Genomic DNA, 57671 nt, shown 5'->3' on the forward strand with positions numbered 1-57671 from the left:
GACTCCACGACGCGACCGTCGTCCAGGACGACGATCCGGTCCGCATGGCGGATCGTCGACAGCCGGTGCGCGATGGTGATGGTGGTTCGGCCCCGGCTGACGGCGTCGAGTGCGCGCTGGAGGGCGGCCTCGGTGTCGTTGTCGAGGGCGCTGGTCGCCTCGTCGAGGACGAGGATCCTGGGGTCCCGCAACAGCGTCCGGGCGATCGCGATGCGCTGCTTCTCGCCACCGGAGAACCGATGCCCGCGGGCGCCGACGACGGTGTCGTAGCCGTCGGGCAGCGACACGATCAGGTCGTGCACCTGCGCGGCACGGGCCGCGTCCTCGATCTGCGCGTCGGTGGCGTCCGGACGGGCGTAGCGGAGGTTCTCGCGAATCGTGTTGTGCAGCAGATAGGTTTCCTGCGACACCACCCCGACGAGCCCGGACAAGTCGGCGAGCGTCATGTCCCGCAGGTCGACGCCGTCGATGCTGACCCGACCTGATGTGGGATCGTGCAGCCGGGCGACCATCGACGCGAGAGTGGTCTTCCCGGAACCCGTTTCGCCGACCAGAGCCAGTGAGGTACCCGCCGGCGCGGTGACGCTGACGTGGTCGACGGCGTCGCGGTGCGACCCGGGATAGCGGAACACCACGTCGTCGAACCGGACCGTGCCCGCCACCTTCTCGCGCGGCATCGGCACCGGATGCTCGGGATCGTCGATGTCGACGGGCAGGTCGAGGTACTCGAAGATGCGGCTGAACAGGGCGAGCGAGGCGGTGACCGAGACACCGACGTCGAGCAGGCTCATCATCGGGCGGAACAGCGCGCCCTGCAGTCCGGTGAACGCGACGAGGGTGCCGATGGACATGCCGCCCGACGTCGCGGGCAGTCCCGCGACCAGGTACAGCAGCGCGGGGATCGCGGCGAACACGATGTTCATGGTGGCCATGCGCCACCGGCCCGACAGCTGCGAGCGCACCTCCAGGTCGGACAGCAGCGACGAGGTGTCGGCGAACCGCTGCGACATCGCAGGCCCGGCGCCGAGTGTTTTGCCGAGCTGAATTCCGCTGACGGACAACGACTCCTCGATCTGCGTCTGCATGTCGGCGAGGGTCCGCTGGCGCTGGGCGGTGATCTCGCGGCGCATCCGCGCGACGCGGCGCGTCAGCCAGATCGCGGGCGGCAGCACGATCAGCGACAGCAGCGACAGTCGCCAGCTGAGGACTCCCATCGCGACCGCGGTGCCGACGACGGTGGTGACGTTCGCGGCGACCGATGTCGCGGTGGAGGTGACGACGGTCTGCATGCCGCCGATGTCGTTGGTGAGCCGGGACTGCACCTCGCCGCCGCGGGTGCGGGTGAAGAACCCGAGGGACTGTCGCTGCAGGTGCGCGAACACCTGCGTGCGCAGTCCGTGCATGACGCGTTGCCCGACAGTGGTGGAGATCCACGTCTGGACGACGCCGAGCGCCGAGCCGGCGACGGTCACGGCGAGCATGCCGACAACCGACCACACCAGCAGCGGGACGTTCTGGTCCGGGATCGCGTGGTCGATGACGGCCCGGACGAGGAACGGGTTGGCGAGGGTGATGAGTGAGGACACGACGATCAGCGCGACGACGACGGCGACCTGCGTGCGATAGGGGGCGAAGAGCGCGCCGATACGGCGCAGGCTGACCGGCTGCTCGGCGAGCTGGGCGCGGTCGGCGGGGTCGATCTTCGCGGGGCGGCCCGGTCCGGGTCCGCCGAATGGGGGGCTAGTCATTGCACCACCCCTCTCGAAGTGTCGGGGTTAGACTTATTGAGGTTCCCTCACAATGAGGCAGCCGTCAAGTAGCTGTAGGGTGAATCACCATGACCGCCGACCGTCCCGACACCCTCAGGGACCTCGTGATGTCGACCGCCCGCGGACTGCGCCGACGCTGGGTGGACGCCCTGCAGCCGTGGCAGCTGACTCCGCACGAGTACCGGGCGCTGCACGTCATCGGACACGGGGACGATGGCACCCCCCGACTCGGCGACGTCGCGAAGGCGCTGCGCATCGCGCCCCGCTCTGCGACCGAGGTCGTCGACAGGCTTCAGGACCGCGGGCTCGTCGAACGGATCCCGGACGCCGCGGACCGGCGAGCCACGTGCGTACGACTGACCGCGGAGGGTGCGCGCACGATCCGGAACCTGGAACAGGCGCGGGAGGCCGACGCCGACGACTACTTCGCGGCGTTGACCGACGAGGACCGAACCGAACTGCGCCGCATCCTCGGCAAGCTGCGCTGACCCGCCACCCCAGCCCCGACTCGACGCCCCACCGGCTGAAAGCGCCGTTCATCTCGACAGACCGAACGAACGCCACCTTCAGCCGACACACCCACCTGGCTGAAAGCGCCGTTCATCTCGTTGAACCGAACGAACGCCACGTTCAGCCAGGAGTGGGTGGGCCCGGCTGCCTGGGGGCTGGGGCTGGATGACCTAGAGGATCGGGGACGGGGCGTAGGCAGCGGCGTCGGGGTACGCCTCGACCAACTTCTCGACCTGCGCGACGACGGCCGCGACCTGCGCCTCGGCGGCGCCGATGAACGCAGACTTGTCGGCCAGCGCGGCGTCGAGGGCGGCGCGGTCGAGCGGCAGCCGGTCGTCGGCGGCGAGGCGGTCGAGCAGGTCGGGCTCCTTGCCCTGCTCACGCATCGCGAGGGCGACGGCGACGGCGTGCTCCTTGATCGCCTCGTGCGCGGTCTCGCGGCCGACGCCGGCGCGGACCGCGGCCATGAGCACCTTGGTGGTGGCCAGGAACGGCAGGTAGCGGGTCAGTTCCTTCTCGATGACGGCCGGGTAGGCACCGAACTCGTCGAGGACCGTCAGGAACGTCTCGATCTGGCCGTCGATCGCGAAGAACGCGTCGGGCAGCGCGACGCGGCGGACGACGGAGCAGAACACGTCGCCCTCGTTCCACTGGGCGCCGGCCAGCTCGGCGGCCATCGACGCGTATCCGCGCAGCACGACCTGCAGGCCGTTGACGCGCTCGCAGGACCGGGTGTTCATCTTGTGCGGCATCGCCGACGACCCGACCTGGCCGGGCTGGAAGCCCTCGGTGACCAGCTCGTGCCCGGCCATCAGCCGGATGGTGTGCGCGAACGACGACGGTCCCGCGCCGACCTGCACCAGCGCGGACAGGACGTCGTGGTCGAGCGAGCGCGGGTACACCTGGCCGACGCTGGTCAGCACGTGCGCGAAACCGAGGTGCTGGGCGACCTTCCGCTCCAGGGTGTCGAGCTTGTCGGCGTCACCGCCGAGCAGGTCGAGCATGTCCTGCGAGGTGCCCATCGGACCCTTGACTCCGCGCAGCGGGTAGCGGTCGATCAGCTCCCTCAGCCGGGTCAGCGCGACGAGCAGTTCGTCGGCGGCCGACGCGAAACGCTTGCCGAGGGTGGTGGCCTGCGCGGCGACGTTGTGCGAGCGGCCTGCCATCACGAGGGAGCCGTACTCGGCGGCCTTCTCGCCGAGCCGTGCGGCGACCGCGACGCCGTGGGCGTGCACGTGCTCGAGCGAGCGGAGGATCTGCAGCTGTTCGACGTTCTCGGTGAGGTCGCGGCTCGTCATGCCCTTGTGGACGTGCTCGTGCCCGGCGAGCGCGTTGAACTCCTCGATGCGCGCCTTCACGTCGTGCCGGGTGACCCGCTCACGGTCGGCGATGGAGTCGAGGTCGACGTTCTCGACGACCCGCTCGTAGTCGGCGAGAGCCGCGGCCGGAACGTCGATCCCGAGCTCGGCCTGCGCCCGCAGAACCGCCAGCCACAGCTGACGTTCGAGGACGATCTTGTACTCGGGCGACCACAGCGCCTTCAGCTCGGGGCTGGCGTAGCGGGTGGCAAGGACGTTCGGGATGCGGCTCACGGGCATCCAGTCTACGGCCAGGCAGAACTGCCGCCGGACCAGCGGTCGGGGTGTGGTCAGGCGCTCATCGGGGGAGCCACCAGGTCGATCACCTGCAGCAGCATCTCCCGGGCGAGGGTCTTCGGGTCCGGGTCGACTTCGCCGAGGGCCCCGACGACCGCGCCGTCGACGACGTACACCAGCCGCCGCAGCCCCTCCGGCTCGACTTCGCGGCCCGACCGGTGGAGCGCCGTGACGATCAGCGCGTCCTGCTCGGCGCGCAACCGCTGCTGCACGTCCCGCATCTCCGGATGCCGGGCGACCGCGACGGACCGCTCGTACCGGTTGACGAGTTGGTCGTGCCCGGCGGCGTCCTCCTCGAACACCCCGATCAGCATGTCGACGATCAGTTCGACCGTCTCTTCGACGTCGCACTCCCCCTCGGGCGCCTCGTCGATGCGGGCGTGCATGACGTCGAGTTCCCGCTGCCCGGCACGTTCCACGGCGGCCGCGGTCAGGTCCTCGAGGGAGGCGAAGTAGTAGGTGGTCGACGCCAGGGGCACCGCTGCCCGGGCGGCGACGGCGCGGTGCCGGACCGCCTCGAAGCCACCTTCGAGCAGCAGATCCGCCGCCGCGTCGGCAATGGCCAGCCGTCGACGCTCACCCTTGGGAGTCGCGGCTGCACACACGGCGTCATCTTTGCAGCGACGGTGAAAACCTGAGCCGAAATTGCGAATTCGTGTTCGTGTCGATGCCGTCAGCGTCGCAGCGCGTCGCTGCGGGCCATGCGTTCGAGCGCCTCCTCGACGTCGGCGGTGCTGCCGGCGAACGACATCCGCAGGGTGCGGTCGCCGTGCACGGTGTCGAAGTCGATTCCAGGCGCGAGGGCGACACCGGTCTCCCGCAGCAGGTCCGCGCACCACGACGTGGAGTCGTCGGTCAGGTGCCCGATCCCGGCGTACACGTAGAAGGCGCCGTCGGCCGGGGCGAGCTCGGTGATGCCGAGCCGCGGCAGTTCGGCGAGCAGGAGGTCGCGGTTGACGGCGTAGCGCCGCACGTGCCCGTCGAGTTCCTCGATCGACTCCTCGGTGAACGCCGCGACCGCCGCATACTGCGAGATCGCGGGCGGGCAGACGGTCATGTTCGACGCCAGCCGCTGGATGACGGGGACCATCGCGTCGGGCACGAGCGCCCACCCGAGCCGCCATCCGGTCATGGAGAAGTACTTCGACACCGACCCGATGACGACGGACTCGCGCGACGTCTCCCAGGCGCTGGACGTGGGCTCGGTGCCACCGGCGTCCACGGCGAGGCCGGGGGTGCCGAATTCGATCCCGTGGTAGATCTCGTCGGAGATCAGCAGCGTGCCGTGGTCGTCGCACCACCGTGCGAGAGCGGCCAGCTCGGCGGGGTCGATGACGGTGCCGGTCGGGTTGGCGGGGCTGGCGACGATCAGGCCGGCGGGCGGCTCGGGTAATTCCTCGAGCATCGCGACGGTCGGCTGGTATCGGGTCTGCGGGCCGCAGTCGAGCTCGACGACACGGCACCCGAGCGCGGCGAGGGTGTTCCGGTAGGCCGGGTACCCGGGCCGCGCGACGACGACGGTGTCGCCCGCGTCGAAGGCAGCGAGGAACAGCAGTGTGAAGGCGCCCGACGAGCCGGTGGTGACGACGACGTTCTCCGGGTCGACGTCGATCCCCGACTTCCGCGAGTGGTAGTCCGCGATCGCCTCCCGCAGTTCCGTGATGCCGAGGGTCTCGGTGTAGCCGAGGACGTGCCCGTCGATCACCTCGCGGGCCGCGCGCAGCACCGGCGCGGGCGCGGGCGTCGACGGCTGTCCGGCTGCGAGGGTGAGGACGTCGCCGTGGGTGCGGGCCCGTTCCGTCGCGGCCTTCCACACGTCCATGACGTGGAAGGTGGGAACTCGGGACCGCCTGGAATCTGCGCGCACGACTCGACGGTAGGGCATATCTCCCAATCCCCTGGTCGGCGCCCCTGCCGTTCGATCGCCGCCCTGCTGCGTTGTCGTCGGCGCAGATACAACCCCGGTATCTGCTTCTCCTCCGCCTTGCCGGACGACGATCGATCCGTCAGGGGCATCCGAGAGGGATCAGGAGAAACGCCCTAACGCGCCCGAGCCGAGCGCCGCGCCACTCCCCCGCCGAGCGAGACACGGTTGGCGTCGACGGTTTCGCGGAGCGCCCCGATGACGGCGGCGACCTCCGGACGTCGCAACCCCTCGGGACGGGTCACCAGCCAGTAGGCGAGGTTCGCCTCGACCTTGCCCGGCAGCACTCGCACCAGGTCGTCGTGCCGGTCGGCCATGAACGCGGGCAGCAGGCCGATGCCCGCGGCGGCCCGGGTCGCCTCGACGTGCACGAAGACGTTGGTGGCGGTGACGGACTCGCGCATCGAGAGGGTGAGTCTGCGTGCGAGGTCCAGTTCGTCGACCTGCAGCATGGAGTCGACGAAGTACACGAGCGAGTGGTCGGCGAGGTCGTGCACGGTCTCGGGTTCACCGTGCTCGGCGAGGTAGCCGCGGGATGCGTACAGGCCGAGGGTGTAGTCGGCCAGCCACATCGCCTCGGCGCGGTGGACCTCCGGTTTCCCGACGACGATCTCGATGTCGAGGCCGGATCGCTGCTGGGACGCGCGCCGGGTCACGGCGACGATCTCCACCGAGACGTCGGGGTGCCGTCGGCGGATGAGCGCGCCGGCGGGGGCGGCGATGTACGCGCTGAACCCGTCGGTGGCGGAGAGCCGGACGACACCCTTGAGGCGGTCGCCGGAGTGGTCCGAGGCCAGCCCCTGGACGGCGGCCTCGACGCGTTCGGCCGCAGCCAGCGCCTGCCTGCCGAGGTCCGTCAGTTCCCAGCCGCCGGCCGCCTTGGCAAGCACCCTGCCGCCGAGGCTCTTCTCCAGGGACGCGATGCGGCGGGAGATGGTGGTGTGGTTGACCCCGAGGTCGTCGCCCGCGGTGGTGAACCGTCCGGTTCGCGCGACGGCGAGGAGCACGAGGAGATCGTCTGCGCTGGGTACGGGCGGTCCGGAAGACATGTCTGCATATTTGCACACTTGGGCTGCAACTTGCGTCATTGTGAGCGCAGAAACATGCATCGATACTCGGCAGGACAATAGAGATGTGTCACCGGTCACATGAGGAGTTCGCATGAGTGTCGACGAAACGACGCGGGTCGAGGACAACCCGCCTTCCGGACTGAAGAAGGTGGTCGGCGCCTCGATGGCGGGCACCGTCGTCGAGTGGTACGAGTTCTTCCTCTACGGCACCGCGGCGACGCTGGTGTTCAGCAAGGTCTTCTTTCCCGCGGGCGGCAACGAACTCGACGCGATCATCGCGGCATTCGTCACCTACGCCGTCGGCTTCGTCGCCCGCCCACTCGGCGGCATCGTCTTCGGCCACTTCGGCGACAAGTTCGGCCGCAAGCAACTGCTGCAGTTCAGCCTCGTCCTCGTCGGCGCGGCCACCTTCCTGATGGGCTGCCTGCCCACCTTCGACGCCATCGGCTACTGGGCTCCCGCGCTGCTGGTCACCCTGCGCTTCGTCCAGGGCTTCGCCGTCGGAGGCGAGTGGGGCGGCGCGGTCCTCCTCGTCGCCGAGCACAGCCCCAACCGCTCCCGCGGATTCTGGGCGTCCTGGCCGCAGGCGGGCGTCCCGGCGGGCAACCTCGCCGCCACCGTCGTCCTGCTGATCCTCACCACGACCCTCCCCGACGCCGCGTTCCTGAGCTGGGGCTGGCGAGTCGCGTTCTGGCTCTCCGCCGTCATCGTCCTGGTCGGCTACTACATCCGCACCAAGGTCACCGACGCCCCGATCTTCATCCAGGCGCAGAAGGAAGCCGAGCAGGTGAAGGCGACGTCGTTCAGTGTCTTCGAGGTCGTCAAGCGGTACCCGCGCGGCGTGCTCACCGCGATGGGCCTACGGTTCGGCGAGAACGTCATGTACTACCTCGTCGTCACCTTCTCCATCACCTACCTGAAGGTCGTCGTCAAGACGGACACCGCGACGATCCTGTGGTGGATGCTCGCCGCGCACGCCGTGCACTTCGCGGTGATCCCCCTGGTCGGAAGGCTGTCCGACACCATCGGACGCCGACCCGTCTACATGATCGGCGCGGTCACCGCGGGCACCTGGGGCTTCTTCGCGTTCCCGATGATGAACAGCGGCCACAACGCCGTCATCCTCGGGGCGATCATCATCGGCCTCGTGTTCCACGCGTTCATGTACGCCGGGCAGCCCGCGATCATGGCGGAGATGTTCCCCACCCGGATGCGCTACTCCGGTGTGTCCCTGGGATATCAGGTGACGTCGATCGTCGCCGGGTCGCTCGCGCCGATCATCGCGACCAGCCTGCTCAGCCGGTACGACTCCGCGTGGCCGATCGCGATCTACCTGGCCGCCGCCTGCCTGGTCACCGTGGTCGCGGTGTTCTTCGCCCGCGAGACCAAAGGCCTCGCGCTGGAGTCGATCGACGCCGCCGACGCGCGGACCCTCGCCGACGAGAAGAGCGCGGTCCCGGCATGACCGAACAGACTCTCACCGGACGACGAGCGCTGGTCACGGGCGGGGCAGGCGGCATCGGGGCGGCATCCGCCCGCGCTCTCGCCGCCCGCGGCGCGCACGTCACGGTCGCCGACGTCGACGACGTCGCCGCCAAGTCGCTCGCCGACGAGATCGACGGATCCGCCTGGCACGTCGACCTTCTCGACACCGAGGCCCTGGAGAACCTGGCGCTGGACACCGACATCCTTGTCAACAACGCGGGGGTCCAGACGATCAGCGCGATCGAGGACTTCCGGCCCGCCGACTTCCGGCGCATCCAGACGTTGATGGTCGAGGCTCCGTTCCTGCTGATCCGGGCCGCGCTCCCGCACATGTACGCGGGCGGCTTCGGACGGATCCTCAACGTGTCGTCGGTGCACGGGTCGATCGCGTCGCCGTTCAAGTCGGCCTACGTCACCGCGAAGCACGCGCTCGAGGGTCTGTCGAAGGTGACGGCACTGGAGGGCGGACCGCACGGCGTGACGAGCAACTGCGTCAGCCCCGGCTACGTCTCGACCCCGCTGGTGCACGCGCAGATCGCCGATCAGGCGAGGGTGCACGGCATCAGCGAGGCCGAGGTGGTCGAGAAGGTGATGCTGACGGAGAGCGCGATCAAGCGGCTCGTCGAGCCGGAGGAGGTCGGGGAGTTGGTCGCCTGGCTGGCCTCCCCCGGCGCCGCGATGGTCACCGGCGCGTCCTACGCGATGGACGGCGGCTGGACCGCACGCTGACTCACCCCGGCATCGAACGGGGTTCGTGTGCGGTCCGACTTCCGCGGTCCGGGCATGAACCCCGTTCAACCTGCCAAGGGGCGTCACACTGGAGTGGTGATGCCGTCGGTGCCGGTCCTGATGCGCGTCCTGGTGACGTTGCTCGTCCTCCTGTGCGTCCTCGCGTTCGCCGCGTGGGGGTTCCAACGTCGGCTGATCTACTTCCCCGACGCCTCCCCGGTTCCTCCGGCGGCGAGTCTGTTCCCCGGCGCCCAGGACGTCCGACTGGCGACGACAGACGGCCTCGAACTCGGCGGGTGGTACGTCCCGCCGACCGCGGCACCCCGCGACGTCACGGTGCTCGTCGCGAACGGGAACGGCGGCAACCGTGAGGGGCGCGCCTCGCTCGCGGCGGCACTCGCTGCCGAAGGGTTTGCCGTCCTGCTGTTCGACTACCGCGGTTACGGCGGAAATCCGGGCACCCCCACGTCGGCGGGACTCGCACTCGATGCTCGTGCCGCACATCGATTCCTGCTGCAGGACAAGGGTGTACCGCCGTCTCGACTGATCTATCTCGGGGAGAGCCTGGGCACCGCGGTGGTGAGTGACCTGGCGCTCGAGCATCCTCCGGCAGGACTGCTGCTCCGGTCGCCGTTCACCGACCTGGGCTCGATGGCGCGGCGCATGTTCTTCGGGTTGCCGGTCGGCTTCCTCCTCCGCGACCGGTTCGCGGTCGCGGACGCGGTTTCCCGTGTCGACCGCCCGACGACCGTGGTGTACGGAACAGCGGACGACATCGTGCCGCCCGCGGAGAGCGTCGCCGTCGCGGAGGCCGCCCGTGGTTCCGTCGAGCTCGTCGTACTGGAGGGCATCGGGCACAACGACGACGTCATGTTCGGCGCCGGCGTGGCGAGCGCGGTGGCGGCGCTGTCCGACCGGATCGACGCCGCGCGGTAGCTACCGGGGGCGCGTTCACCGACCCGACCTGGGCAACCTGCGTCCCAGGTCGGCGCGCGGTGAACCGCGTGGTGTGAGGGCGACGGTGCGCCGGCCCTCACACCACGCGTCCGACGTCAGAGGTCGGAGGCGATGATGCTCGCGATGTTGCGCTCGGCGAGAGCGGTGATCGTCACGAACGGGTTGACGCCGACGTTGCCGGGCACGAGTGCACCGTCCATCACGTACAGGCCGGGGTATCCGTGCAGGCGGCCGAAGTTGTCGGTGGCCTTGTTCAGCACCGCACCACCGAGCGGGTGGTAGGTCAGGCCCTCGTTCCACACCTTGTTGCTGCCGAACATGTCGGACCGGTAGACCGTGACCTCTTTCTTGTTGATCTTGTCGAACACGACCTTGGCGAGGTCGATGGACTTCTGGGCCTGGGCCTGGTTCCACGACAGCCCGACGCCCCCGGTGCTCGAGTTGTACTGGAACGAGGCGCGTTCCGGGTTCTTGGTGATCGCCAGGTAGAGGCTGACCCACAGCTCGGCGCCCGCAGGGAACGGCGCGATCTCGGCGAACACCCCGTTGGTGTCCCAGGCGTCGATGCCCATGGTCGGGATGGACGACTGGTTCTTGCCGGTGGTGTCCCAGGCGTGATTCGCGCGGGCCACCATGACGTTGCCGTTGGTGCCCCATTCCTGGCCGACCGCGCCGGCCAGGTTCGGCAGGTGGCCCTGCGCCTTCATCGAGACCAGGAGCTTGCTGGTGCCGACGGAACCCGCCGCGAAGAACACCTTGTCCGCGGTGACACTCTTGGTGGCGACGACGCCGCCGGTTTCGTTGATCTGCTCGATGTCCACCGTGTAGCCGGAGCCCGCCGCGGGCGCGACCTTGGTGACTCGGTGCAGCGGGCTGATGGTGACCTTGCCGGTCGCGGCGGCCTGACCGAGGTACGTGACGGGCAGCGACTTCTTGCCGTGGTGATTGCCGAAGATGACCTCGCCGGCGAGGGCGGACTTCGTGACGGTGCCCGCGGCCTCCTGCTTCATGTAGTTGAAGTCGTAGACGTTGGGCACGAACGTCGTCGCGAAGCCGGAACGCTGCGCGACCTTGCGCCCGACCCGCGAGAACTGGTACCACTCAGTGGAATCGAACCAGGCCGGATCGATGTTGTTCACACCGAGCGTCGCGTTCGCGCGCGGGTAGAAGGTGTTGTACATCTCGTTCGCGTCCACGGACGGCAGGATCTGCTCGAACCAGGACCGCTTCGGGGTGACGGCCATACCACCGTTGACCAGCGATCCGCCGCCGACGCCGCGACCCTGGTAGACGTGGATCGCACCCATGTTCTCGGCGTCGAGGATGCCGGTGTACTTGGAGATGTTCCTGTCGATCGAGACGCCGAGGAAGTGCGACACCGGCTGCTTCGTCCGATCCCTCAGCCAGAAGCCACGCTGATCGGGCGAGGCAGTCTGGGTGAAGATCCTGCCGTCGGAGCCCGGGGTGGTCCAGTCGCGCCCCATCTCGACGATGTGGCAGTCGATACCGGCCTGGGCGAGTCGGAGCGCGGTGACTGCTCCGCCGTACCCGGAGCCGATAATCAGGGCGGGCACCCGGTCACCGGTGTTCAGCGCGCGGCGAGGGGATGCGGCAGCACTGACCCAGGAGGACGAGAGTGCGGCGGCACCGACCGCGAAACCTGTTGCCGCCAGAAATCTTCGACGATTCAGCCGGGCGGAGGAGATCGCGCCGCTGGGGGATGTCCGGAACTCGCTCAATGGAACCTCTTTCGGTCACAAGCGGATTTGACTGACTGGTTATACCGAACCGGACCGGACAGATCACCCGAAACCGTCGAGTAATTTCGATACACGGAACAATTGATGGTGATAGTTCGAAAACCACTGCTCGTCAATCGGGTTCGACGGTAGGGTCCTCGTCCCGCACCACGCCGGTGGCATCGGACCGTCCCGAGACCCACCCGGCTGACGGGGACAGTCGGCGGTAGCGCAGTCGCACCACGCCGTCGGCGACTCCGGTTACGAACACCCACGGGTCGGGTACAGGGGAAACATCCGTCGAGCGCACCGCTCGCTAACTCCGAACAGCACTGCGCCCGTGAGTATTCCGGGTCCACAAGTGGACCGCGGAACCCACGGGCGCGACGTGCTCGATCAGATGCTGATGCGACCCTCTTCGGCGGCGAGGCCGATGTCGGTGCGGAAGTGTCCACCCGGGAGCTTGACCGCGTCGAGCTTGGCGTATGCGTCCGCGCGAGCACCCGCGAGGTCGGCACCGGTGCCGACGACGCTGAGCACCCGCCCGCCTGCCGACACGACGACACCGTCCTTGATCGCGGTACCGGCGTGCAGCACCCCGTCGGCCTCGGCACCGGTGATCTTGTCTCCGGTCCGCGGGGTGCCGGGGTAGTTCTCCGCGGCGAGGACGACCGTGACGGCGGCGCCGTCGCGCCACTGCAGCGGCGGCAGGTCGGCCAGCGTGCCGGTGGCGGTCGCGTTCAGTGCCGCACCCAGCGGCGACTCCAGCAGCGCGAGCACGGCCTGCGTCTCCGGGTCACCGAAGCGGCAGTTGAACTCGACGACGGCCGGGCCGTCCTTGCCGATCGCCAGCCCCGCGTACAACAGACCCGAGAAGCCGCTGCCCCGCTTCACCATCTCGGCCGCGACGGGCTTGACGACGTCCTCGACGATCGCGGTGACCGTCTCGGCGGGCAGCCACGGCAGCGGGGTGTAGGCGCCCATGCCGCCGGTGTTCGGTCCGGTGTCTCCGTCGCCGACCCGCTTGTGGTCCTGCGCGGGCAGCAGTGGCACCACCGTCTCCCCGTCGACGAGGCAGAACAGCGAGACCTCGGGACCGTCGAGGAACGATTCGAGCAGCACCGGGTGCCCGTGCTCGAGGATCTCGGCGGCGTGCGCACGGGCCTCCGCCCGGTCGGTGGTGACCACGACGCCCTTGCCCGCGGCGAGTCCGTCGTCCTTGACCACCCAGTTCGGGCCGAACCTGTCGATGGCCGCGTCCAGCTTGGCCGGGTTGTCGACGACCTCGCTGTGCGCGGTCCGCACACCGGCGGCGGCCATGACGTCCTTCGCGAACGCCTTGGAGCCCTCGATGCGGGCGGCGTCGGCGGAGGGGCCGAAGCACGCGATGCCTGCGGCACGGAGTGCGTCCGCGACGCCGGCGACCAGCGGCACCTCGGGTCCGACGACCACGAGGTCCGCGGCTACCTCACGGGCCAGCGCGACGACGGCGTCACCGGACGCGGCGTCCACCGGGTGCTGCTCGGCGATCTTCGCGGTTCCCGCATTACCGGGGGCCGCGACGAGCGCGGTCACTCCCGGGTCGCGGGAGAGGGCGAGCAGAAGGGCATGTTCACGGGCTCCGGAGCCGACGACGAGTACGCGCACGGGTCTCAGACTACGTTCCGACCTGGCCGGTGGGCGACGTCAGGTCGTACAGCGTGACCCCGTCGACAGTGGTCGACGTGAAGTTCTCCGTCACCCACTGCGAGATTTCCGACGCCGTTCCGCTACCGCCCCGGCCGCCACCCATGCCGCCACCGGCGATGAAGTAATGGATCTCGCCGGCCGCGACGTACTGCTGGAACTGCTCGAGGGTCGGCGACGGATCGCTGCCGTTGAACCCGCCGATCGGCATGACCGGACGTTCGGTTGCGAGCTGGTAGCCGGATGCGCTGTTCGAGCCGATCGCGGCAGCGACCCAGGTGTAGCGGTCGGCGTCCTCGGACAGCAGCGCCGTCAGCTCGTCGCTCGGGGTGCTGCCGTTGAGCAGGCCACCGGCACCGCCGCCCATCGCGCCGACCTCCATGCCACCCGGCACCTGACCCGTGCCGCCCGGCATCTGCCCCGCACCTCCGGGCATCTGGCCCATGCCACCCTGCATCTGCGGCGTACCCCCGGGAATCTGCCCCGTGCCACCCGGCATCTGCGGCATCCCGTTCGGAACCTGCCCCATGCCACCCTGCATCTGCGGCATGCTGCCGCCGTCGCGCTGCCCGAAGCCGCGTCCATCACCCGGACCGCCCCGGCCACCGAAGCCCATGCCGCCGGTGTTCGGTCCGGCCGTGACGATCGAGCCGGCATGCGGGGTCGCGATGGTGTCGACGGCGTACGCGGTCGGACCCGCCAGCGCCGCGAGGACGGCAGCGGTGGCGGTGACGGCGGCGAGTGCGCCCGTCAATCGCGGCAGCAGCAGCCCGACCGCGGCGAGCACGCCGACGACGAGGATCACCCAGCGCAGCCACGGGACGAAGTCGGCGCTGCGGCCGAGCAGCTCCCACGCCCACACCGCGGTGAGCGCCATCGTCGCGGCCGACACGATCCGCACCCACAGCCGGTCACGGTGCCGCCACACGGTGACCGCGCCCGCGCCGACGAGCGCACCGATCATCGGGGCCATCGCCACGGTGTAGTACGAGTGAAAGATGCCGGCCATGAAGCTGAACACCAGTGTGGTCGTCGCCAGCCAGGTACCGAACAGGACGAAGGTGGCGCGCTTGCCGTCCGTGCGAACGGCCTTTCCGGACAGCACGATTCCGGCGACGGCGAGGATCAGGGCCGCGGGTAGCAGCCATGCGATCTGGCCGCCCTGCGCGGCGTCGAACATCCGGCCGATGCCGGTCTCGCCCCACATGCCGCCACCCGGACCACCGGCAGGCATACCGCCGCCCATCGCGTAACCCGCGGCGTCGGCCGCGTTGCGGCCACCACCGGGTGTGACACTGCCGACCTCGTTGCCGTTGAGCCGGCCGAGACCGTTGTATCCCAGCGTCAGTTCGAGGATGGAGTTGTCCTGCGAGCCGCCGATCCACGGGCGCGAGTCCGCGGGCCACAGCTCCACGGCGAGCAGCCACCAGCCGGCGGACACGATCATCGCGCCGAGCGCGGCGAACAGCTGCGCGATCCGCTTGCCCAGCTTCGGCGGACCGAACAGCAGGTAGGTGAGCGCGAGTGGGGGAACGACCAGCATCACCTGAAGTTGCTTGGTGAGGAATCCGAAGCCGACGAACACGCCGGTCAGCACCAGCCAGCGGGTGCGGCCGTCCTCGATCGCGCGCAGCAGCGCCCACGCCGCGGCCAGCATCAGCAGCACCAGCAGGGCGTCCGGGTTGTTGAACCGGAACATCAACGCCGCGACCGGTGTCACCGCGAGAACGAGACCGGCGAGCAGGCCGGCGGAGGCACCGAAGTGACGGCGCACCGTGGCCCACAGCAGGGCCACCGAGCCGACACCCATCAGCACCTGCGGCACCAGGATCGCCCACGAGTTGAGGCCGAACGCCCGCACGGACAGCGCCATCACCCACAGCGAGGCGGGCGGCTTGTCGACGGTGATCGAGTTCGCGGCGTCGGAGGAGCCGAAGAAGAACGCCTTCCACGACTCCGAACCGGCTTGTACCGCAGCGGAATAGAAGGAGTTCGCCCACCCGGACGAGTTCAGGTTCCAGAGGTACGCGGCGGCGGTGCCGATCAGCAGTGCGGCCAGCGCCCACGGCTCCCACCGTGGGCGCTGCCGGGGCTGCGGCGCTTCGGGGACCACGGGTTCGTGATCGATGACGGAGGTGGTCACTGGAGAGCTCCCTGGTTCTGGGTCGTGCGGTGACGGAAAACCCACCGCAGTGCGACGAAACGAGTCACGGTGGCAACGAGATTGGCGACGACGAGCACGACGAGTTCGACGTGCTTCGAGGCGTCGGGAACGAATCGGTGCAGCAGGAACAGCGAACCGCTGGTGAGCAGCAGTCCGAAGCCGAACACGGCCAGCCCTTGCACCTGATGCCGGACCGCGCCCGCCCCGCCGCGGACACCGAACGTGAAGGCCCGGTTCGCGGCGGTGTTGAGCACTGCGGTGATCAACAGGGCTACGAAGTTCGCGGCCTGCGCGCCGAGGACGGCGTGCAACATGAGGTAGATGACCATGTACGCGGCCGTCGACGCGACACCGATCAACCCGAAGCGCAGCAACTGCCCGATCATGCCGTGCGGCACCCCTTCGACGAGTGGTTCGCGGCCGAGGGCAGCGCGCAGGTCCGCGACGGGCAGCGTTCCGGTCGCGAGGGCGCGGCCCACCCGGACCACACCCTTGAGGTCGGCAACGGCCGTGGCGACGATGTCGACCGTGCTGTCCGGGTCGTCCACCCAGTCGACGGGCACCTCGTGGATGCGCAGACCCACCCGCTCCGCGAGCACCAGCAGTTCGGTGTCGAAGAACCAGCCGGTGTCCTCCACCAGCGGCAGCAGCTTCCGGGCGACGTCGGTGCGCATCGCCTTGAACCCGCACTGCGCGTCGGAGAATCGGGCCTGCAACGCGCCGCGCAGGATCAGGTTGTAGCAGCGGGAGATGATCTCCCGCTTCGGGCCGCGCACCACCCGCGACGACCGGGACAGGCGGGAGCCGATCGCCAGGTCGGAGTGGCCGGACACCAGCGGAGCCACCAGCGGCAGCAGCGCGTTCAGGTCCGTCGAGAGGTCCACGTCCATGTAGGCGACGACGGCGGCGTCCGAGGTGCTCCACACCGTGCGCAGCGCCCGCCCGCGCCCCTTCTCGTCGAGGTGGACGACGCGGACGTTCGGGAACTCGGCGGCCAGCCGCGTCGCGACGGCGAGGGTGCCGTCGGTGCTGGCGTTGTCGGCGACGGTGATCCGGCTCGGGTACGGGATCGACTCGGCGAGGTGCCGGTGCAGTCGCCGCACGCAACCGTCGAGGTCGCGTTCCTCGTTGTACACCGGTACGACCACGTCGAGCGTCACCGTGCGGATGGGCGCCGTGACCGCGTCGGGGTCGTGGCGAACCAGTGACTTCGTCATGCCAGCAACTGTCGTGGCGGAACCTGCGCCGTCGCTCCGCCCTGCCTGCGAGTTTCCTGTGAGCGATTGACCTTCGAGTCGGTTGAAGCCGGATCATGATCGGGTGGCCCCACTCGACGACCTGATGACGATCGGCGTGTTCGCCCGCTCGACGGGCATCACCCCGAGTGCGCTGCGCTTCTACGCGGACTCCGGCGTGCTCGTTCCCGCTGCCATCGACGACACGACCGGCTACCGGTACTACTCACCCACCCAGCTCGACCGGGCGGTGACGCTGCGCCGGCTCCGCGAGATCGACGTGCCGCTCGACCGGATCGTCGAGATCCTCGATGCCGCCCCCGCCAGGGTGTCCGCACTGCTCGACGAGCACGTCGACCACCTCACATTGCGGGCAGGGCAGGCCCGTGAGACCGCGACGGCGATCCTGGAAGCGCTCGGCCGACCCGGCGGATCCGTCCCCGTCGCCATGGTCCGCGGTCCCGGTTTCGCGGCGGCCGTCGAACAGGTGCTTGCCGCGACCGCGCACGACACGGAGCACCCGGCACTGACCGGTGTGCGGGTCGAGTCGTCCGAGGACGGCCTCGTACTGACGGCCACCGACCGTTACCGGCTCTCGACCCGGACCGTCGCGCCGACCCGGCCGGGCGCCGCATGGGCGGGCACCGTCGACGGCGACGACCTACGCCTCACGCTGGGCTGGATACGGCGCCAACCGGTGGTCGAGCTGCGGGTCGACGCCCGGGGACTGACCGCCGTCGGAGGTTCGGACTCCCGCGTGTGCCGGCTGCTGCCCGAACCGTTCCCCGACCACCGCGCGGTGTTCGCCGCACTGTCCCCGGTCCGCACCCGCGTCATCGCCGCTCGGAACGCGTTGGTGGACGCCATGTCCGGCGTCGCCGGCGACCGCCTCCTGCTGACCGTGACACCGAATTCGCTGCGGGTGTCCGGAATCGGCATGCCGGTGGTCGAGGTCCCGTCGTCCGCGCACGGCGACGCCGTCACGGTCGCGTTCGAGGTGACGACCCTGTACCCAGCCATCACCAGCACGGCGGGCCCCGACGTGATGCTCGACGTCGCGACCCCCGACCAGCCGGTGATCGTCCGGTCTGCCGACGACGGCGACCTGACCACCCTCGTCATGCCCGTCCGCCACGAAGGAGCACCCACATGACCGACACGGCAGCACCCGACACGACGATGGCCGCGATCATCGAGGCCGTCACCGCGGGACGGCAGGGCGACACTGCCGGCGCCCGGACCCGACTGCTCGCGCTGTGGGAGGAGATCACCCCCACCGGCGACGCGCTGCACCGCTGCACCCTCGGCCATTACCTGGCCGACCTGTACCCGGACGCCGCGCAGGCGTTGATCTGGGACATACGCGCGCTCGACGCGGCAGCGGCCCTGACGGACGCACGCGCGCAGGACCACCACGCGTCCCTGCAGGTCGCGGGCTTCTACCCGTCGCTGCACCTGAACATCGCCGACAACCTGCGCCGCCTCGGGTCGTTCGACGCGGCCCGCGAGCACGTCGAGGCCGGGCGGGCGCGGGTGGACGCCCTGCCGGACGACGACTACGGCGCGATGCTGCGCCGCGCGCTCGTCGAGGTCGGCGAGGCGGTCGAGGCGCAGTCGACCGAGGTTCGCCCGACCGCACCGACGATGTGACCGGCGGCGCATAATCGCAGCCATGGCATCCGTGTTCAGCATGATCATCGCCGGCGACCTGCCGGGCCGTTTCGTCTGGGAGGACGACGACGTCGTCGCCTTCCTGACCATCAACCCGATCACCAAGGGACACACCCTCGTGGTTCCCCGGGCCGAGATCGACCAGTGGCAGGACCTCGACGGCGAGGTGTTCGCGAAGGTCTCCAAGGTCGCGCAGATCGTCGGCCAGGCCGTCCGGAAGGGTTTCGACGCCCCCCGCGCCGGCCTGCTGATCGCCGGCCTGGAGGTGCCGCACCTGCACCTGCACGTGTTCCCGGCGTACAGCCTGGGCGACTTCAACATCTCCGGCGCCGATCCGAGCCCGTCCCCGGAGTCCCTCGACGAGGCCCAGTCGACCATCAAGGCCGCGCTCCGCGACCTCGGCCACGGCGCCAACGTCCCCGACTGACCTCCCCCAACGCCGTCACACCCCTGTTCGTCGCATGAACGGTTCCGTTCACTCGGTCTGATCGAGTGAACGGAACCGTTCATGCCGACGGCGGGTGTGTCCCGGCGAGCGGGAACCGGAGTGCGGGGCGTCGGGTACTCGGATTGAGTTGGACTCCTTGTCCGACCCCGAGGAGTTGTGATCGCCCCGTGACTGCGCCCGATTCACCCGCTGTCGATTCACCCCTGTACCGCCCCCTGCGCATCCGCGGCCTGGAACTGCCCAACCGGATCGTGATGACCCCGATGACGCGGACCGCGTCGCCGGGCGGCGTCCCGACGGAGGCGGTCGCGCAGTACTACCGGCGACGCGCGGCGGGCGGCACCGGTCTGATCGTCACCGAGGGTGTCGGTATCGACCTGCCGAGCGCGATGGACCACCCGGACGTGCCGAACCTGCACGACCCGATCGCTCGCGACGGATGGCGGCGCGTCGTCGACGCCGTGCACGAGGCGGGCGGGCGGATCGCGCCTCAGCTGTGGCACGTCGGTCCGCTGTTCGGCGCGATGCGCCGTGTCGACGACGTCGCACCGATGCGACCGTCCGGACTGTGGGGCGAGCCGGGCGTGACGTCATATCCCCAGGAGTACGTCGACCGGTCGGTCACACCCACCGCGGCAATGACCGAGTCCGACATCGCGGCCGTGATCGAGGCGTTCGCGGACGCCGCCCGCACCGCCGCCGACCTCGGTTTCGACGCGATCGCGATCCACGGTGGCCACGGCTACCTGCTCGACGCATTCCTGTGGTCGTCGACGAACCGCCGCGACGACGACTGGGGTGGAGACCTGCTGCGCCGCACCGCATTCCCCGTGGCTGTGGTCCGTGCCATCCGGGAGGCGATCGGTGACGAGATGCCGATCCTGTACCGGTTCTCGCAGCACAAGCAGCAGAACTACACGGCCCGGACCGCCGAGACACCGGAGGAGCTGGGGATCGTCCTCGGTGCGCTGGTCGATGCCGGAGTGGACGTGCTCGACGCCAGCTCACGCCGTTTCGACGCCCCGGCCTTCGACGGCAGTGACCTGTCGCTGGCGGGCTGGGCGAAGAAGACGACGGGCGCGATCTCGATGGCCGTCGGCAGCGTCGGACTCGGAAAGTCTCTGCGGGACGGGCGACTGGCGGGCCCGACAGTCGAGTCCGTGGACAACATCGCCGAGCTCGAACGCCGCATGGGTGCAGACGAATTCGATCTCGCCGGCATCGGACGCCTGCACCTGGCGGACCCCCGGATCGCGGAGACTCTGCGGCAGCGTGGCCCGTTGCCCGAGTTCGACCGTCGCAGGCACGAGGCCGTCCTCACGTAACGCGGCTGCGCCGCCTGTGCGCACTTTAGGTAGTCCCCACTACCAAAAGTGCGCACAGGTGGCGGAGGCGCCCACTCACCAACCCTTGACTGCGGTCCCGTCCCAGCGCGGATCGGCGAGCAGCTCGGGCGTCGGACCGACGAAGGCGCGCGCGGCGTCGGCGTCGGCGGTCAGGGTGAAGCGCAGCCACGCGGTGAGGTACCCGCGGAATCCCACGCCGTCGGATGGCCAGTTGTGGCCGACCCCCAGCAGGCGGCCGCGGGCCGCCGGAACCGGGCTCACGGCGTGATAGGCGGCCTGCGGGACGGCCGTCGAGACCGGATCCTCGGCGCCGGTCAGGTAGAACACCGGCCCCGTCAGTCGAGCAACGTCGATCACGTCGACGGGCCGGGTGAACCACCAGGGATCGGGCAGATCGAGCACGGCGGTGGAGGTGACGAGCCCGCCCGAGTCGGTGCTGGCGTTGATCGCTCCCCCGGCGCCCTGCGAATGCCCGACGGCACCGACGTGCTCGACATCGATGCGATCGTGAAAGATGCTCTCCGGGTTGTCGTTCTGCGCCAGAACGTAGCGCGCCGCCGCCAGGATCTCGGTCCCGTCGCCGGTGACGCTGCTGTCGGCGACCACGACGACGAAGCCCCACGAGGCCAGGTGACGCAGTAACCCCTCGTACTGCTCGTGCGTCGCGTAGCTTCCGTTTCCGAAGGTGACCACGGGGTGCCGGTCGGGGCTCGTCGTGATGTCGGCGGGATGGAACAGCTGGTACCCCGGCACCGAAACCGATGTGACCGCATGGATTCCGGTGTCCGCGTATCGCTCCCCCACGGGTTGCCGGTCCGGTTCGGCGGGCGCCGTGGGGGCTGCCGCGGGTACGGATGCGCCAGCCGGGGCGGACAGTACCGCCGCCGTCGGCATCGCGATCATCGCGGCGAGGAACAGCGTCCGGGCCTGTCGAGCGGAGGGCAGCAGAGGTCGTCGCATCGTCACCCGCCCACCTTAGCCAGCGCCGCGGGGAGCAGATTCCTGTCGTGGCCGTGGACATTCCGAGCAGAGACGACCCCGCGGCGCAGACACGAAACCCTGCTGAGGGTTCCACGACCCGCTCTCCCGTCCGGTCGTGGAAAATCACCACGGACACCGAGGTTGCTCCCGGTCCGGCTGACGTGGCGGGCCGAGGATCGACGACGGGAGAACGGGGAGTGACGGAGAGCTGTCAGAGCTGCCCACCGGCGTCGACGACATGCGTGGTGCCGGTGACGTACCGGCCGCTCTCTCCGACCAGGTACAGGACGGCATTGGTGATGTCGCTCGATTCGAGGGCGGGTACCGGGAGCGCGTTGAGGGTGAGCGCAGCCTCCTCGAAGTCGGCGCGGGTGGCCTTCTCGAGGTCGGGCCGGAAGAGTTCGTAGGTCGCGTCGTTGAGGATCATGTCCGTGGCCACCGTGGTGGGATGGATGGTGTTGACCCGGATCTTCTGCGGCGCGAGCTCGACGGCCAGGACCCGCATGAATCCGACGAGGCCCGCTTTCGCCGCCGAGTAGTGCGCGGTGTTCGCGTTGGCCTTCAGGGCCGCCAGCGAACTGGTGATCACCACCGAGCCGCCGCGGCCACCCGCGACGATGTGCGGCACCGCGGCCGTGACCGTCTTCCACACGCCGGTGAGATTGACGTCGATTATCGTCGACCACGTCTCCTCGGACATCTCGAGAGTCGGTGCGGGCACCGAGATGCCGGCGTTCGCGATCACGATGTCGAGCCGGCCCAGCTCCGCCACACCGGCGTCGACGGCGTCCTTCAGTGCCGCGAGGTCCCGGACGTCGACCTCGCGGGTGACGATTCGCCGACCCAGCGCCTTGACCTGGCGTTCGGTCTCGGCGAGGTCGTCGGGTGTCGCCATCGCGTAGGGCACCGTCTCCAGCTGCCGACAGACGTCGACGGCGATGACATCGGCGCCTTCCTCTGCCAGCCGCACCGCGTGACTCCGCCCCTGCCCACGCGCAGCACCGGTGACGAACACGACCTGGCCATCGAATTGACCCATGAGAGTAGACCTTTCGGCACATGCAGCGCCGACCTTCAGCAGCGCTGCGTCGTACCGTCGAGGTTATGACAGTCGATGACAAAATGGAATCCCCGACACGACGAAATGGGCGGGACATCAGTTCGTCGGCGACCTGGAACCATGGACCCGTGACAGACACAGCGGACCGCGGAGGCCGACCGGCGGCGACGAGCGCGCACGAGCTCGCCGCCGTCGCGCAACGCCTGTTCGTCGAGCAGGGGTTCGACCAGACCAGCGTCGAGGACATCGCGCGCGCCGCCGGAATCAGCGGCCGCACCTTCTTCCGGTACTTCCCGACCAAGGCGGACGTCCTGTGGGTCGAGTCGGAGGGCGAGATCGGGCTGCTCCGCGAACGGCTCGCCGCCGGGGCGCCGACCGAGCGGTACGAGGACGTCGTCGTGCGGGCCGTGGTCGACGCCCTCGCGACCTTCCCGGACGATCAGGTCGAGTGGGCCAGGCACCGCGCCCAACTCGTGTTGCGGGAACCCGCGGTTCAGGCACAGGCGTTCCAGCGCCACGCCCGGTGGCGCGCCGCGGCCGTCGAGTACGCCGGAGCCCGAACCGGACAGCCCGTCGACGCCCTGTTCCCCACCGCGGTCGGGCACGCCGCCCTCGCCGCGACACTCACCGCGCACGAGTACTGGGTCGCGCACCCCGGTTCCGATCTGACCGGGATCCTCGAACAGGCGCTTCGCCTGCTCCTTCCCGCCGAGCCCGCGGGCTGAGTGGCTCCACCACCCTGTGCGCGAGTTTGGTAGTGGGAGCTACCAAACTCGCGCACAGGTGCCGGAGGCGCCTACTCGCGGGGAAGGCTCACCCGGAACACCGCTCCCCCGCCCTCCGGCGAATCCACGGTGACGGTGCCGCCGTGGGCGGCAACGAGCGCGGCGACGATCGACAGTCCGAGGCCGCTGCCGCCGGACTCGCGGGTCCGTGACGCGTCGGCTCGGTAGAAGCGCTCGAACACACGCTCCCGCGCCTCCGCGTCGAGGCCCGGTCCGGTGTCCGCGACCTCCAGCAGGACCTGGTCGTCGACGGTGCCGACGCGGACGGTGATCGCGGCGTCGGCCGGGGTGTGTCCGAGCGCGTTGCCGATCAGGTTGGTGAGCACCTGCCGCAGTCGCGCGTCGTCGCCGATCACCTCGGTACGGCCGGATCCGTCGAGGACCTCGAGATCGATCCGGCGGTCCGGTGCCATGGCGCGGGCGGCATGAACCCCGTCGGCCGCGACCGCGAGCAGGTCCACCGGCGCCTTCGCCAGCGGACGCTGTGCGTCGAGTCGGGCGAGCATCAGCAGATCCTCGACGAGCAGACCCATCCGGGACGCCTCCGCCTCGATGCGGCCCATCGCCTGAGAGGCGTCCGGTACGGCACCCTGCCGGTACAGCTCCGCGAATCCGCGGATCGTGGTGAGCGGGGTGCGCAGTTCGTGGCTGGCGTCGGCGACGAAGCGCCGCATCTTCTCCTCGGAGCGGCGCGCCGACTCCTCCGACGCCTCCGTGGCGGCGAACGCGGTCTGGATCTGCTCGAGCATGCCGTTGAGCGCGACGGTGAGCCGGCCCACCTCGGTCCGTTCGTCCCGCTCCGGGATACGTTGGTGCAGACGGCCTTCCGCGATGGCTTCCGCCGTCTGCTCGACCTCGACGAGGGGCGCGAGACTGCGGCGGACCACGAAGTAGCCGATGACGCCGAGCGCGATCAACACTGCGACGCCGATCCCGATCTGCAGTCCGATGAGCCGTTCCACGGTGGCGTCGACGTCGTTGAGACGCACCGCGACGGTGACCGTGCCGTCGGGGGTGGTCGTGGTCAGTGTCCGCCACCGCTGGTCGGGGTTGCCGACGGAACCGACGGTGACCGGTGTGGTCCCCGGATCCTCCGGGAGGTCCGGTTCGAGTGCCTGGTCGTTGATGACCATCCGGACCTCGCCGTCCGGGGCGACGGTGCGCACGTAGAACGGGCTGGGTGGCCGGGACGGTCCGGGTTCGGCGATCGCCGCCTGCGGCGGGAAGTGCCGCGGCTTCGCCCAGGTCATCGACGCATCGCGGAGCGAGCTGTCGATCCGGGCGATGAGCGAGTTCTCCATCGCGGAGGTCACCGCGACCCCCGACGCCAGCAGCCCCAACGCCGCGAGCACGAGCAGGGCCCCGACGAGGGTGACCCGCAACGGCAGCCGACGCACCCCGCTACCTCGGCTCACGCATGACGTAACCGACGCCGCGCAGGGTGTGGATCAGTCGCGGTTCGGTGGTGTCGACCTTGCGGCGCAGGTACGAGACGTACGACTCGACCACGCCGACCTCGCCCCCGAAGTCGTAGTGCCAGACGTGGTCGAGGATGCGCGGTTTGCTCAGCACCACACCGGCATTGACCATGAAGTAGCGCAGCAAGGTGAACTCGGTGGGCGACAGCGAGACCGGTTCGCCCGCCTTCCACACCTCGTGGGTGTCGTCGTCGAGTTCGATGTCGGCGAAGGCGATTCGGGACGGCTCGACCTCGTTGCCCTCCTTCGTGACCCGCCGCAGGATGACGCGCAGCCGCGCGACCACCTCTTCGAGGCTGAACGGTTTGGTCACGTAGTCGTCGGCGCCGAGCGTCAGCCCGGACACCTTGTCCTCCACGGAGTCCTTCGCGGTGAGGAACAGCACCGGGGCATCGATTCCGTCGGCGCGCAACCGGCGCAACAGACCGAAGCCGTCCATGCCGGGCATCATCACGTCGAGGATCAGGGCGTCGGGGCGGAACGACTTGGCCTTGTCGAGTCCCTCTGCGCCGGTGGACGCGGTGTCCACGTCGAACCCCTGGAATCGCAGGCTCACCGAGAGCAACTCCACGATGTTCGGTTCGTCGTCGACGATGAGGATCTTGGCGTCGGTCTTCGTCCCAGTCACCACGTCATCATCACCCCGTTCGCTGGCGGAACGCTGACCGAAGCCTGCGAGTTTCCTGTGAGCGGGCATCGGGTCAGATCGCTCACAGGAGACACCGGAGTGCTGTGCGGTGTTGCTACGGTGGAAGCGTCAACGACGACATCCGGACGAGCGCACCGTACCCGGCCAGCGACAAGACGGTGCCTGGAGAGTGTTTCCGTCATGGCATGGCTCGTACTCGTTGTCTCGGGTGTCCTCGAAGCGGTCTGGGCGACCGCACTCGGCAGGTCCGAGGGTTTCAGCCGACTCGCCCCGTCCGTGGTGTTCGGTGTCGCGCTCGTCGCCAGCATGGGCGGCCTTGCATACGCGATGCGGACCCTGCCGATCGGCACCGCGTATGCCGTCTGGGTGGGTATCGGCGCCGCCCTGACCGTGGGCTACGCGATGGTTACCGGTTCCGAATCCGCGTCGATACTGAAGGTGCTGCTCATCCTCGGCATCGTCGGTTGCGTGGTCGGCCTCAAGGTCCTGCACTGAATCCGCACCCGCGGGTCACGGTTTTGTCCGTGACTCGCGGGTTACAGTAAACGCATGAACCTGGTGGCGATGGTCACACTGCCGGCCCGGGTGGGACTGGCGATCACCGATTCCGCCCTCGGCGTCGTCGAGACAGCGCTCGGGGCGACCCGGATCGCACTCGCCGCGTCGGCCACCGGCGACCTCGGCGGACTCGTCAGCCTCGGCAATGCCGGCGCCACGAACACGTCCGGGCCGCTCAAACTTCTGCAACAGGTCGCCGAACTCGCCTCCGACCAGCGGCCGCTGGGGCAGGCGATGCGCCCCGGCGGTCCCGTCGACAGGCTGCTCGAACCGGGCGGCGTCGTGGACCGGCTGACCGCGCCCGGTGGCACCCTGGAACGGATCATCGAACCCGGCGGACCCCTCGACCGGGTCCTCGCTCCCGGCGGCCCCGTCGAGCGGCTCCTCGACGAGGACGGCCCCGTCGAGCGACTGCTCGCACCGGGCGGCCTGCTCGACCGGCTCACCGCCGTGGACGGACCGCTGGAGCGCCTCACCGCGACCGCAGGCCCGCTCGAGACCCTCACCAAGGAGGGCGGGATCATCGACCGGGCGATCGAGGAGGGCGGTGTCCTCGAGACCCTGCTCGCGAAGGACGGCCCGCTCGAACGGATCATCGCCGAGAACGGGCCGCTCGACCAGATCGTGTCGCTGTCGGAGACCCTCACCTCGCTCGCCCCGAACCTCGAACAGCTCGGGGACAGCGTCGAACTTCTCCGCGAAACCGTCGGCGTCCTGAGCGCCGCCGTCGGCCCGCTCGGCGACCTCGCAGGCAAGCTCCCCGGGCGCTGGCTCCGGAGCGGCCGGCCCAACGGGAACGAACTCCCCTAGCGGGTCAGGTGCTCGTCGAAGAACGAGTACACGCGGCGCCATGCGTCCGCCGCCTGCTCCTCGCCGTAGTTGAATCCGACGACCCGCAACAGCGGTGCGGCGGGGCCGGCGGGCAGGTGGTTGACGAAGCTGTGGCCGACACCGGAGTAGGTCTCGACGTCATGCGGCACGCCCTGCCGCTCCAGCGTCGCCGTCAGCTTCTTCCCCGCGCCGGGGAGGATCGGGTCCCGAGCACCGAAGCTCGCGACGATCGGGCAGGCGCCGGACAGCGCCTCGTCGAGGGGCCGGGGCAGCACCCCGTAGAACGGCGCGGAGGCGTCGAACCCCATCGGCGACAACGCCAACGCGAATCCGCCTCCCATGCAGAACCCGACGACCGCGACTGCACCCGAGCAGTCCGGGAGCGAGCGCAGATGGTCGCGGGCGGCGAGCAGGTCCGACACCGCCCGCCCGCGGCGCCCGAGCAGATCCCGGAAGACACCCGGCATGCAGCGGGCCGTGCCGCCACGCGAGTACAGGTCGGGGGCCAGCGCCACGTACCCGTGGTCCGCGATGTCGCGGACGATCCCGCGGATGTCGGGGCTCAAGCCGAGCGCGTCGTGCACGACGACGACGCCGGGATGCGGGCCGTCACCGTCCGGACGTTCGAGGACCGCGGAGACGGGTCCATCCGGGGTGTCCACGTTGACTTCGGGCATGCGCTGGCCTCCCACATACGGTGCTGTGGCGCCAGGATAGTGCGGTCACTCCGATTCGGCCGGGCCGCTCGACTCCCGCAGCCGTTCCAGTTCGCCCTCGACCACCACGAGCCGGCGGTACAGGGCCTGCACGCTCGCCATGCACACGCCGTTCGCGTCGACCTGCGCGATGCTGCGGTCCGACGAACCGAGACCGAAAGTCGACGCGAAGTCCTGGGCCATCGGCCCGAGGTGCCGCACCGACTCGTCGTCGAACCGGTAACTCCACACACTGAGCGGCAAGGTGGCGAGCCGTTCGAGGACGTCGTTCGCGCCCTCGGGCACCCCGTCGGGGGCGGGAACCCCACGGCGGCGGGTCAGATGGGAGCGGACCCACTCGACCGGGTGGTGACGCGACGGTTCCCGGCCTTCGGTTCGACCGGGAACTGTGGGTGATTGCGTCATTCGCGTTGGTCAGGGCCGCAGCGGTCGAACGTGATGCTTCGATCCGGCGTCACTGAGCAACACACCTACGCCCGCGCCGAGCAGTCCGATTCCGACGCCAACCGCGGTGCCGGCGAGACCGATCACGAGTCCGAGCATGATTCCTCCAAGGCTCTCGTCGAGTCGATTTGTCGGGGCCGCCTGTCACGGAGCCGCCCCCACCAGTGGACACCTCCACGCTCGTCCTCCTGACCTGGGAATGCAACAGCCGAAACAGAGAAGGATGTCCGGTTTCCTCGAACTGTCTGATACAGATACCGATCATGAAACGCATCATGTTCGCCGCACTCGCGGCCGTGTCGGTGTCCCTGCTCGCGGCCTGCGGATCCGACTCCGATTCGGGCTCGTCCGACGCCGCTCCCGCGACGTCGGCGGAGTCGCAGTCGGGCGCCGACGCACTGGAGACCCCCGCGGGCACCGGGGACATCTACACGGACACCTGCAACGGGGTGCTGGCCTACCTCGAGACCCTGAAGGCATCGGGCCTGAGCGAGGGCGACCAGGCTCCGCAGGCGGTCGCCGACGAGTTCATCGCCATCGCGGAGGCCGAGCCGGACTGGGCGTCCAAGTCCGAGCAGGACAAGGCCGACTTCACCCGCGGCGTCCAGGCGGCGGTCTCCGGCGGCTGCTGATCGCCCGGCTCCACGAAAACGGCCCTGAACTGCTGGAAGCAGTTCAGGGCCGGGACGAGCCCCCTGTCGGGATTGAACCGACGACCTTTCGCTTACAAGGCGAGTGCTCTACCACTGAGCTAAGGAGGCGCGTGAAGCGCGCCCATCATATCCATCCGTCCGAACCGTCCAAACGCCGGACCATGCCCGGACCGCTCGGATATCGTTGATTGGTCAATTCCTGGACGGGAGCCGTCCCATGGATCTGAACACGATCACCGAGGTGGTCCGCCGACCGCCCGATCCTCCGATGGTGCACTGGCGTGACGGTGACGCCTGGCTGGCCGGAGGAACCTGGCTGTTCTCCGTCCCCCAACCCGACCTGCGTCGCCTCGTGGACCTCAGCGCCCTCGGATGGGACGCCGTCACCGTGACCGAGGACGGCGTGCACATCGGCGCGACCTGCACGATTCGTCAACTGTACGAAACTGCGCCGCAAGATCATTGGCCCGCATTCTCGCTCGCACGAACCAGCTGTGAGGCCTTCCTGTCGTCGTTCAAGGTATGGAACGCCGCGACGGTGGGCGGCAACATCTGCCTGTCCCTCCCCGCAGGCCCGATGATCACCCTGTCCGTCGCGCTCGAGGCCACCTACACACTCTGCGCGCCGGACGGAACCGAGCGCACCGTCGCCGCGGCGGACTTCGTGACCGGCGACAACCGGAACATCCTGACTCCGGGTGAGCTGCTGCGGTCGATCCACCTGCCCGCCGACGCCCTGCGCAAGCGACACACACACCGGCGTTTCAGCCTCACGAGGCTGGGGCGGTCGACGGTGTTCCTGGCGGCAACTCGGACTCCCGGCACCACCGACCTGTTGCTCACGATCACGGCGGGCACGACCCGTCCGATCCGCCTCGCATTCGACTCGACGCCCGACGCCGCGACGCTGCGGGACCGCATCGACGATCTCCCGGGGGACGTGTGGTTCGAGGATCCGAACGGGACCGCGGACCATCGCCGCCACCTGACCCGGCACTTCGCGGAGCAGATGCGCGTCGAACTCGCTGAGGAGGACCGGCCGTGAGCTACTCGATCAACGGCGTGCCGTCCGACGCGGAGCCCGGTCCCGGGCAGTGCCTGCGGACCTTTGTGCGCGAACTCGGCTGGCACGGGGTCAAGAAGGGTTGCGACGCAGGCGATTGCGGCGCCTGCACCGTGTGGCTGGACGGCATCCCGGTGCACAGCTGCATCACACCCGCGTTTCGTTCCGCGGGTCGTGAGGTGACCACGATCGAGGGGCTCGGCACTCCCGACGACCTGCACCCGATGCAACGACAGTTCCGCGACGCCCCCGGATTCCAGTGCGGGTTCTGCACGGCGGGGATGATCATGACCGCGGCGACACTCACCGACCGCGACCGCGAGAACCTCCCACGCGCGCTGAAGGGAAATCTCTGCCGCTGCACGGGATATCGTGCCGTCGAGGACGCGGTGAACGGTGTCGCGGCGATCGAGGTCGCCGAACCCGGCCGCGTCGTGGGTACCAGTGTCGGGGCCCCGGCGGCCACCGACGTGGTGACGGGCCACGCCGAGTTCACGATGGACACCCGGATCGACGGGATGCTGCACCTGAAGGTGCTGCACTCGCCGCACGCGCACGCTCGCATCGTCTCGATCGACAGATCCGCCGCGCTGGCCGTGCCGGGTGTACACCGCGTCTACACGTGGGAGGACGTGCCCCGTAAGCGATTCACCACGGCCATTCACACCGATCACCTCGTCGACCCGGACGACACGTACATCCTCGACGACACCGTGCGCTTCGTCGGGCAGCGGGTGGTCGCGGTGCTCGCCGACACGGTCGCGGCGGCAGAGGAGGGTTGCCGACGCGTGGCCGTCGAATACGATTTGTTGCCGGCGGTTTTCGATCCAGAGGATGCGATGGCGGACGGCGCACCGCAGCTGCACGGTTCGGACGATCCGTTCGTCCGGGACCCGGCGCACAACATCCTGCTCGAACTGCACGGTCACGTCGGCGACGTCGATGCCGGTCTCTCTGCGGCCGACGTGGTCCACGAGGGCACCTATTTCTCACCGCGCGTGCAGCACGCGCATCTCGAGACCCACGGGTCGATCGCGTGGATGGAGGACGGCCGGCTGCACGTACGGACCAGTTCGCAGTCGCCGTCGATCGCGAAGGTGAAGCTCTCCCACCTGTTCGACCTGCGACCCGACCAGCTGCGCGTGTTCTGCATGCGGGTCGGCGGTGGGTTCGGCGGCAAGCAGGAGGTCATCGCCGAGGATCTGGTCGCCCTCGCCACCCTCGACACCGGGCGGCCGACGTGCCTCGAGTACACCCGCGAGGAGGAGTTCACCACCGCCTCGCCGCGTCATCCGATGAGCCTGACCGTGACCCTCGGCGCCAAGTCGGACGGCACCCTCACGGCGATGCGTGTCCGGAACATCTCGAACACCGGCGCCTACGGAAACCACGGCGGCGAAACGCTGTTCGCCGGCGGCGCCGCCGTGATGCTCTACCGCTGCGCCAACAAACGGTTCGACGGGTACTCCGTCTACACCAACACGGTGCCCAGCGGTGCCTTGCGTGGTTACGGCATGACGCAGCCGGCGTTCGCGATCGAGTCCGCGATGGACGAGCTGGCGGCCGCCCTCCACATCGATCCGCTGGAGCTGCGGCGCCGGAACATCGTGCGGCCCGGGGACTCCCTCGTCGCGTTCGAGGACGGCCCCGACGACGTCGTGTTCGGCGAGGACGGCCTGTCCCCCTGTATCGACCTGGTCGACGCGGCGCTGCACCGAGATCGGGACGGCCAGGTGTTCGGGGACGACTGGCTGATCGGAACCGGCGTCGCGAGTTCACTGCACGAGACCGCGCCCCCGACCGAGCACCTCTCCGAGGCGTGGGCGACCCTCGGTGAGAACGGTGTGTACGAGATCGCCGTGGGCACGGTCGAATTCGGAGAGGGGACGTCCACGGCGCACGTGCAGATCGCAGCCCAGCAGCTGGGCACCACTCCGGACCGAGTGCGCCTCGTGCAGTCCGACACCGACCGCACCGGATTCGACACCGGCGCCTTCGCGAGCGCCGGGCTCGCCGTCGCGGGCAACGCCGTGCTCAAGGCGTCCGCGGCACTGCGGGACCGCATCCTGGCCTTTGCCGCCGACCACACCGGGGTCCCGACTACCGACTGCACGATGGACGACGACGGCGTCGTCTGCGGGGACACCCGCATGACGCTGACCGATCTGGTCGACGCCGCCTCTCGCCGCGGCATCCGATTGTCCGCGGCCCGGAAGGCATTCGGGTCCCCGCGCAGCGTCGTCTCGAACACCCACGGCTTCCGCATCGCGGTGCACACGGTGACCGGCGAGATCCACATTCTGCGCAGTGTGCACGCGACCGACGCCGGGGTGATCGTCAACCCGGCGCAGGTACGGGGGCAGATCGAGGGTGGTGTCGCACAGGGCATCGGCTTCGCGCTGACCGAGAACCACCACGTCGACGCGAACGGGGTCATGATCAACCCGAACCTGCGCAACTACCGGATCCCGACGTTCGCCGACATCCCCCGCACCGAGGTGCTGCTCGTCACCTCCTCGGATTCGGTCGGCCCGATGCGCGCGAAGGGCATGGCGGAATGCTGCATCAATCCGGTGGCACCCGCACTCGCCAACGCACTCCAGGATGCGACCGGGGTGCGATTCCGGGAACTGCCGCTGACACCCGAACGCATCCACTCACAGCTGGCCACGCCGCAATTCGACCCGTCCGGGCTGCGGTAGGGGCGCGGCGATGATCGGCGAGCACACCGGCGACACCGCGACCGTCATCATCGGCCAGCGAGTCCGTCCCGGATTCGAGTCCGAGTTCAAGGCATGGCAGCAGGAGATCAACGTCGAGGCCTCGCGCTACTCCGGCTTCCTCGGCGCCGAGATCACCGAACCCACTGCTGTGCAGCCCGACTGGGTGGTGGTGTACCGGTTCGACTCCGTCGCGCACGTGCAGGCCTGGATCAACAGTTCGACCCGGCAGGAGCGGCTCGTCCGCGGACAACACCTCCTCGACGGACCGGCAACGCAGCAGGTGGTGGCGGGCGGATCACGCCCCTCCGATCAGCTAGTCACGGTCGTGGTGACCCACCGCGTCGACCCCGGAAGCGTGGACGAATTCCTCGCCTGGCAGGACCGGATGCGTGTCGCCGAGGGCCGATTCGAGGGATACCGCGGCTCCGAACTGTTCCGCCCCGTCGAGGGTGTACAGGACGAATGGACCGCGCTGTACCGCTTCGACACCGCGGCGAACCTACTCACGTGGATCACCTCCGACGAGAGGAAACGACTCCTCTACGAGGGAGCGGCGTTCCACGAGTTCACCTCGCGCACAGTCGACGGTTCCTTCGGTAGCTGGTTCAGCTTCGACGAGAAGAGCGGCGAGAAACCACCGTCGGAAACGAAGACCGCGATCGCGGTGTGGGTCGGGTTGTATCCCACGATCGTGCTGCTGTCACTCGCGCTGTCCCCGTTGAAGATGCCACTGTGGCTCGGTCTGCTCGTCGGAAACCTGGTGTCCAGCTTCGTGATGAGCTTCGTGACGATGCCCTACTACGTGAATCCGCTGCTGGGCCGCTGGCTCCGCCCCCGCTCCGACGCACCGGCGCTGCGGACGAACCTACGTGGACTCGGCATCGTCGCTGTGGCGATGGTGTTCTGGGCTGTCGTGTTCTATCTCGTGACGAGACGGTTCTGGACCCTGCCCTGACCCGAGCGACCACCAACGGAACGGACCCACGATGCGTGAGATCCTGCACCAGATCGCCGAGTGGCATCGCACCGGAATCGACTGTGCCACGGCGACGATCGTCGCGGCGACCGGGTCGGCGCCGTGCCCGGTCGGCAGTGTGATGGTGTTCGCCGACACCGGAACCGTCGCCGGGGGCCTGACCGGCGGTTGCATCGAGAGCGACCTCTGGCACGTCGCTGTCGCGGTGATGGAGACGGGGCGGCCCGAGTTGCGCCGGTATTCCGACACCGACGGGATCAATGCCATCGGTCTGGTCTGCGGTGGCTCGATCGAAGTGCTCGTGCAGCCGGCGGGTGCGAGTCGGCTGCCGGGCCTCGTGGCGATGTCCGATGCGATCGACGGCGGGCGGCCGGTGGTGCTCGCCACGCTCGTGGGCCGGGGCCGGTCGATGGTCGTGACCGCCGACGCGGTGGCCGGGACCGGTGGCGGGCCCCGACTCGACGCGGCGGTCGTCGGACTCGCGCGGGCATGCCTCGTCGGGAACACCGCCGTGACCACGTACCGGGAGAGTATCGACGGGGAGCGAGTGGTGTTCACGTCGATCCCCTCACCGCCCCGGCTGGTGGTGTACGGCGCCGTCGATCTCGCGCGCCCCCTCATTCGGGCGGCGACGGTCCTCGGGTTCACGACGACGCTGTGCGATCCGCGGGCCGTGTTCGCGACGACGCAACGGTTTCCGGAGGCCGACGAGGTGGTGGTCGACCGGCCGCACCATCACCTCGCATCGGTGGACATCCTGCCCTCGACCGCCATCTGTGTTCTCACGCACGATCCGCGGTTCGACGTGCCCACTCTGATGATCGCGCTGCGGTCGGCGGCGGGCTACGTCGGCGCGATGGGCAGCAGGCGCACCCATCGCGACCGCGTTCGACGGCTCCGGGCCGAGGGCATCACCGACACCGAGTTGGCCCGCCTGTGTGCACCGATCGGACTCGACCTCGGGGCCGTCACCCCGGCGGAGACTGCGGTCTCGATCCTCGCGGAGATCGTCGCGAAGCGCCGCGGCGGCTCCGGACGCGCCCTCACCGCACTCGACGGTCCCATTCACCGCGCGAACGAGAGCCTCCTCGACATCGTGACCACGGTGAACCCGTCGTGACCGTCGACCCGTCTCATCGCCGAGCGACCGGCGTACTGCTCGCCGCCGGCGCCGGTGCCCGCTACGGAGAGCCGAAAGTTCTCTCTCACCACGGCCTCTGGCTCGACTCCGCGGTCACCGCGCTGCGCCGCGGGGGCTGCGACCGCGTCCTGGTGGTGTTGGGCGCCGCGACCCCGCCCCTCCCCCGCTGCGCCGAGGCAGTGTTCGCGCCGAACTGGGCGGTCGGCGTCAGCGAGTCGCTGCGTGCGGGTCTGAGCGCCGCGGCCGACGATCCCGGCACCGACTTCGCTGTCGTTCACCTCGTCGATCTGCCGGACGTCGGATCTCCCGTCGTGGCGCGCGTTCTGGGAGCCGCCACCCGGTCTCCGGGCGGTCTGGCTCGCGCGTGGTTCGGCGAGCGTCCCGGGCACCCCGTCGTGTTGGCGCGCCGGCACTGGAACGCCGTGTCCGAGAGTGCGGTCGGAGACTCGGGTGCGCGGGAGTACCTGCGCGAACACGACTCGCTGGTGCTCCGGGTGCCGTGTGGGGACCTCGCGACCGGCGCCGACCGGGACCACCCGACCGGCTTCGAGCGGGCGCCGGGCTGATCGGGCCGGATGCCGACCGCAGCGAGTTGCGCTGTCCGGTCGGGATCCGGGGTCGTCGCGTCTCACGCCCCCGTCGCGGCGAGCATGTCCAGGTAGTGCTGGTTGTACATGACTCCGAGGATGTTGCCGAACGGGTCGACGACGGATGCGGTGACGAAACCCGGGCCTCGTTCGAGGGGCTTGTCGTGGACGGTCGCGCCGAGCGCGAGCAGACGCTCGAATGCGGCCAGGACGTCGTCGACGTGCCAGTACGTCACCTGACCCGCGGGCTGCTCGGTCCGGGCGTGAGGCGCGAACCGCGCGTCGACGATGCCCAGTTCGTGCTGGTAGTCGCCGATGCGGAACTCGACGTACGCGGTGTGACCGTCGACCTCGCGGTCGAAGTACGCCGGCGTGCCGAGCACCTCGGCGTACCAGTCGCGGGCGGCGGCGACGTCGTCGGCGTAGAAGCTGACGGTGGTGAGTCCTCGCAACATCGGTGGTTCCTCTCTTCGTGGCTGACCTGTCGAAATCCATCCTCGCCGTCAAAGTGCTCACCAAATGAGCACTTTTTCTGGGAACCTCGAACCATGCGCGCAGACCGACTCGTCGCCACCCTCCTGCTGATGCAGTCCCGTGGCCGCGTCACCGCCGCCGAGGTCGCGGGTGAACTCGAGGTGTCCGTGGCCACCGCCCGCCGCGACCTCGAAGCACTGTCCGCGGCAGGCATCCCCGTGTACCCACAGTCCGGGCGCGGCGGCGGATGGTCCCTCGTCGGCGGCGCCCGCACCGACCTGTCCGGCCTGTCCGCCACCGAGGCACAGGCCCTGTTCCTGCTCGTCGGCCCCGCCGCAGCGGTCTCGCCGGAGGCCAAGTCCGCGCTGCGCAAACTCGTCCGCGCGCTGCCGCAGACGTTCCGCGCCGACGCGGAGGCGGCCGCGGAGGCCGTGATGATCGACCCGACCCGATGGGGCGAACGTGAACGCGACCGACCGGACATGGTCGCCATGCTGCAGTCCGCGGTGGTCCGCAGGCGACAGGTCCGCCTCGTCTATGTCAACGGCGCCCGCGAACGCAGCGAGCGCCTCGTCGCACCATGGGGTCTCGTCGACAAGGACGACACCTGGTATCTGATTGCCGGAACCGACCGTGGCCGAAGAACTTTCCGTGTCGACCGAATCGCCGAGGCCGACGTGACCGACGAGCCGGCCGATCGTCCCGACGACTTCGAACTCGCCGCAGCCTGGGACGAGGTGGTCGGGAAGATGGAGGAACGTCGGTCGACCACCTGGGCGACCGTACTCATCGCACCGCGGTTCGTGCCCATCCTGCGCGACCACTTCGGCAGGCACTGCCACGTCGACGGCACCGCCGACGACGGCCGCACCCAAGTTCGCCTCGCCGCCCCGACCCCGCTCGACATCGCCCGCAACCTCGCGGGCTGGGGCGCTGACGTCGAGGTACTCGAACCGCAGGCGGTACGTGACGAACTGGCGCGGATCGGAACCGAGCTCGCGGCGCGGTACGACGGCGGGCGCTGACCGGCGTCCGGCCTCAGGCCCAGGCCGACCCGCGCAGGTCTGTGTGGTGTTCGACGACCCTCTCGAGGAGCGCGGTCAATTGTGCACGCTCACCGGCGGTGAGCGGCTCGAGCAGGTCGTCGCGGGCGGCGGCTGCCAGCCGACGCAGCTGCGCCAGTCGTGCGGTCCCGCCGGGCGTGATGGTGACGACGTTGCGCCGCCGGTCCACCGGGTCCGACTCCCTCCGCAGGTGTCCCGCGCCCTCGAGCTCACCGACGAGCGCGGCGACGTCACTCCGGTCGAGGTGGCAGCGCCGCCCGATCGAGGCCTGACTGACGGCCCCGAACTCGTCCAGCACCTCGAGTACCGACAGCTGGTGCCGGTGCGCGTCACCACTCGCCATCCGCTCGTTCAGCAGCCGCTGGGCGTAGATGCCTGCCTGCCCCACGAGCCAGCTCGGCGAGCCGGACAGCGCGGCAGGTGGTGCGTCGTCGGAGGGTTGCATGCGTCCATCCTATTTATCGTTGGCGACACCAACAAGTGGTGTATCGTTGGCATTACCAACAAATACTCGGAGGTTGCCGTGCCCGACCCCGCCATCACGCCGTATCGGATCGACGTCCCCCGGTCCGCCCTCGACGACCTTCACCTAAGACTGGCGAACACCCGCTGGCCCGACGAAGTGGACGGTGCCGCCTGGGACTACGGGATCCCCGTGAGCCGGATGCGGGAGCTGGCCGACCACTGGCGGCACGGATTCGACTGGCGCGCCCGGGAAGCGACAATCAATGCCCACCCGCAGTTCGTCACCGAAATCGACGGAGCCACCGTGCATTTCCTGCACGTGCGCTCCCCGGAGCCGGATGCGACACCCCTGATCCTCACCCACGGATGGCCCGGCACCTTCGTCGAGTTCCTCGACGTGATCGGCCCGCTGACCGATCCAGGGGCCCATGGGGCAGACGCCGCCGATGCGTTCCACGTGGTGATCCCGTCCATTCCCGGCTTCGGCCCCGCGGGGCCGACGCGCGAACGGGGTTGGGACTGCGCCCGAGTCGCCCGGGCCTTCGCCGAACTCATGCGCCGGCTCGGCTACGAGCGGTACGGCGCGCAGGGCGGAGACTGGGGATCGGGCGTGTCCCGACTGCTCGCCGTCGAGGCACCCGACGCCGTGATCGGCGTGCACGTGAACTACCTGCCGCACGGCCCCGTCCCCCACGACGGGCTCTCGGAGAGCGACATCGCCCGTGCCGACAGGATCCGCGAGTTCCTGGCGAGCCCTCCCGGCTACATGCGGATGTCGGCGACGCGGCCACAGACCATCGCATACTCGCTGACCGATTCGCCCGTGGGACAACTGGCCTGGATCGCGGACAAGACACGAGAATGGACCGACCCGGCCCACCCTCTGCCCGACGACACCCTCCTCACCATCGTCTCGATGCACTGGCTGTTCGGCACCGCCGGCTCGTCTGCACGCCTGACCTTCGAGACGGGCAGCCCTCGTGCCGGCGGACCGACGGGCACCGCACCACTCGGGATGGCCGTGTTGGCACACGACATCGTCCGACCGGTCCGCAGTGTCTCGGAGAAGGCGAACCCGACCCTGGTGCACTGGAGCGAGTTCGACGAAGGCGGGCACTTCGCAGCACTCGAGGTACCGGACCTCCTGGTCGGCGACGTCCGGACCTTTTTCCGGTCGATCCGCACCGAATAGCCGGTGGCATCGGAGTCAGGGGCCGTGGCACTCCAGATGTGTCCGCCACCGCCGCCGAAGGCGCAGGCGATGCCGGCTCGCGGCGCTGACGTCTCGCTTCCGTCAACGCCCTCCCAAGGGAATCGGCGCCGCGCCGACGGGTATCGGAGCCGACGTTCCGACGACCGTCGGCACGACGGTCGTCGCCTGCGGCTCGGGCCGAGCGAACCCGAATCTGCGTACCTCCGCACCGGTCGGCCCGTTGCCGCTGACGAGCAGGTCCGCACCGGTGGTGGTGCTGGTCGTCGCGACCTGGACGCCGCTGCCCACGAACGGTTCGAACGAAGCGATATGCCGGAAATCCACCTCTGTTGCATGGTGATTCGGGCTCTCGAGGTACATGGCGGGCTCGCCGTCGAGCCGCGATCCGCTCGACCACACGCGCACCTCGCCCGCGCCGCCTGCCATGCCGGTGACGATGCTCTTCGCGCCGCCCTCCGCGCCCGCCACCCATCCGGTCGACAACGAGACGCCGTCGCGGTAGCCGTCGTCGAACGCGAGGAACTCGGCCGTCGTCCGCGGCTCACCCACACCGGCGACGTGCCCGGCGTGGGCATCGTGGCCGCCCGGCCCCCTGACCGCGGCCGTCGGTTCGAACAGGTCGTAGCGGAACGTCTTCACCAGCGGCGCCTCGCCCCGCCCCGGCGCGGTCACGATGCTCGGACGGCCGGATCCGATGTCGACCAGTCCGGTCGCGAGGGTCACCCCGGTCGTCGATCCCGGATAGGGCGCGAAACTGGAGAACACCTCGGGTGTTCCACCTTTCGACGGCAGCGCCGAGGAGAACACCGTCACCTGCGACGGGGCTCCCGGACCCGCGCCGACGACGATGTTGTCGGCCAATGCGTTTCCGTCGATGTCGGCACCCGCCACGCTCACCCCTCCGCGGAAGCCGGATTCGAACGGCGCGAATCGGGCCACCTCGTCGGCGAAGATTCCGTCCGCACCGTCGTAGGCGACCACCTCGGGTGCAACCCCCGGTCCCGTCCCGACGACGAGGTCGAGCACCATGTCGCCGTTCACGTCCGCCATCGCCACCGACGGCACGCCCTCGAACGCCGGGAACGGCGTCACCGCCGCCAGTACCCGGTCACCGTTCCCGTCGAGCACCCGCACCGTCGCCGGTGTGCCGGGCGAGCCCGGGACCGCGACCGCGTACGCCGACACCTCGGGGATCACGCTGACCAATGCCATCAGCCCGTTGTCCTCGTGGTTGAGTCGATGACAGTGGATCACGAAAGTGCCTGTGTACTCGGTGAACTTGGTGCGCAGCGTCACCGACGCGGGTTCGAGTGCGTTCTCGTTCTCGTCCGTCACCGGCGCCGGCACGTTGACGTTGTCCAGTCCCCACGGCTGGACCCCGGTCCTGGTCCCCGCCACGGGATCGACGATCTCCATGACCTGGAAGTCGTTGACGTGGACGTGCATCGGATGCTCGTCGTTGTTGCGGTTGGTGATCACCCATTCCTCGACCGAGTTCAGGCGTGGCTGGATCAGCGGAATGTTCGGGAAGGTGTTGGCGTCGAATTCGTAGGTGAACGCCTTGGGGTCGCTGGCGCTGGCCTTCTCGTTGCCGAACCCGCCCGAGACGGTGAGGCCCCGCGTCACATCCGGTGTCATCACCGACGTGTCCACGAAAGACGTGTAGGTGTCCAGGTTCTGTCCGGGCTCGAAGGCAGTCGTCCGCCCCTCGCCCTCGTCGGGGGTCACCCGCAGCAGTGTCTGGATCGGGAAGGTGAAGAATCCGTCGGCGTAGCTGATGACCGACGGGTCCACAGTGATCGTGCCCAGTTCCGCCGGAGAGCCCTCGGTGCCGTCGTTGGTGTAGAGCACACCGGGATTCGTGACCGGTTTCGAACCCTCGAGCGGCGGCATGTCCAACACCAGGTCTCCGCGCTCCGGCATCGTGACCGCGATGGCGAACCGCGACGCGGGCGGGATCACGAGGCGGGTGCCGTCACCGTCGACCGGGCGCTCCACCCGGGTGAACGGATTTCCGTCCTGCCCGACGATCGCGAACTCGGGGTGGGCGCCCGTCGCGGTTTCGGTCAGACGAACCGGCATGTACGCGATGTCACTGATGTTGGCCAGCACCCAGATCTCCGTCTGACCCGGCTTCACCGCCAGCGCGGGTTGGAACCGCCCGTTGACCGTAAACTGCACGTCACGCTGATTCTCCGGCAACCCTGGATCGGCGCGCACGGTCGTCGTCTCGCTGGTGAAGGTCTGCAGGTTTCCGGGTACGAACTGGTTCTGGCCGCGATGATTCGCCGGCGACAACGGCCCGGCGTACCAGTTGGTGAGGTACTGCGCGCCGATCGTCGAATCCGAGAAGTTCACCGGCGCCAGACTCGGACGGTACGTGCCGTCGGACAGCTGTGACCCCTCCGGTGGCGTCAGCGTGCTCACCCACTGCGGCCACGTGGGGTCGTTCAGCTGACGACCGCGACCCTTGCGATCGAAGACGTAGTTGTACTGCAGCGCCATCGTCCGGATCGGGATGTCGTTCTGCGTCACCAGGGGCAGGTTGCCGTCGGGACGCCCGATCTCCAGGAGTCCGGCCAGACCCGCGTACGTCTGCTGAGCGGTCAGGGTGTGGCGGTGACTGTGGTACCAGTAGAGCCCGTTCGGCATGGTGTCCGGGACCGCGTAGTCGTACACGTTGCCCATCCCCGCAGGGATCGAGAGCAGCACGTTGTCCGCGTTGCCGTCCGGGCTGACGTGTACGCCGTGGGTGTGCAGATTCAGCGGCGCCTCCGACAGCGCGCGGGGATACAGCGGCACCTCGGCGCCCGCACCCGTGAACGCCGGGTCGTAGAAGTCCTCGATCGTCAGGTCCCGAAGGTCGTTGTCGTAGTGGATGATCAGGTTCTCCCCCGGGTCGACACGCAGGGTCGGAGCGGGATAGAGGTCGTCGCCCGAGGTCGCGCCGTCGGATGCGGTTCCGCGGATCAGTTCGTACCCGAACAGGAGGAAATTCGAGACCGGCGCGGACGCGGTGTCGAGGGGGACGGTGCCCTGGTGCGCGGACAGCCGCACCTCGAGCACCCCGTCCTCGCTGGTGAGCCGGACGGGTTCGCTGTACGCGGCAGGGCTTCCGCCCGGGCCGGCGAACACGCCCGCGGCATCGTCCGTCCCCGATCCGCCGACAGTGCATCCGGAGAGGATCAACAAGAGCGATGCGATCACGCACGCGAGTGCGCTCGGCGGCTTCGTGCGATTCGCGACCATCGGGCTGCCCCGTTCCGGAACCGGAATGCGCCGGCGCGGAAACGTCAGCGCTCCTGAAGCATAGTTCGCCGACCGAGACGCCATCGCCGAAGCCGATCCGCGTGCGCGCCCAGAAGCCCGGAAACCGATAGCGTGGCAGCCATGAGCACATCCGAGATCGCCACGGTCCTCGCGTGGCACGACGCGTTGAACAGCTCCGACCTCGACACCCTGCTCGCCCTCTCCAGCGACGACGTCGAGATCGCCGACCAGACGGGCGCGGGTCAGGGCATCAACGCACTGCGTGAATGGGCGTCGACCGCCGGGCTGACACTGAACCCGGGCCGGATGTTCGTGCACAACGGTGTCGTCGTCGTCGAGGAACAGCGGACGGTCGCCGTCCGGCCCGAGGAGTCGACGACCACCGCAGCGGCGTTCCGCGTGGTGCACGACCAGGTGACGTCGATCTTCCTGCACAAGGATCTGGCGTCCGCGTTCGAAGCGACCGATCTGACGGAAGAGGACGCGGTGTCCTGATGGCCTGGTGGCAGTCGGCCGTCACCACCCTGGGAAAGCTCGTCGGCGAACGCGCGGTCGTCGACGAGCCGGTCGCCGCGCCGACACCGCTCCAACCGATCGACCTGACCGAGGACGCCCGCGTCGCCCAGGTGCTCGACCTGGCTGTGCGGTCGGGCGAGGTCCTGCTCGCGGCGGGAACGTCCGCGGTGGACACCGCCGCTCAGGTCCAGTTCGTCGCCGCCACCTACGGGCTGGCCCGCTGCGACGTCGACGTCACGTACAACTCGATCCGTGTCAGCGCGTACCGGGGGCCCACGATGCCGCCCGCGACCAGCATGCGGATCGTGCACTACCGGTCGCTCGACTTCACCCGGCTCGCCGCTGTCGACAAGCTGACGCGGCAACTGCGTACCGAGGCCATCGACCCGGTGATCGCGCTCGCCGAGATCAGCGCCATCACGCACTCCCCGCATCCCTACAACCGCTGGGTCGCCACCATCGCGTGGTCCGGGATGGCCGCGTCCGTCGCGATGCTGCTCGGCGGTGGCACCCTGATCGCTCTCGTCAGCCTGCTGACGACCGCGGTGATCTACCTGGTGAACACGTCCCTCAACCGATTCGGGCTACCCATCTTCTTCCAGCAGGTCGTGGGTGGTTTCATCGCAGCCTCCCCCGCCGGGATCCTCTACGCGCTGCGAGAACCCCTGTCCCTGGACGTGAAACCGTCGCTGGTCATCGCCGCAGGACTGACCGTGCTGCTGTCCGGGCTCGCCCTGGTCGGTTCCGTGCAGGACGCGATCACGGGCGCCCCCGTGACCGGTGTGGCCCGGTTCTTCGAGGTCCTGATGCTCACCGGAGGCATGATCGCCGGTGTCGCGCTGTCCCTGCGCATCGCGGCGGCGTTCGGGACACCGCTTCCGCTCACCGCTCCGAGCCAGTTTTCGACGAGTCTGACCGAACTCCCGGTGCAGGTCGTCGCCGGCGCTGCCACATCGCTGTTCTTCGCGCTCGCCTGTTACGCCGAGCGGCGCGCCGTCGTGGTCGCCGCACTCAGCGGGGCAGCAGGCATCCTCGTGCTGAACCTGGGCCTCGCCATGCTGATCGGGCCGGTGGTCGGCACCGCGATCGCCGCGACCGTCGTCGGTTTCGTCGGCGGCCTGCTGGCCCGTCGCGCATTGACCCCGCCGCTGGTGATCGCAGTGTCGGGGATCACCCCCCTGTTGCCCGGTCTGTCGCTGTACCGCGGGCTGTATGCCCTGCTCAACGACGAACTCCTGCTCGGTATCAGCGGCATGATGTCGGCATTCGGTATCGGGGTCGCCCTCGCCGCGGGCGTGACACTGGGCGAGTGGGGCGCCCGAACACTGCGGCGCCCACGGATGCTCCGCAGAACAGAAGCGCTCCGGTACCCGTTCCTGCAACGAATGCAGAACGGGTCCGGAGCGCGGAATCTGTGGTTCTGGCGGTGACGCGGCCGGGGCCGCTCACCATCCGGACCGACTAGCCGTTGCCGGCAGCCTTGTCCTTCTCCATGGCCTCACGCAGGCTCTTCGGCCGCATGTCGGTCCAGTTCTTCTCGACGTACTCGACACACGCCTGTCGGCTGTCCTCGCCGAACACCACACGCCAGCCCTGCGGGACCTCCGAGAACGTGGGCCACAGCGAGTGCTGGTCCTCGTCGTTGACGAGCACATAGAAGCGACCGTCTTCGTCGTCAAAGGGATTGGTGCTCATTTGGCCTCGCTTGTCGCAAACTCGTTCGAAGTGCTGTCCACCCCTGTGGAAGCCTCGACCCTATCAAGGTCGTGTCGTGCAGACCGATTATCCACGATCGAAGTCAGAATCTCGCCTGCACGTACCGCGACATTAGACAACAGCGACGCGGTCAGTCCGTGCGTTTTCTCCGTTCCACCCTGAAGGTAGATTCCGGCGCGCACATTGCCCGGCGTACGCAGGCGATAGTCGCGGGCGACGTCCGGCACGGCGCCGGCGGCCGGAGCGAGGTCGCCGAGGAGGTCGTCCAGCGGCGCGGGCGCGAATCCGGTCGCCAAAACCAGCGCGTCGCACTTGAGCGTGTCGGTCAGTCCGTCGAGGTTGCTGCGCACCCCGATCTCGATGCCGTCGTCCCCGTCCACGACGGAGACGACGTCGGAGGCGCGGCGCATGAACAGCCTGCGCCGCCCGTTGACAAGCTCCTGGTACTCGGTCGAGTAGAGCTCGTTGATCAGCTCGATGTCCACGACCGAGTAGTTGGTGCTCTTGTGCAGGGCGAGGATCCGCTCGCGCTCCGCGGGGGTGGCGCCGTGCAACTCGTCCACGGCGACCGGGTCGAAGATGCGGTTCGCGTACGGGCTGTCGTCGGCGGGACTGTAGCCGTACCGGGAGAAGACGCTGTGCACCTCGGCGTCGGGGTAGTTGGTGTGCAGGTACTGCACGACCTCGGCGGCGCTCTGGCCGGCCCCGAGCACCACGAACCGGTTGTGTCGGATCTCGGGGAGGCGATCGAGGTGGAACAGGAACCGGTGGTTGTGGAAGCACCGGGGCGATTCCGTCGCCCACTCGGGCAGCCGCTCCCGCAGTCCGGCGCCCATCGACACGTTGCGGGTGACGAGTCGCTCGCCGCCGGAGGTCTCGACGACGAACTCGTCCACCCCGCCGTCGGCCGACTCGACGCCGGTCACCGACGTCACCGAGACGCCGTACGCGACCTCGGCGTCCACCTTGCCCGCCGCCCAGCACAGGTAGTCGTTGAACTCGTGCCGCGACGGGAAGAAGGTCTGATGGTTGACGAAGTCGACGAGACGACCCTTGTCGAACAGGTAGCTGAAGAAGCTGTAGGAGCTCGCCGGGTTCCGGAAGGTGACGAGATCCTTCGGGAACGCGATCTGCATGGTGGACCCGTCGAGGAGCATGCCCGGGTGCCATGCGAACTCGACCTGCCGTTCCAGGAATCGAGCGCGCACGCGGTCCTGCGGCGCGCAGGCCGCGTTGTGTTCCTCGATCGCGATGGCGAGCGCGAGGTTGGCGGGCCCGAACCCGACACCGACGATGTCGTACACCTCGCCCCGGTCGCTGCCGGCTTCCCCTGTCGAAGGCATCTCAGTCGTCCATCCTCGCCGCGAGGCGGCGGTTCCGTTCTCCGTTGGCGGCTTCGACGAACCGACAACAATTGATAGCGCAGCCTACCCTAATCTCAGGTGTCATCGCGCGTCACCGATCCCTTTCTTCGCCGATCCGACGTCCACACAGGCGTCGGTGACGAGTTCACTTGTGCGCCTTGCAATTCGGCCCGCCCCCTCGGGCGACAAGGCATCCGTCCGATATGCGAGGAATGTGTGGACCGGTCCGGGGCCCGACGGTTCGTGGAAACTCAGCGTCAGATCCGCCTGCGGAACCCCGACCGGTACCGGCACCAGCGCGCCGAACACCTCGTCGACCGCACCGAGCCGGGCCTGCTCGTGATGCACGATCACGACGCGCGGCGTCCGGTCGTCGAATCCGAGTTCCGTCGCCACGTCGTCGAACCCGACGTCCTGGTGGTCGAGCGCCGTGAGGTTCGACTCCCGCACCCGAGCCAGTACCTGCTCGAACGACGGCTCCCCCGAGGTGTCGGTCCGCAGGACCACCGTGTCGGCGAAGCAGCCGATCAGCGGGGCCAGCGCCTCCTCCGGACGGCCGGCCACCAGCGCACCGATCGGCAGATCGGTACCCGCACCCTCCTCGGTCAACGCCAGCGCCAGCGCGGTCTGCAGGACCATGAACATCGACGTCGACGTCCGCCGGGCCAGGGCGTCGATCGCCGCGTGCAGGTCCGCGTCGATCGGGAGCACGACCACGCCTGCCGTGGGGAGATCGTCCGGCCCCGCCGGAGTGTGATTGTCCGACCCCGCCGGAAGGCGCGGCTCGGACACGTCGACGAGGCGGTCCTTCCAGTAGGCCAGCTGACGGGCGTGGCGGCCGCCCGCGTCGGCGGGGTCCCCGAGCAGCTCCCGCTGCCACGCCACGTAGTCGCGGTAGGAGACCGGCAGTTCGGGCAGCTCGGGTACCGCACCGGCGGCCCGTGCCCCGTAGGCGGCGAGCAGTTCGCCGAGCAGCGGCACCACCGACCACTCGTCGACCGCGAGGTAGTGCATCACCAGCAGCAATGCCTGCTCGCCGTCGTCACCGTCGACGAGCGTCACCCGGATCGGTGCCGACGCGCCGAGATCCATCGGTTGCTGCGCCAGCCCGAACACCCTCGACCGCAGGTCGGCACCGGTGGCGTCCACCTGGTCGACCGTCGGGGTCGCGACGGGCACCCCGACCACGACACCGCCCTGGTCGACGTACCCGGTACGCAGCGGCTCGTGCCGCGCCACCACGTCGCGGAGCGCCTCGGCCAGGACCGACGGGTCGAGCGGAGCCGACGGGTAGAGGGACAGCGCGTGGCTGCCGAGGCCGGTGTGCTGTCGCCACTGTCGCCGCTGGGCCGCGGACAGGGGCACGGGTCCGTCACCATCGCGGCGAACGAGCGGCGGCCGGTCCCCGCCGCCCCGTTCGGTGGCGGCCGCGAGTTCCGCGACGGTCGGAGCGTCGAACACCTCACGGATGCTCAGCTGGGCCCCGAGCCGGGCGCGTACCCGGCCGACCAACTGCATCGCGGCCATCGAGTGCCCGCCGAGCGCGAAGAAGTCGTCGTGGACGCCCACCGAGGGCAGGTGCAGGATCTCGGCCACCAGGTCGGCGAGCACCGCCTCCCGCTCGGTGCGCGGGGCGACGTCGCCGGTCAGCTCGGCCCAGTCCGGGGCGGGCAGGGCCTTGCGGTCGAGCTTGCCGTTCGGGGTGAGCGGCAGCGGTCCGTCGAGGACGAGGACCACCGACGGAACCATGTAGTCGGGCAGCGACGCGGCGACGTGCGCCCGCACCGCGACCGGGTCGACCGTCCCGACGTCCGGAACCACGTACCCGATAAGTCGGGCGATGGCCCCGGCCCGGTCGACGACGACCGTCGCCTGGCCCACCCCGGCGGCGTCGGCGAGTGCGGCGACGACCTCGCCGAGCTCGATCCGGAAACCGCGGATCTTCACCTGGTCGTCGACTCGGCCGAGGAAGTCGAGCACGGCACCGAACGGGCTGTCCGCGTCCTCCCGCCACCGGGCGAGATCGCCGGTGCGGTACATCCGTCCGGACCCGAACGGGTCGGCGACGAAGCGGCCCGCGGTCAGCGCCGGCTTCCCGAGGTAGCCGCGGGCGAGCCCGCGGCCCGCGATGTACAGCTCACCCGCAACCCCGACCGGGACGGGACGCAGCGCCGAATCCAGCACGTACGCCTGCTCGTTCGGGTCCGGGATGCCGATCGGGACGGCCTGGTTCCAGCCGGGCTTCGCCTGCCAGAGCGTGTTGTTCACAGTGGCCTCGGTGAGGCCGTACGCGGCGAGCAGGTTCAGCCGCTGCGCCCAGCGCCCGATGAGGTCCGGCGGCACCGTCTCGGTGCCGACGAGTACGGTGCAGCCCTCCGGAACGAGACAGCCGGGTGGCAACGCCGCCATCAGGGACGGTGGGAGGATCGCGTGTGTCACCGCCTGTGCGTGCATGAAGTCGGTGAGCTCCGGGCCGGCGACGCGTGAACGTTCCGGCACGATCACGAGCCGCGACCCGGTGCACAGCGCCATCGACAGTTCGAACACGGCCACGTCGAATCCGACGGAGGCGAACTGCATCACGACCGATCCGGGTACCAGGCGCATCCGGTCCTCGGCGGTCGCGACGAGCGAGGAGATCCCCTCGTGCGAGACGATCGCGCCCTTCGGCTTCCCGGTGGACCCGGAGGTGTAGATGACGTACGCGGCGTGGTCGATCCCGTCCGGAACGGCGCAGTCCGGCGGTGTGGCAGCGTCGAGTTCGGCTGCCACGTCGGGATCGTCGAGCAGGACCCGAGCCAGGCCGGGTGCCTCGATCCGCGCGGACTCCGCGGTCGTGGAGAGCAGCACCCGGGCCGCCGAGTCCGCGAGCATGTAGGTGATGCGGTCGGCGGGGTGGCTCAGGTCGAGTGGCAGGTACGCCGCACCGAGTTTCAGCACGCCGAGCACGGCGGCGACCATGTCCACGGAGCGTGGCACGGCCAGGCCCACCACGGATTCGGTGCGGACACCGCGTCCCGCGAGGACCGACGCGATCCGGTCCGAGCGGTCGTCGAGTTCCGCGTAGGTCGCCGACCGATGTTCGTCGACGACGGCGACGGCATCGGGCGAGCTCTGCACCCAGCGCGCGAACGAGGCGTCCAGGGTCTCCTCGGGAACAACACGGCCGGTGTCGTTGAAGGACACGAGGACCCGGTCCCGCTCGCCCGGAACGAACACGTCGATCGCACCGAGCCGCCGTTGCGGATCATCCGCGACGACAGTCAGGAGTCCGAGCTGACGGCGGGCGATCGTCTCGGCGGTGGACCTGTCGAACAGGTCCGATCCGTACTCGAGCCGGAGCTGGATGCGACCGTCGGAATCCCCTGTACCGGGCAGGAATTCGGTGTAGTTGAACACCAGATCGAACTTCGCGGTGCGTTCGGTGGTGGACAGCGGCTCCAGGGTGAGGTCACCGAGATCGGTGACGTCCGGGGTACGACTGTGGTAGCCGACCATCACCTGGAACAGCGGGTTCCGCGACAGCGTGCGCACCGGGTTCACCCGCTCGACGACCGACTCGAACGGCACGTCCGCGTGCGCGAACGCCTCCAGGTCGAGTTCCCGCACCCGACCGAGCAGTTCGGTGAAGGTCGGGTCGCCGGAGGTGTCGGTGCGCAGGACGACGGTGTTGACGAAGAACCCGACGAGGTCGTCGAGCCCCTGCTCGGTACGGCCCGCCACCGGCGCACCGAGCGGAAGATCCTCCCCTGCACCGATTCTGGTGAGCAGTGCCGCCGACGCGGCGTGCAGCACCATGAACATGCTCGAGCCGGTGGACGTGGCGAGGGCGCGCAACGCCGCGGCCGTGCCCGCGGGCAGGTCGAGTTCGATCGCACCGCCCGCGAAGCTCTGCCGGGCCGGTCGCGCCCGGTCGGCGGGCAGCGCCAGTTCCTCGGGCGCCCCGTCCAGCCGCCGCTCCCAGTACCCGAGCTGCCGGCCGGCGAGCGAGACCGCGTCCGCCGGATCACCGAGAACCCCGCGCTGCCACAGCGTGAAGTCCGCGTACTGCACCGGCAGGGGCTCCCACACGGGCGGCTCGCCCCCGAGCCGGGACGCGTACGCCACCATCAGGTCACGCAGGAACGGCCGATCCGACCATTCGTCGGTCGCAATGTGGTGCAGCACCAGGACCAGCACCTGGTCCTGTGCGCCGAGCCCGATCAGACTGCCGCGCACGGGGATGTCGCGGGCCAGGTCGAACGGCCGCAACACCTCCGCCCGCACCAGGTCCGCAACGGTCGACTCGGACGCGTCCACGATCCGGAACTCGGGTGTGACCGCGTCCAGGATCCGCTGTACGGGCACACCGTCGTCGGCATCGAAGACGGTCCGGAGCGACTCGTGCCTCGCGACGACGTCCCCGAGAGCGGCGGCGAGGACGGTGCCGTCCAATCCACCGCGAACACGCAGGGCGATCGGGAAGTTGTAGGCGGCCGACTCCCGGTCCATCTGCTGGATGAGCCACAGCCGCTGCTGCGCCGCCGACAACGGAATCCGGTCCGGTCGCGTCGCCGGAACGAGCGGCGGCCGGACGGCGGACACGCGGGACCGCACCCGCTCGGCGAGGTCGGCGACTGTCGGCGCCTCGAACAGGTCCCGCATCGTCAGCTCGGTGTCCAGCGCGGCCCGCGCCCGGCTGATCACGCGGGTCGCGAGCAGGGAATGCCCACCGAGGTCGAAGAAGTCGTCCTCGGGCCCGACGTCCCGGACCTCGAGCACCTCACCGAACAGCGCGCACAGCACTGCCTCCACCCGGTCCGCAGGCGGTCGGGACGAGCCGCCCACCGAATCGGGCACCGGGGGCAGCGCCCGCACGTCGAGCTTGCCGTTCACGGTCATCGGCAGGGTGTCGATCTCCACGAACGCGCTCGGCACCATGTAGTCGGGCAGGGAGCCGCGCAGCGCCTGTGCGTACTTGTGGTGGTTCTGGCTACCAGAAGTGCGCACAGCCAGGTAGGCGACGAGGCGCTTGCCGCCGCCCGGGCCCGGGACCGCGACGACCGCACACCGCTGGACGCCGTCGAGGGCCGCGACCGCGGACTCCACCTCGCCGAGTTCGACCCGGTGCCCGCGGATCTTCACCTGGTCGTCGGTGCGGCCGAGGTAGTCGAGCATGCCGTCCTGGCGGCGGCGCATCAGGTCGCCGGTCCGGTACATCCGTGCGCCGGGGTCGAGCGGGTCGGCGACGAACCGGTCCGCGGTGAGGCCGGGACGGCCGAGGTAGCCGCGCGCCAGACCGATTCCGGCGATGTACAGCTCGCCGGGGGTGCCGTCCGGCACCGGGCGGAGCCACGAGTCGAGCAGGTGGGCGCGGGTGCCCCGGATGGGCGTGCCGACGGTGGACGCGTCGCTGTCGCCGGTACCGGCTCCGAGGGTGTTGATCGTGTACTCGGTGGGCCCGTACAGGTTGTAGCCGAACGTTCCCTCGGTGTCGCGCAGCGTGTTCCACACCGAATCGGGAACAGCCTCGCCGCCGAGCAGGACCAGCGGCGGCCGGTGCTCGCCGGGACCGTCGCCGAGCAGCCCCGCGTCGAAGAGGTGCTGGGCGTAGGTAGGCGTGACGTTGACGACGTCCACAGAGTGTGTGTTGCAGTACGCGACAAGCTGTTCCGGGTCACGGCGCAGCTGTTCGTCGCAGATGTGCACCTCGTGGCCCTCGACGAGCCACAGCAGTTCCTCCCACGACATGTCGAACGCGAACGACACCGTGTGCGCGATCCGCAGGACCCTTCCGCCGGTGAGCGCGGCCGTCGGGTCGAAGATCTCGGCGCGGTGGTTGAACTGCATGTTCGTCAGGCCGCGGTAACCGGTGACCACGCCCTTGGGGGCGCCGGTCGACCCGGACGTGTAGATCACGTACGCGGGATGGTCGAGGCGCCCCGGCGTACCGGGTGCGAACGACCCCAGCTCGGCGCCGGAGAGCGCAGTGGTGGCCCACTCCCGCCCTGCCGGTTCGTCGAGAAGCAGTACGGCACCGTCCCAGTCGAGCGTCGCCCGCACCGCGATAGTGCTGACGAGGACGACGGGTCGGGCGTCGTCGAGCATCCCCACCAGCCGCTCCGCGGGATGGTCGAGTTCCAGAGGCAGGTAGGCCGCACCGGTGCGGAGCACCGCGAACAGCGCCACCACCATGTCGGTGGACCGCGGCAGGCCGAGCGCGACGATCGCTTCCGGGCCGGCACCGGACGCGATCAGGCGTCTGGCGAGCGCGTTGATCCGGCCGTCGAGTTCGGCGTAGGTGACGCGTTCGTCCCCGAACACGAGTGCCACCTGCTCGGGCAGACGCGCCGCGGCATCCGCGAACAGGTCGGCGACGGTGACGTCGGGCAGCTCGCGGTCTGCGGGGTGCGCGGCCAGGGCGGCCCGCTCCTCCGCGGTGACCACCGCGAGCGATCCGACCGCGACGTCCCGACCGTCGACGAGCTGTTCGAGGACACCGACGAACCGGTCGAGCAGCGCCCGCGCAGTTCCGCCGTCGATCGCTTCCGGGCGGAACTCGAACTTGACCCGCATCTCCCGGCCGGGCGTGACCACGACGGTCAGCGGGTAGTGGGTGTGGTCGATGCTGTCGCCGCCGCTGATGTCGTGGGCGGCGTTCAGCGCCGACACCTGGTTCTCGTCGACGAAGTTCTGCAGCACGTACAGGACGTCGAACAGCTGCCGGTGCTCGGATTCGCGTCCGATGTTCGCCAGGCCGAGCCAGTCGTAGGCGGTCAGGTCGAGACGTTCGGACTGGCTGCGGCGCAGCAGTTCCGCGACCGACTCGTCCGGCCGCAACCGGACCCGGACGGGAACGGTGTTGAGGAACAGCCCGGCGACGGTGTCGATGCCCTCGACCTCCGGCGGGCGGCCCGCGACGGTGGTACCGAAGACGACGTCGTCACGCCCGGTGACACCGCCGAGCACGAGCGCGAGAGCGGCGGACAGCACCACGTTGACGGTCACCCCCGCGGTGGCGGCGCAGTCACGCAGCCGCACCCCGAATTCCTCCGACAGCACCGTGTCGTGCCGGCCCGGCAGCTGCGGCGGACCGGGAACCGGCGCGCCGAGCAGCGTCGGCTCCGCGACTCCGGACAGCGCGGCTCGCCAGCGGGCGCGGCCCTCGTCGGCGTCGCGTTCGGCGAGCCAGACGAGGTAGTCGGGGAATCCGCCGGTCGGGGCGGGCAGCCCGCCGTCGTCGCCCGCCGAGTCGTACAGCGCGAGCAATTGCCCCACGACGATGCCGTTGGACCAGCCATCCCACAGCAGGAACTCGCGGTTGACCACGAGCCGGTCGTGGTCGTCAGCGAGGCGCAGCACCATCGCCCGCCACAGCGGCGGCGCTGTCAGATCGAACGGAGTGAGCCGGTCGGCGGCAGCCAGTTCCGCGGCGCGGGCCTCGGGGTCGGCGAGGCCACGCAGGTCGTGTTCGGTGATCGGGACGTCGCAGTCCGCGGTCACGAACTGGACCGGCGACGGCAGTCCGGCGCTGACGAATCCCGCACGCAGCGTGGGGTTGCGGCGTTGGAGGGTGCGCAGGGCGGCCGTGAGCCGATCGAGGTCGAGCCGATGCCCGAAGTCGAGCGAGAACTGGGCCGTGTAGATGTCGTCGGTGTCGTCGAACGTGGCCTGGAAGTACAGGCCCTCCTGCAGCGGCGACAGCGGCCACACCGCCTCGACACCGGCCGGGGAGTGTGCGACGACGGTGTCGAGTTCCGACTGCGACAGCGCCACGAGCGGAACGTCGGACGGTGTGAGTGTCGCCGGGCCGTCGTGTTCGCTTGCGGTGTCGGCGATGTCGCGCAGTGCCTGCGCCCAGCCGTCGGCGAGCGCCATCCCGTCGGCCTCGGTGAGGCCGAGTTCCGACCTGCCGAACACGGCGGTCAGCACGGGGCCGTCGGCGGTCTCCTCGCAGATCGCGTTGACGATCAGCCGGTACGGTCCGCCCATGTCGGTGTCGGGATCGGCGGCGAGGGCGTCGGATTCGAGTGCAGGCGTCCACGCCGCCCCGGTCCCGGCGGCGGGCATCCGGCCCAGGTAGTTGAACAGCACCTGCGACCGCTCCCCCGCGGCGAGCGGTCCCGCGGTGCGGCCGCCGACGAAACGCAGCATGCCGTAGCCGATTCCGCCGTCGGGTGCGGCCCGCAGCCGCTCCTTGACGTCCGCGAGGACGGCGCCGGGCTCCTCCCCGGCAGCGAGGCGCACCGGCGCGATATTGGTGAACCAGCCGACCGTGCGGGACAGGTCGACACTGTCGGCGAGTTCCTCGCGCCCGTGGCGTTCGAGGTCGACGAGCAGGTCGGACGTCTCGCGGCCGGTGTCGTGCTGCCAGCGGGTCACCGCGATGCGGAGCGCCGCGACGAGCACGTCGGTGACGTCCGCGTTCGCGAGGGTCGCGCCCGCGCCGAGCACCGTCGCCGTGACGTCCGGAGCGAGGGAGACGCGGTGCTGCGCGCCGGTTCCGATGGTGGCGTCCCCGGAGGACTCGGGTACCAGGGCGGCACCGGGTGCGGTGACCGCGGTCCAGTGGCCGAGCTCGCGCAGTCGTGCGGCGTGCGTCGCCTGCTCGGTGACGAGCGCACCGAAGCGGCGCAGGGAGGTGCCCACCGGGTCGAGGGCAGGTCGCTCCCCGGCCGCGACCGCGACGGCCGCCATCGCGAGGTCCTCGAGCAGGATGCGCCAGGACACGCCGTCGACGACCAGGTGGTGCGCGACGATCAGCAACCGTCCGGCCGTGCCCGGCCCGGCGTCGAGGTGCACGGCCTGCACCATGACTCCCCGTTCGGGATCGAGGCGGGCGGCAGCAGCGGCAGACTGCTCGGCAACCGTCGCGCGCAGGGTGTCGGAGTCGGCGGTCACGGCGGTGAGAACGGTTGCCGCGTCGACCGTTCCACGTGCGGTGGTCCGCAGGGACCAGACACCGGGAGCATGCCGGGTGAGGACGGCGCGCAGGCCGTCGTGGTGGTCGAGCACGGCCTGCAGCGCGGCGGTCAGCGTGGCGGTGTCGAGTCCGGCCGGCAGGTGAACGAGCATCGACTGGTTGAAACGGTCCGTGCCACCGGACCATTCGGACAGCCGGTGCACGACAGGCAGCGGGTTCAGTTCCCCGATTCCGTCGTCGGGCCGGGCGGAGCCGGCGGTCGCTCCGGCAGCGGCCGCGTCGAGGGTGCTCTCACCGAGCAGCCGCGCGAGCGCCGCCGGGGTGCGCGCCTCGAACACCTGCCGCGGGGTCAGCGTCAAGCCCTCCCGGCGCGCGACGTTGACGAGGCGGATCGCGAGGATGGAGTCCCCGCCGAGCGCGAAGAAGTCGTCGTCAGCGCCGACGCGTTCGAGGCCGAGCACCTCCGCGACGAGGTGCGCGATCCGGCCGTCGGCAGCGGCGGCCGGGGCAGACGGGGTCGCGACGGCGGCGAAATCCGGTGCGGGCAAGGCTGACCGGTCGAGTTTGCCGCTGGGGGTCAGCGGCAGCGCGTCGAGTTCCACGTATGCGCTCGGCACCATATGCGCCGGCAGCGCCTGTGCGCACTTCTGGTAGTCCGCGCTACCAGAAGTGCGCACAGGTACCACGTACGCCACGAGCTGCTGGTGACCGGGCCGGTCCTCCCGCACCACGACGGCGGCCTGCGCGACGGACGGGTCGCGCAGCAGCGCCGCCTCGATCTCGCCGAGCTCGATGCGGAATCCGCGAAGCTTGACCTGGTTGTCGGCGCGACCGAGGTAGTCCAGTTCGCCATCGATCCAGCGCACCAGGTCACCCGTGCGATACATCCGCTCCCCCGCCACGAACGGGTCGGCGACGAAACGGTCGGCGGTCAGGGCCGGCCGGCGGAGGTAGCCGCGGGCGAGTTGCGGTCCGGCAAGGTACAGCTCGCCGGTGAACCCGTCGGGTGCGGGCCGCAGGTAGCGGTCGAGGACGTACACCCGAGTGTTCGCGACAGGTGTCCCGATCGGTACCGACGTCGCCGACGGGGCGATCGACTCGGCGCCGAAGTGGTGGGTCACTTCGACCGACGCCTCGGTCGGCCCGTACAGGTTGTCGAGCCGGACGCCTGGCAGGACCTGCGCGAACCGGCGGGCGGTCGCGGCGGGCAGCGCCTCACCGGAGCAGGCGACAATCCGTAGCGAGGTGCACCGCGGTGCAGCGGGTTCGGCGAGGAACAGGTCCACCATCGAGGGTACGAAGTGGGCGCGGGTGATTCCCGTCGCGGAGATCAGCTCGGCCAGGTGAGCGGGGTCGCGGTGCCCGCCCGGGCGGGCGAGGACGACGGTCGCGCCGGCGATCAGCGGTCCGAAGAACTCGGGCACCGACACGTCGAAACTCGACGGCGTCTTCTGCAGCACCCGGTCCCCCGGGGCGAGCGGTTCCTCGGACTGCAACCAGCGCAGGCGGTTCACGACCCCGCGGTGCGGGACGGCGACACCCTTGGGGCGACCGGTCGAGCCCGAGGTGTAGATGACGTACGCGGGGTGATCGGCGCGCGCGCGGCGCGGCAGGAAGGAGGCGTCCCCGCCCCTGTCCCCGAGGTCGACGACCAATTGCTCGGCTGCGGTGTCGATGCCGCCGGGTCCGGTCAACACGACCACCGGACGGGCGTCGTCCACCATCATCGCCAGGCGTTCGGCCGGGTAGTCCAGGTCCAGCGGCAGGTAGGCACCGCCCGCCTTGCCGACTGCGAGCAGCGCGACCATCAGTTCGAGGGAGCGGCCCAGCGCGACGGCGACCACCGACTCGGCTCCGACACCCCGTTCGACGAGCCTGTGCGCCAACCGGTTCGCGTGCTCGTGCAGCTCCGCGTACGTCAGCGTCGCGCCCTCGAACTCGACGGCCACCGCGTCCGGATGAGTGTGCGCGGATTCGTCCAGGAGTTCGGTGAGCGTGGTGGCGTCGCGCGGCGACGGCGACCACCGCCGGTCACCGCCACGTCCGGACGGGTCGAGTGCCGCTATCGGCGTGGCGGGCGCGGCGGACACCTGGTCGAGCAGCGCGATCATGCCCTCGGCGAGGGAGCGTGCGGTGGCCCCGTCGACGACGGCGGGCCGATACTTGACCTCCAGCCGCAGTTCGTCGCCCGGCGCGACGAGCAGGGTCACCGGGTAGGGCGGGTTCTCCTCGAAGCGGATGCCGGTGATCGCGACCCGGCCGGTGACGTCCGTGGCGGGTCCGTGCCCGAGGGGATAGTTCTCGAACACGACGAGCGTGTCGAAGAGGTTCTGCAGACCGGTGATTCGCCGCAGGTCGCCCAGCCCGAGGTACTGATGGTCGAGCAGTTCGGACTGTTCCCGCTGCCAGCGGGCCAGCGCCTCCACCACCGGTTCGTCACCACGGAACCGCATCCGCGCGGGCACGGTGTTGATGAACAGTCCGACCATCGTCTCGATCCCGGGCAGGTCACCGCCGCGGCCGGACACGGTGGACCCGAACAGCACGTCCTCGCGCCCGGACAGCTGCCCGAGCAGCAGCCCCCACAGGCCGTGCACGAGGGTGCTGGTGGTCAGGCCGTGACCGCGGCCGAACTCGGCGAGCGCGGCGGTGCGATCAGCGGGCAGCCGGACCGAGACCGCGTCCACGGCGTCTCCGGTGGCGCCGCTCGATGCGACGAGGCCGCCGTCGTCGACGCCGGCGAGTGCGGCGCGCCAGAGGTCCAGCGAGGCAGACCGGTCCCGGTCCGCCAGCCAGTGCAGGTAGTTCCGGTAGGGCGTGGGCTGCGGAAGCACCGGCGCCGGGCCCTCGGGTGTGTACAGGGCGAGGAGTTCGCGCAACATCACCGGCACCGACCAGCCGTCCGCGACGACATGGTGGATCGACTGCAGCAGCACACTTCGGTCCGGCCCGGTGCGCACCAGCAGGTAGCGGACCAGCGGCGGGCGGGCGAGATCGAATCCGCGGGCGCGGTCGTCCGCGAGCAGGGCGGCGACACGTTCCTCGACCTCGACGTCCGAGCGGCCGGACAGGTCGACGAATCCCATCGGGACCGTCGGATGCGACTCGACGACCTGCACCACGCGACCGTCGGCGAGCACGTGCAGGCCGGTGCGGAGCGCCGCGTGCCGATCCACCAGCGCCTGCAACGCGGACGCGAGGGTCGGTGGGTCGACCGGACCGGTCAGCTCCACGACCTGTTGCACAACATAGGGATCGAGGTGCTCGCCCTCGAAGGTGCTGTGGAAGTGGATGCCTTCCTGCAGCGGTGTCAGGGCGAGCACGTCGGCGAAGCCGGGGACGGCCGTCTCGAGCTGATCGACGTCCGCCTGCGCGAGCCGGGCACCCGGGAAGTCGGACGGTGTGCGACCGCCGCGGTCGGCGACCCCGGCGAGGGCGGTCAACGCGTCGGTCCAGCCCGCGGCGAGGTCCTCGACGTGCGCGCGCGAAACGGTCCCGGGCGCGAAGGTGATCGTGGTGCGCAGCGTCGGCCCGTCGGGTCCGTCGTGGGTGACGGCGTCGACGGTGATCGCGTGCCGCATCGGGGCGTCGGGGTCTGCGGCGCCGCCGACGGCGGTCGGCAACCAGTCGCCGGCGCCGTCACTCGACGCGGCC

The 57671-nt window shown here is 69.8% G+C and carries 43 protein-coding genes, 1 tRNA gene and 1 riboswitch (1 of these 45 cut by a window edge); of the genes, 21 read left to right on the forward strand and 23 right to left on the reverse strand.

The features are described from left to right. Nucleotides 1-1748: ABC transporter ATP-binding protein (locus ACFSJG_RS25575; protein WP_378488060.1), on the reverse strand; the 1748-nt coding region annotated here is incomplete at its 3' end. A gap of 89 nt (nucleotides 1749-1837) precedes the next feature. Between ACFSJG_RS25575 and ACFSJG_RS25580 the strand changes: the two genes are divergently transcribed. Further along, complete coding sequence (locus ACFSJG_RS25580; protein ID WP_378488061.1) at nucleotides 1838-2257, forward strand: MarR family winged helix-turn-helix transcriptional regulator; 420 nt, start codon at nucleotides 1838-1840, stop codon at nucleotides 2255-2257. A gap of 192 nt (nucleotides 2258-2449) precedes the next feature. Here ACFSJG_RS25580 and purB read toward each other — a convergent pair whose 3' ends face one another. The 4 genes from purB to ACFSJG_RS25600 form a co-directional block, all read right to left on the reverse strand. Continuing rightward, complete coding sequence (gene purB, locus ACFSJG_RS25585; protein ID WP_378488062.1) at nucleotides 2450-3871, reverse strand: adenylosuccinate lyase; 1422 nt, start codon at nucleotides 3869-3871, stop codon at nucleotides 2450-2452. Between the two features lie 56 nt (nucleotides 3872-3927). Beyond that, nucleotides 3928-4539 carry a TetR/AcrR family transcriptional regulator gene (locus ACFSJG_RS25590; RefSeq protein WP_378488063.1) on the reverse strand — a complete coding sequence of 204 codons (612 nt, stop codon included), beginning with the start codon at nucleotides 4537-4539 and terminating at the stop codon, nucleotides 3928-3930. A 68-nt stretch (nucleotides 4540-4607) separates the two neighbouring features. Continuing rightward, entirely contained in the window at nucleotides 4608-5801 is a 1194-nt protein-coding gene (locus ACFSJG_RS25595; protein ID WP_378488064.1) for a pyridoxal phosphate-dependent aminotransferase, read from the reverse strand. A gap of 173 nt (nucleotides 5802-5974) precedes the next feature. Next, on the reverse strand, nucleotides 5975-6907 hold the full coding sequence (locus ACFSJG_RS25600; protein ID WP_378488065.1) for a LysR family transcriptional regulator: 933 nt from the start codon (nucleotides 6905-6907) through the stop codon (nucleotides 5975-5977). A 112-nt stretch (nucleotides 6908-7019) separates the two neighbouring features. On the opposite strand from ACFSJG_RS25600, the gene ACFSJG_RS25605 reads away from it, so the two are divergent. From ACFSJG_RS25605 to ACFSJG_RS25615, 3 genes are all read left to right on the forward strand, one after another. Next, on the forward strand, nucleotides 7020-8393 hold the full coding sequence (locus ACFSJG_RS25605) for an MFS transporter (RefSeq protein WP_378488066.1): 1374 nt from the start codon (nucleotides 7020-7022) through the stop codon (nucleotides 8391-8393). Then, nucleotides 8390-9142 (forward strand): 3-hydroxybutyrate dehydrogenase, encoded by a 753-nt coding sequence (locus tag ACFSJG_RS25610; RefSeq protein ID WP_378488067.1) that lies wholly within the window; start codon nucleotides 8390-8392, stop codon nucleotides 9140-9142. Before ACFSJG_RS25605 ends, ACFSJG_RS25610 begins: the two co-directional genes overlap by 4 nt. Nucleotides 9143-9241: 99 nt before the next feature. Further along, entirely contained in the window at nucleotides 9242-10078 is an 837-nt protein-coding gene (locus tag ACFSJG_RS25615; protein ID WP_378488068.1) for an alpha/beta hydrolase, read from the forward strand. A 116-nt stretch (nucleotides 10079-10194) separates the two neighbouring features. Here the strand turns inward: ACFSJG_RS25615 and ACFSJG_RS25620 are convergent, their stop codons facing one another. From ACFSJG_RS25620 to ACFSJG_RS25635, 4 genes are all read right to left on the reverse strand, one after another. Continuing rightward, complete coding sequence (locus ACFSJG_RS25620; RefSeq protein ID WP_378488069.1) at nucleotides 10195-11673, reverse strand: GMC oxidoreductase; 1479 nt, start codon at nucleotides 11671-11673, stop codon at nucleotides 10195-10197. Between the two features lie 561 nt (nucleotides 11674-12234). Continuing rightward, entirely contained in the window at nucleotides 12235-13485 is a 1251-nt protein-coding gene (gene purD, locus ACFSJG_RS25625) for a phosphoribosylamine--glycine ligase (RefSeq protein WP_378488070.1), read from the reverse strand. 10 nt (nucleotides 13486-13495) lie between these two features. Then, nucleotides 13496-15667, reverse strand: a complete 2172-nt coding sequence (locus ACFSJG_RS25630; protein WP_378488071.1) for an ArnT family glycosyltransferase — start codon at nucleotides 15665-15667, stop codon at nucleotides 13496-13498. Then, nucleotides 15664-16905, reverse strand: a complete 1242-nt coding sequence (locus ACFSJG_RS25635; protein WP_378488072.1) for a bifunctional glycosyltransferase family 2/GtrA family protein — start codon at nucleotides 16903-16905, stop codon at nucleotides 15664-15666. Before ACFSJG_RS25635 ends, ACFSJG_RS25630 begins: the two co-directional genes overlap by 4 nt. A 103-nt stretch (nucleotides 16906-17008) precedes the next feature. On the opposite strand from ACFSJG_RS25635, the gene ACFSJG_RS25640 reads away from it, so the two are divergent. From ACFSJG_RS25640 to ACFSJG_RS25655, 4 genes are all read left to right on the forward strand, one after another. Then, nucleotides 17009-18076, forward strand: a complete 1068-nt coding sequence (locus ACFSJG_RS25640; RefSeq protein ID WP_378488073.1) for a DNA polymerase III subunit beta family protein — start codon at nucleotides 17009-17011, stop codon at nucleotides 18074-18076. Further along, the gene (locus tag ACFSJG_RS25645; RefSeq protein ID WP_378488074.1) at nucleotides 18073-18573 is read left to right on the forward strand and encodes a hypothetical protein; all 501 of its coding nucleotides are present in this window, start codon (nucleotides 18073-18075) and stop codon (nucleotides 18571-18573) included. The genes ACFSJG_RS25640 and ACFSJG_RS25645 overlap by 4 nt, the downstream gene beginning before the upstream one ends. 22 nt (nucleotides 18574-18595) lie before the next feature. Further along, nucleotides 18596-19021, forward strand: coding sequence for an HIT family protein (locus ACFSJG_RS25650; RefSeq protein WP_378488075.1), 426 nt, complete (start codon nucleotides 18596-18598; stop codon nucleotides 19019-19021). A gap of 188 nt (nucleotides 19022-19209) precedes the next feature. Beyond that, entirely contained in the window at nucleotides 19210-20367 is a 1158-nt protein-coding gene (locus tag ACFSJG_RS25655; RefSeq protein WP_378488076.1) for an oxidoreductase, read from the forward strand. A gap of 75 nt (nucleotides 20368-20442) precedes the next feature. On the opposite strand, the gene ACFSJG_RS25660 is transcribed toward ACFSJG_RS25655, so the two are convergent. Together ACFSJG_RS25660 and ACFSJG_RS25665 are read right to left on the reverse strand one after the other, a co-directional pair. Next, entirely contained in the window at nucleotides 20443-21348 is a 906-nt protein-coding gene (locus ACFSJG_RS25660; protein ID WP_378488077.1) for a poly(ethylene terephthalate) hydrolase family protein, read from the reverse strand. 232 nt (nucleotides 21349-21580) lie between these two features. Beyond that, nucleotides 21581-22408, reverse strand: coding sequence for a mycofactocin-coupled SDR family oxidoreductase (locus tag ACFSJG_RS25665; protein ID WP_378488078.1), 828 nt, complete (start codon nucleotides 22406-22408; stop codon nucleotides 21581-21583). Nucleotides 22409-22557: 149 nt separating this feature from the next. Between ACFSJG_RS25665 and ACFSJG_RS25670 the strand changes: the two genes are divergently transcribed. Further along, nucleotides 22558-23154: an acyl-CoA-like ligand-binding transcription factor gene (locus tag ACFSJG_RS25670; RefSeq protein WP_378488079.1), complete on the forward strand. Its 597-nt coding sequence runs from the start codon at nucleotides 22558-22560 to the stop codon at nucleotides 23152-23154. Nucleotides 23155-23225: 71 nt separating this feature from the next. On the opposite strand, the gene ACFSJG_RS25675 is transcribed toward ACFSJG_RS25670, so the two are convergent. Beyond that, a complete protein-coding gene (locus ACFSJG_RS25675; protein ID WP_378488348.1) occupies nucleotides 23226-24602 on the reverse strand; it encodes a sensor histidine kinase in 1377 nt (458 codons plus the stop codon). Nucleotides 24603-24615: 13 nt separating this feature from the next. Then, nucleotides 24616-25320, reverse strand: coding sequence for a response regulator transcription factor (locus ACFSJG_RS25680; protein WP_378488080.1), 705 nt, complete (start codon nucleotides 25318-25320; stop codon nucleotides 24616-24618). Between the two features lie 123 nt (nucleotides 25321-25443). After that, a riboswitch (guanidine-III (ykkC-III) riboswitch) is annotated at nucleotides 25444-25506 on the forward strand. A 15-nt stretch (nucleotides 25507-25521) separates the two neighbouring features. On the opposite strand from ACFSJG_RS25680, the gene ACFSJG_RS25685 reads away from it, so the two are divergent. Together ACFSJG_RS25685 and ACFSJG_RS25690 are read left to right on the forward strand one after the other, a co-directional pair. Further along, the gene (locus ACFSJG_RS25685) at nucleotides 25522-25836 is read left to right on the forward strand and encodes a DMT family transporter (RefSeq protein ID WP_378488081.1); all 315 of its coding nucleotides are present in this window, start codon (nucleotides 25522-25524) and stop codon (nucleotides 25834-25836) included. Between the two features lie 54 nt (nucleotides 25837-25890). After that, nucleotides 25891-26709 (forward strand): ABC transporter, encoded by an 819-nt coding sequence (locus ACFSJG_RS25690; RefSeq protein WP_378488082.1) that lies wholly within the window; start codon nucleotides 25891-25893, stop codon nucleotides 26707-26709. On the opposite strand, the gene ACFSJG_RS25695 is transcribed toward ACFSJG_RS25690, so the two are convergent. The 3 genes from ACFSJG_RS25695 to ACFSJG_RS25705 are packed head-to-tail and all read right to left on the reverse strand — an operon-like array spanning nucleotide 26706 to nucleotide 27989. Continuing rightward, a complete protein-coding gene (locus ACFSJG_RS25695) occupies nucleotides 26706-27407 on the reverse strand; it encodes a dienelactone hydrolase family protein (RefSeq protein ID WP_378488083.1) in 702 nt (233 codons plus the stop codon). The genes ACFSJG_RS25690 and ACFSJG_RS25695 overlap by 4 nt on opposite strands. A gap of 45 nt (nucleotides 27408-27452) precedes the next feature. After that, entirely contained in the window at nucleotides 27453-27851 is a 399-nt protein-coding gene (locus ACFSJG_RS25700) for a tail fiber domain-containing protein (RefSeq protein WP_378488084.1), read from the reverse strand. A gap of 9 nt (nucleotides 27852-27860) precedes the next feature. Beyond that, complete coding sequence (locus tag ACFSJG_RS25705; protein ID WP_378488085.1) at nucleotides 27861-27989, reverse strand: hypothetical protein; 129 nt, start codon at nucleotides 27987-27989, stop codon at nucleotides 27861-27863. 164 nt (nucleotides 27990-28153) lie between these two features. Here ACFSJG_RS25705 and ACFSJG_RS25710 point away from each other — a divergent pair, with 164 nt between their 5' ends. Beyond that, entirely contained in the window at nucleotides 28154-28522 is a 369-nt protein-coding gene (locus ACFSJG_RS25710; protein WP_378488086.1) for a hypothetical protein, read from the forward strand. A 57-nt stretch (nucleotides 28523-28579) separates the two neighbouring features. On the opposite strand, the gene ACFSJG_RS25715 is transcribed toward ACFSJG_RS25710, so the two are convergent. Continuing rightward, nucleotides 28580-28651 (reverse strand) — tRNA-Thr (locus tag ACFSJG_RS25715). 109 nt (nucleotides 28652-28760) lie between these two features. Between ACFSJG_RS25715 and ACFSJG_RS25720 the strand changes: the two genes are divergently transcribed. Genes ACFSJG_RS25720 through ACFSJG_RS25740 form a run of 5 tightly spaced genes read left to right on the forward strand, consistent with a single transcriptional unit; the run spans nucleotide 28761 to nucleotide 35012 of the window. After that, nucleotides 28761-29588, forward strand: coding sequence for an FAD binding domain-containing protein (locus ACFSJG_RS25720; RefSeq protein ID WP_378488087.1), 828 nt, complete (start codon nucleotides 28761-28763; stop codon nucleotides 29586-29588). Continuing rightward, nucleotides 29585-32308, forward strand: coding sequence for a molybdopterin-dependent oxidoreductase (locus ACFSJG_RS25725; RefSeq protein WP_378488088.1), 2724 nt, complete (start codon nucleotides 29585-29587; stop codon nucleotides 32306-32308). Before ACFSJG_RS25720 ends, ACFSJG_RS25725 begins: the two co-directional genes overlap by 4 nt. 10 nt (nucleotides 32309-32318) lie before the next feature. Continuing rightward, nucleotides 32319-33284 (forward strand): antibiotic biosynthesis monooxygenase, encoded by a 966-nt coding sequence (locus tag ACFSJG_RS25730; protein ID WP_378488089.1) that lies wholly within the window; start codon nucleotides 32319-32321, stop codon nucleotides 33282-33284. A gap of 31 nt (nucleotides 33285-33315) precedes the next feature. After that, complete coding sequence (locus tag ACFSJG_RS25735) at nucleotides 33316-34425, forward strand: XdhC family protein (protein WP_378488090.1); 1110 nt, start codon at nucleotides 33316-33318, stop codon at nucleotides 34423-34425. Further along, a complete protein-coding gene (locus ACFSJG_RS25740) occupies nucleotides 34422-35012 on the forward strand; it encodes a nucleotidyltransferase family protein (RefSeq protein WP_378488091.1) in 591 nt (196 codons plus the stop codon). Before ACFSJG_RS25735 ends, ACFSJG_RS25740 begins: the two co-directional genes overlap by 4 nt. Nucleotides 35013-35074: 62 nt before the next feature. Here ACFSJG_RS25740 and ACFSJG_RS25745 read toward each other — a convergent pair whose 3' ends face one another. Beyond that, a complete protein-coding gene (locus tag ACFSJG_RS25745) occupies nucleotides 35075-35488 on the reverse strand; it encodes a VOC family protein (RefSeq protein WP_378488092.1) in 414 nt (137 codons plus the stop codon). A 93-nt stretch (nucleotides 35489-35581) separates the two neighbouring features. Between ACFSJG_RS25745 and ACFSJG_RS25750 the strand changes: the two genes are divergently transcribed. Next, nucleotides 35582-36532 (forward strand): helix-turn-helix transcriptional regulator, encoded by a 951-nt coding sequence (locus ACFSJG_RS25750; RefSeq protein WP_378488093.1) that lies wholly within the window; start codon nucleotides 35582-35584, stop codon nucleotides 36530-36532. 13 nt (nucleotides 36533-36545) lie between these two features. Here the strand turns inward: ACFSJG_RS25750 and ACFSJG_RS25755 are convergent, their stop codons facing one another. Further along, complete coding sequence (locus tag ACFSJG_RS25755) at nucleotides 36546-37016, reverse strand: MarR family winged helix-turn-helix transcriptional regulator (protein ID WP_378488094.1); 471 nt, start codon at nucleotides 37014-37016, stop codon at nucleotides 36546-36548. A 78-nt stretch (nucleotides 37017-37094) separates the two neighbouring features. Between ACFSJG_RS25755 and ACFSJG_RS25760 the strand changes: the two genes are divergently transcribed. Next, nucleotides 37095-38228 (forward strand): epoxide hydrolase family protein, encoded by a 1134-nt coding sequence (locus tag ACFSJG_RS25760; protein WP_378488095.1) that lies wholly within the window; start codon nucleotides 37095-37097, stop codon nucleotides 38226-38228. Between the two features lie 102 nt (nucleotides 38229-38330). On the opposite strand, the gene ACFSJG_RS25765 is transcribed toward ACFSJG_RS25760, so the two are convergent. Beyond that, the gene (locus tag ACFSJG_RS25765; RefSeq protein WP_378488096.1) at nucleotides 38331-41498 is read right to left on the reverse strand and encodes a multicopper oxidase family protein; all 3168 of its coding nucleotides are present in this window, start codon (nucleotides 41496-41498) and stop codon (nucleotides 38331-38333) included. 141 nt (nucleotides 41499-41639) lie between these two features. Here ACFSJG_RS25765 and ACFSJG_RS25770 point away from each other — a divergent pair, with 141 nt between their 5' ends. Both ACFSJG_RS25770 and ACFSJG_RS25775 read left to right on the forward strand, forming a co-directional pair. After that, a complete protein-coding gene (locus tag ACFSJG_RS25770; RefSeq protein WP_378488097.1) occupies nucleotides 41640-42014 on the forward strand; it encodes a nuclear transport factor 2 family protein in 375 nt (124 codons plus the stop codon). Then, on the forward strand, nucleotides 42014-43465 hold the full coding sequence (locus ACFSJG_RS25775) for a threonine/serine exporter family protein (RefSeq protein ID WP_378488098.1): 1452 nt from the start codon (nucleotides 42014-42016) through the stop codon (nucleotides 43463-43465). Before ACFSJG_RS25770 ends, ACFSJG_RS25775 begins: the two co-directional genes overlap by 1 nt. Before the next feature lie 31 nt (nucleotides 43466-43496). On the opposite strand, the gene ACFSJG_RS25780 is transcribed toward ACFSJG_RS25775, so the two are convergent. From ACFSJG_RS25780 to ACFSJG_RS25790, 3 genes are all read right to left on the reverse strand, one after another. Next, entirely contained in the window at nucleotides 43497-43730 is a 234-nt protein-coding gene (locus tag ACFSJG_RS25780) for an MbtH family protein (RefSeq protein WP_007532125.1), read from the reverse strand. Beyond that, complete coding sequence (locus ACFSJG_RS25785) at nucleotides 43727-45094, reverse strand: lysine N(6)-hydroxylase/L-ornithine N(5)-oxygenase family protein (protein ID WP_378488099.1); 1368 nt, start codon at nucleotides 45092-45094, stop codon at nucleotides 43727-43729. The genes ACFSJG_RS25780 and ACFSJG_RS25785 overlap by 4 nt, the downstream gene beginning before the upstream one ends. 102 nt (nucleotides 45095-45196) lie before the next feature. Then, on the reverse strand, nucleotides 45197-57671 hold the 3' portion of the coding sequence (locus tag ACFSJG_RS25790; RefSeq protein ID WP_378488100.1) for an amino acid adenylation domain-containing protein. 4223 nt of this gene lie beyond the right edge of the window; only the last 12475 of its 16698 coding nucleotides appear in the window; its start codon lies off the right edge, out of view; its stop codon occupies nucleotides 45197-45199.

Source organism: Rhodococcus gannanensis, from assembly GCF_042681175.1.
GTDB lineage: Bacteria > Actinomycetota > Actinomycetes > Mycobacteriales > Mycobacteriaceae > Rhodococcus_G > Rhodococcus_G gannanensis.

Excerpts from the sequence above, each read along its gene's own strand:
- ACFSJG_RS25700 (WP_378488084.1), bottom strand. The coding sequence starts at position 27,851 with ATGACGCAATCACCCACAGTTCCCGGTCGAACCGAAGGCCGGGAACCG.
- ACFSJG_RS25775 (WP_378488098.1), top strand. The coding sequence starts at position 42,014 with ATGGCCTGGTGGCAGTCGGCCGTCACCACCCTGGGAAAGCTCGTCGGC.
- ACFSJG_RS25615 (WP_378488068.1), top strand. The coding sequence starts at position 9,242 with ATGCCGTCGGTGCCGGTCCTGATGCGCGTCCTGGTGACGTTGCTCGTC.
- ACFSJG_RS25695 (WP_378488083.1), bottom strand. The coding sequence starts at position 27,407 with ATGCCCGAAGTCAACGTGGACACCCCGGATGGACCCGTCTCCGCGGTC.
- ACFSJG_RS25765 (WP_378488096.1), bottom strand. The coding sequence starts at position 41,498 with ATGGTCGCGAATCGCACGAAGCCGCCGAGCGCACTCGCGTGCGTGATC.
- ACFSJG_RS25610 (WP_378488067.1), top strand. The coding sequence starts at position 8,390 with ATGACCGAACAGACTCTCACCGGACGACGAGCGCTGGTCACGGGCGGG.
- ACFSJG_RS25785 (WP_378488099.1), bottom strand. The coding sequence starts at position 45,094 with ATGCCTTCGACAGGGGAAGCCGGCAGCGACCGGGGCGAGGTGTACGAC.
- ACFSJG_RS25605 (WP_378488066.1), top strand. The coding sequence starts at position 7,020 with ATGAGTGTCGACGAAACGACGCGGGTCGAGGACAACCCGCCTTCCGGA.
- ACFSJG_RS25710 (WP_378488086.1), top strand. The coding sequence starts at position 28,154 with ATGAAACGCATCATGTTCGCCGCACTCGCGGCCGTGTCGGTGTCCCTG.
- ACFSJG_RS25755 (WP_378488094.1), bottom strand. The coding sequence starts at position 37,016 with ATGCAACCCTCCGACGACGCACCACCTGCCGCGCTGTCCGGCTCGCCG.
- ACFSJG_RS25720 (WP_378488087.1), top strand. The coding sequence starts at position 28,761 with ATGGATCTGAACACGATCACCGAGGTGGTCCGCCGACCGCCCGATCCT.
- ACFSJG_RS25645 (WP_378488074.1), top strand. The coding sequence starts at position 18,073 with ATGACCGACACGGCAGCACCCGACACGACGATGGCCGCGATCATCGAG.
- ACFSJG_RS25580 (WP_378488061.1), top strand. The coding sequence starts at position 1,838 with ATGACCGCCGACCGTCCCGACACCCTCAGGGACCTCGTGATGTCGACC.
- ACFSJG_RS25600 (WP_378488065.1), bottom strand. The coding sequence starts at position 6,907 with ATGTCTTCCGGACCGCCCGTACCCAGCGCAGACGATCTCCTCGTGCTC.
- ACFSJG_RS25745 (WP_378488092.1), bottom strand. The coding sequence starts at position 35,488 with ATGTTGCGAGGACTCACCACCGTCAGCTTCTACGCCGACGACGTCGCC.
- ACFSJG_RS25705 (WP_378488085.1), bottom strand. The coding sequence starts at position 27,989 with ATGCTCGGACTCGTGATCGGTCTCGCCGGCACCGCGGTTGGCGTCGGA.
- ACFSJG_RS25660 (WP_378488077.1), bottom strand. The coding sequence starts at position 21,348 with ATGCGACGACCTCTGCTGCCCTCCGCTCGACAGGCCCGGACGCTGTTC.
- ACFSJG_RS25780 (WP_007532125.1), bottom strand. The coding sequence starts at position 43,730 with ATGAGCACCAATCCCTTTGACGACGAAGACGGTCGCTTCTATGTGCTC.
- ACFSJG_RS25750 (WP_378488093.1), top strand. The coding sequence starts at position 35,582 with ATGCGCGCAGACCGACTCGTCGCCACCCTCCTGCTGATGCAGTCCCGT.
- ACFSJG_RS25685 (WP_378488081.1), top strand. The coding sequence starts at position 25,522 with ATGGCATGGCTCGTACTCGTTGTCTCGGGTGTCCTCGAAGCGGTCTGG.
- ACFSJG_RS25735 (WP_378488090.1), top strand. The coding sequence starts at position 33,316 with ATGCGTGAGATCCTGCACCAGATCGCCGAGTGGCATCGCACCGGAATC.
- ACFSJG_RS25770 (WP_378488097.1), top strand. The coding sequence starts at position 41,640 with ATGAGCACATCCGAGATCGCCACGGTCCTCGCGTGGCACGACGCGTTG.
- ACFSJG_RS25730 (WP_378488089.1), top strand. The coding sequence starts at position 32,319 with ATGATCGGCGAGCACACCGGCGACACCGCGACCGTCATCATCGGCCAG.
- ACFSJG_RS25635 (WP_378488072.1), bottom strand. The coding sequence starts at position 16,905 with ATGACGAAGTCACTGGTTCGCCACGACCCCGACGCGGTCACGGCGCCC.
- ACFSJG_RS25690 (WP_378488082.1), top strand. The coding sequence starts at position 25,891 with ATGAACCTGGTGGCGATGGTCACACTGCCGGCCCGGGTGGGACTGGCG.
- ACFSJG_RS25665 (WP_378488078.1), bottom strand. The coding sequence starts at position 22,408 with ATGGGTCAATTCGATGGCCAGGTCGTGTTCGTCACCGGTGCTGCGCGT.
- ACFSJG_RS25650 (WP_378488075.1), top strand. The coding sequence starts at position 18,596 with ATGGCATCCGTGTTCAGCATGATCATCGCCGGCGACCTGCCGGGCCGT.